The sequence below is a fragment of the Marivita sp. genome, from assembly GCF_017643905.1.
Lineage (GTDB): Bacteria > Pseudomonadota > Alphaproteobacteria > Rhodobacterales > Rhodobacteraceae > Marivita.
Window position 1 is genome coordinate 1 of record NZ_JAEPMO010000010.1, and the last position, 48,262, is coordinate 48,262.

The window sequence follows — 48,262 nt, forward strand, 5'->3', positions numbered from 1 at the left end:
AAGCTGGCGCAAGCTGCGCGGCTTCGTTCATCTCGCCGACGTCATCCAGGGCGTCGATTTCGTCAACGGCATCAAGCCAATAAACCAGCAGCTAACCGCCGCATGATGATCGCTTGGGCACCAGATTTGACAATAACTCAAGGATTTTCTCTTTCGGGGTCTGATAAAGCACCTCGATAGGTCAGGTCTGCAAACTTTCGCTCATTTAAATTTTGTCCATTGACCGTTTATGTTGATCTCTGGTTTCATAATACTACCTAGGGAGGTGTAGCGTACTGAGTTTACGACCAACTGGTGGTCAAAGATCACTGTAAAAAAACACAGGATTACGCTCATGAGCCACACTAAAAAACTACACGTTCTCATCATCGAAGATCGCGCTCTCATCTCGGACCTGCTCTCGTTGAGCCTGGAGGAAACGGGTGACTTTGAAACCACGTCAGTTTCCACTGTCAAACGTGCGTTTGAGGTCAAGGCCGATAAGAAGTTTGACTTGGTTATGTTGGAAACCAGTTTGGCAAATCCCGTTAAAATTCGGGACGTGCAAGACATGGTGCAACAATTTGATCCTGCGAAAGTTGTGCTTTTCGGCAGATCCACAATCCCCATGTTCGCGCAAAACTGCCTGGATATTGGCGTTTCCGGCCTGATTCCCAAGCAGTTTTCTCTCGAAGCGCTTATCCTTACACTGAAGCTGATTCATACCGGGCAAAAATTCATTCCAAGTGAACAGCAAATGGCTACGGTTTCGGATCAGGCTATGGATCGGTGTTCTCTTTCGCGAAAAGAATTCGATGTTCTGAAAAAGCTCACCGAAGGACTTTCGAACAAGGATATAATGGTAATTCTGGGCTTGTCTGAGTCCACGGTGAAAATGCATATCCGGTCGATTTGCAAAAAACTTGGAGCCACAAATCGGACGCAAGCTTTGGTTTTTGCCCAGAGACACGGCTTGATATAGCGTTTCGACGTTTCTGCGCCCATAGTGTATCGGGTGCAAATGTTCAGTGTCGTCAAATTCGGTCAGTGCAAGGTGACAGCGGTGGAGCCGAGACATTTTCTGCTTGCTTGACAGAAAGCGATCTGTTGGGCCGCTCCATCGCGATGTTCTCGTCAAGAGGAACGATGTATCCACGACGCGCGGCGGTGCGCGTTGCATAAGCGTTTTGGCTGCAATGCCGACGGTGAAACTGGACAAGCGAACGCATTTGGCCCATCCCTCGGGTCAGAAAACCTCTGGCAAGGACGGATTCCCGAATGGCTGACGGCACATTTGCAGCACTGGTCTTCATCATTGGCCTGACCGACATGAGCATGAACCATTGCGGGACGCAGGCGGGCTGTCTGGGGAAATCCGACGCCACGCCGCGGGTTTCGATCTCTGGGGGAGAGGTTCTGGAGCGGCGAGCCGATCCTGCGGGAGAGGTGTATCTTCGCTACGATCTTGGCCATAAGCGTGGGCCGTTTGGCAATGCCGCCGGTTTGTCGATCGGAGAAAACGGAGAGACGTGGATCGGATTTGGCTCCACCTACACGATCCCCTTTGGCCGCAGCGGCGCATATGCTGAACTGCATTCCATGCCGGGACTGTATTTCGACAATGGCGGCTTCGACCTTGGCGGACCGATTGCATTCCGGTCTGGCATCGAGTTCGGTTACGAAAACCGGCGCGGCTGGCGGATGGCGCTGATCTATGACCATCGGTCGAATGCCGGGATCTACGAGGACAACCCCGGCATCGAGACAGTTCAGTTCAAGGTTTCTGTGCCATTGAACTGACTTGCACGATCAAAGGCGTCAGGAACCCAGGACTTCCATCACGGCGTTTGTCGCCTCGCGCTCGTACCGGAACACCGGCACGGCCTGAAAATCCGAGGTCTTGCAGGTGAAGCTTGTGCGCAACGTGTCGAACAGCTCGGCATGGTCCTTCTGGAACTTTTTCATGTCATTGGCATCATCAAAGTTCACAGTAATGTAGAGAGAGCCTTCCTTGCAAAGCAGGATATTCAGAGCGGAGATATTGGATTTTGCGATCAGGCCACCGATTTCTTCCGCTGCGTAGGACGCCGCGATTTTGCCTTCGGTCAGGCTTGCCATTTTGATGTGATAAATCTTTGTGTACATGGCTTTCTCACTCCATCATTGCAAAAAGATCTTCGATTTCGATCGCCTTCTTTGGCGCGATTAGGTGACGACGGAATGTCGATGCGTGAAGACCGTGTTGTGACTGGATCTCGCGACCCTTGGCTGTTAGATCCGGCTGTTTTCCGTCCAGGGTCACAATGCCCCATTCGGCCAATCGCTGAAGCTGACCGGTATCCACGGGCTGGCCCGCACAGAGGTCAAGAAAACTAGCCATCTCACCGGGATGCACATCGGGGTGAGCATGGTGGAAATACTTGGCAAGTCTGGACATCCGTTCGGTGATCGCGTCGCGCTCTTCCATCTGTAATGAAATGACAAGCGTCAGGTTATTCGCCAGCGATTGCATGCGTTGAACCTGAGTGGGGGCCATGACACGCGGTTTGTAATCCACAGTACATAAGGTGCCCAGCACAAGCCCGTCATTGCTGACCAGAGGGTAGGCACCCCAGAACACCCAATGTGGTGAGTCCGTTACCAAGGGATTATTCTTGAGCTTGGGGTGCTCACGCAGATCTGGCACGATCAGAGGTTGCGTGGTGCCGAGAGCATATTGGCACAGCGTCAAATGACGCGGCACTTCATCGGCGTCAATCAGACCGCCGAAATCCTTGGCCAGAAAAAACTGGCGGTCTTCGTCCAGAAGGCCGGTATAGGCAACCGGACAGTCGGTGATCAGTTTAGCGAGATCCACATACAGCCCGTAGCGGTCCTCCTGATGGACATCCATCACGCCCGATCGGTGAACCCGAGCAATGCGGGCCTCTTCATTTGCGGGAAGTGGCGCGGCCTCATAGACGGGGAGCGCCGGTTCGCGGTTAGCAGCAGCAGACATTTCAAGTTCTCTCCGTTCTCTTGATATAATAATCGTAAGGCGATGCCACTTTCAGTGAAGGATATCGAAGGGTAAGTCCGATATGTCTTTTGATCGCGCGCGTCGTTATCGACCCGCCGCGGAGCGAGCGAACATGTGGAAAGATCTTGCAGAATATGGGTTTAGTCCGACTACCGCAGCCGCAATTCGGATGTCGCATCGAACAGATACATGTGGTCGGGATCAACCACGAGATCGACCTGATCTCCAATTGCAGACCTGTGATCCCCACGTTCCTCGACGATGATCTTCCCGCCATCCGGTCCGATCAGGTGAACATAGGACACACCGCCAAGGCTTTCCGTCAGGTCGACCCGGTGCGACGATCCTGCTTTCAGCGTCAGATGCTCCGGCCGCAGACCGATCAAGACCTCTTGGCCGTCTTGCGCTGATCCGGTCTTCGGCACCGAATAGGTCAGACCGTTGGACATGACCTCACCGCCCTTGACGGTCCCACGGATGAAATTCATCGACGGAGATCCGATGAACCCTGCAACAAAGCGGTTGTCGGGATCGCGATAGAGGTCCATCGGGGCACCCACCTGTTCGATGCGACCAGCGCGCAGCACGACGATCTTGTCGGCCAGCGTCATCGCTTCAACCTGATCGTGGGTCACGTAGATCATCGTGGCACCAATCTCTTTATGGAGGCGGGCAATCTCCACGCGCATCTCGACGCGCAGCTCGGCGTCGAGGTTCGACAGCGGCTCGTCGAAAAGGAACACCTCCGGCCCGCGCACGATGGCACGACCGATGGCCACGCGCTGGCGCTGGCCGCCGGACAGGGCCTTGGGCTTGCGCTTGAGATAGTCGTCCAGCTTGAGGATGCGGCTTGCCTCGGCGACCTTGGTCTTGATTTCGGACGCGGGATGGCCGGTCATCTTGAGCCCGAACCCCATGTTTTCCTCAACCGTCATATGGGGGTAGAGTGCGTAGGTCTGGAACACCATCGACACGCCCCGATCCGACGGATCAAGCCGCGTCACGTCGCGGTTGCCGATGCGGATCGTGCCTTCGGTGGTTTCCTCAAGCCCGGCCACCATGCGCAACAGCGTGGACTTGCCGCAGCCCGATGGCCCGACAAACACGCAGAACTCCCCATCCTGAATGTCCAGATCTATCCCGTGGATGACCTGCGTGTTGCCATAGCGTTTGATGACAGAGTCAAGCGTCACTCCGGACATGGGACATCTCTCCGTTGTTGTGGGGGGTGGGCAGCGCGGCAGATCGCGGGAAGAGCCAGCTTTCCGCGTCGCGGGCAATCGCGGACGCGGCTTGCTTGAGCCGTGGACCGAGGCTGCGCAGCGTGTCGAGATTAGTGCGCCGGGTGGTGCCTGTGACGGACAAGGCGCCAAGCGGGCGGGACTGCGAATTGAGGATTGGCACAGCAACGCAGACGATGCCGATCTCGTGCTCCTCGCGGTCAAAGCTAATTCCTTCGGCGCGGATCTCTGCCAATTCGCGCTGAAGACTGGCGGCAGAGCCATGCGTGGCAGACGTAAACTGGTGCCAGCTTTGCTGGGCGAGGGCGGTCTGCAATTCCGGCTCTGGCAGGAAGGCCAACATCGCCTTGCCCACCCCCGTGCAATACGCCGGGCCGACTTTGCCGGCCTGACTGAACATCTCGACCGGATCGCGGGCGTTGCGCTTGTCGACATACAGCACTTGTGCGTGATCGAGCTGGGCGAGGTGAATGGTCTCTCCGGTCTCGGCGCTGAGCGCGTCGATATGGGCGCGCGCGACAGGGGCCAATGAGGATTGCGCCCAGGCTGCATGTGCGAGCCGAACAAGCCGCAAGCCCGGCGCATAGGTCTGACGATCGGGATCGTATTGCAGCATGCCCTGATTGGTGAGTGTCTGCACAAACCGGTAGAGCGTGGCTTTCGGCATGTCCGACTCGGCCAGCAATTCGCCAAACCGAACCGGGCGTCCGCAAGACGCGATCTGATCCAGCACGGACAGGGCTTTGCCCACGGTGCCGTCATTGCGTTCGACCGATGCCATGTCGCGAGATCCTCCCTTCACCGCAAGTCGCGCCCTGACGGCTGTTGACAACCATAGGCGAGTCGCTGTTATGATTTCAATATGCAAAACAAGGTTTCAAATAATGGAACCAATCTTGCACCAGAATTGGGAGCATAAGGGAGGACACCATGCGTTCCACATTGAAAGCGTCAGCACTGGCGCTGACGGCTGCACTTGCAGCCTCAACGGCATTTGCAGGAAGCCATTCGCTCAGCGGCGATTTGAAGATTTTCCTCGATACATCGAACCCGGCACCCCGCGCCACCATGGAGGCGATGATCGCGCGTTTCCAGGAACAGCATCCGGGTCTGAACATCGAAACCACGGTGATTGATCGCGAAGCCTACAAGACCCAGATTCGCAACTTCCTGACCGCAGACGCACCGGACGTTGCGACATGGTATGCCGCCAACCGCATGCGCCCCTATGTCGAGGCGGGTCTGTTTGAAGACGTGTCCGACCTCTGGGCGGAACCCGCGATTGCCGAAAACCTCGCCTCCACCAAGGGTGCGATGACCATTGATGGGAAGCAGTGGGGCGTGCCTTATACCTACTACCAGTGGGGCATCTACTACCGCAAAGACCTCTACGACCAGTTCGGTCTGAGCGAGCCTACCAACTGGGAAGAGATGAAGTCCAACTGCCAGACGCTGCTGGACAATGGCGTCAAGTGCTACACCATCGGCACCAAGTTCCTCTGGACTGCTGGCGGCTGGTTCGACTACTTGAACTTGCGTACGCATGGCTATGATTTCCATATGGAAATGGCCGCTGGAGATGTGGCGTGGACCGATGACCGCGTGCGTCAGACCTTCGCCAACTGGCGCGAGCTGATCGACATGGGCGCCTATGTCGACAACCACCAGAACTACTCCTGGCAGGAAGCGCTGCCCTTTATGGTGAACGGCGATGCTGCCGCCTATCTCATGGGCAACTTCGCCGTGGCCCCGCTGCGCGAAGCGGGTCTGACAGATGATCAGCTCGACTTCTACCAGTTCCCGGCGATCACCGAAGGCGTCGCCATGGCAGAAGACGCGCCGACCGACACCTTCCACATCCCGGCCAATGCCAACAACAAGGAAGCGGCACGGGAATTCCTGCGATTCGTGGTCTCGGCGGAAGAACAGACCGTCATCAACAACGGCCAGAACCTTGGTCAGCTGCCGGTGAACGCATCCGCATCCATCGACGACGACAAGTTCCTCGAGCAGGGCTTTGCGATGCTGTCGTCCAACAGCCCAGGCGGCGTGGCGCAGTTCTTTGACCGCGACTTCCCGGCCGAGATGGCGGCCGAAGCGATGCAGGGCTTCCAGGAATTCATGGTGTTCCCGGACAACCTCGACGACATTCTGGCCCGCCTCGAGCAGGTGCGCCAGCGCGTCTACAAGTAAACCAATCGCGTGGGGGCCGGGAACTTCCCGGCCCGTCACGGCTCATCCGCAAGCCGCAGCCGCGGCTTTCGCGTGGCCCGTGTGGAGGAGACCCGACCATGACCACCGCAACCCTGCCGGACACTGACCCGCCCAAGCGCGGTTGGTACAAGCGCAACGAAATCGCGGTTACGCCGTGGCTTTTCCTTGCGCCCGCCATCCTGTTCTTCGCGGTCTATGTCATCATCCCGATCTTCCAGAGCTTTTCGATCTCGCTTTACGATTGGGACGGGTTGGGGCAGGCAGAGTATATCGGCCTTGCCAATTATCAGGAGCTGATGAACGACCGTGCCTTCGAGGTGTCGCTCTGGAACAACCTCAAATGGCTGGTCTGCTACCTGCTGGCAATCCCGGCGGGCCTTTTCATCGCGCTTTTCCTGAACCAGACGGTCACAGGTATCCGCATCTACAAGTCTTTGTTTTTCTTTCCATTTGTCCTCAGCCAGGTTGTTGTCGGCCTCGTCTTCGCGTGGTTCTATCTGCCGAACGAAGGGCTTTTGCCGGCCATCGTCGGATGGTTCGGCTTTGGCCCGGTGAACGTGCTGGGTGACCCGTCTTGGGCGACCTACGGCATCATCCTCGCGGGCCTATGGCCGCAAACGGCCTATTGCATGATCCTCTACCTAACCGGCCTCAACGCCGTGGATCCCGAACAGGTCGAGGCGGCGCGGCTGGACGGCGCCAAGGGCTGGAAGATGCTCTGGTACGTCATCATCCCACAACTCAAGCCCGCCACTTTCATCGCCTTTGTCGTGACAATCATCGGCGCTTTGCGGTCCTTTGACCTTATTTCGATCATGACAAATGGTGGCCCCTTCGGCCAGACCCGCGTTCTGTCCTTCTACATGTTCGAAAAGGCGCTGTCGGAATACGGCTTCCGCATGGGCTATGGCGCGGCAATCGCGGTGGTGCTGTTCCTTATCATGCTGGTCTTCATCGCCTATTTTCTCTGGTCGATGTACCGCGAAGAGAAGGGGCATTGAGCATGTGGGGACTGACAGGAGCCTCCGGCGGGAGTTTATTTGGCAAGATGAAGAGCATGTCGTGGTGCTTTGACGGGGAGGTGGTCTGATGTTCCCGCGTCCCATCCAACAGGCCAGCGCGCCCGCGCAGACCGCCTACAAGACGATGCTGCCTATCGCGCTGATCCTGTGGCTTCTGCCGCTGATCGCGGTGGCGGTGTTTTCGATCAAACCGGCATCCGATTTCACCCAGGGCAATTACTGGGGGGTGCCCGGCTCGTTTGAATTCTTCAACAATTACGGGCAGGTGTTCTTCAACTCCGACATGCCGCGTTACATGCTGAATTCAGTGCTGATCACCGTGCCCACGGTGATTGGGGCTGTGGCCTTGTCGGCGATGGCGGGGTTCGCGCTTGGGGTCTACAAGTTCCGGTCGAACATCTGGGTGTTCTTCATGTTCGTCGCGGGCAACTTCGTGCCGTTCCAGATCCTGATGGTTCCAGTGCGCGACCTGACGCTGGACCTTGGGCTGTATAACACCAAGACGGGCCTCGTGCTCTTTCACATCGCGTTCCAGACCGGGTTCTGTACGCTCTTCATGCGCAACTTCATCCGCGCCCTGCCGTTCCCGCTGATCGAAGCGGCGCGGGTCGAAGGCGTCGCAGAGTGGCGCATCTTCTGGTACGTGGTGCTGCCCCTTATGAAGCCCGCGCTGGCGGCGCTTGCCGTGCTGATCTTCACCTTCATCTGGAACGATTATTTCTGGGCCATCGTTTTGACCCAAGGACCGGATGCACAGCCCGTCACCGCTGGGATCACCAGCTTCAACGCACAATACCGCGCCGCCTATCACCTGATGAGCGCGGGCAGCATCGTCGCGGCCTTGCCGCCGGTGCTGATGTTCTTCCTCATGCAGAAACACTTTATCGCGGGCCTGACATTGGGCGCGGTGAAATAAGGACCAAAGACCATGACACGCATCGCCTTTATCGGCGCAGGCTCGACCATCTTCACGAAGAACATCGTGGGCGACGTTCTTCACTTTCCAGCGCTGGAGGGGGCCACCTTTGCGCTGATGGACATCAACGAGCAGCGGCTGGAGGAATCCGCGCTGGTGGCGCGCAAGCTGATCGCCGCCTCGGGGCGGTCCGCGCAGGTCGAGACAACGACAGATCAACGTCGGGCGCTGGCCGGGGCGGATTTCGTCGTGACCGCGTTTCAGATCGGCGGCTATGAGCCATCGACCGTGATCGATTTCGACATCCCCAAGCAATACGGTCTGCGTCAGACGATCGGCGATACATTGGGTGTCGGCGGCATCATGCGCGGGTTGCGCACCGTGCCGCATCTCTGGGGTGTTGCAGCGGATACGGCAGAGCTGTGCCCGAACGCGACCCTGCTGCAATACGTCAACCCGATGGCGATCAACACATGGGCGCTGGCCGAACGCTATCCTCATGTCAAACAGGTGGGGCTGTGCCATTCCGTGCAGAACACGGTCGAAGAATTGGCGCATGATCTGGACCTGGCGAAAGACGAAATCCGTTATCGCGTGGCCGGCGTGAACCATGTGGCGTTCTTTCTGGACCTGACGCACAAGGGCACATCGCTTTATCCTGCGTTGCGCGACGGTTATTGCAACGGCAGCCTGCCCAAACCGCCGCTGCTGATGTCGCGTTGCGCCAACAAGGTGCGCTACGAGGTGATGGAGCATCTTGGCTATTTCTGTACGGAAAGCTCGGAACATCTGGCCGAATATGTGCCTTGGTTCATAAAGTCGGGCCGGGAAGACCTGATCGACACGTTCAGCGTGCCGCTGGATGAATACCCCAAACGCTGCATCGAACAGATGGCCGATTGGGCGGATCAGGCAAAGGCTTACCGTACGGCGGATCAGATCGACTTCAAGAAGAGCCATGAATTCGCGGCCGAGATCATGAACGCAATGGTCACCAACCAGCCCTACACGATCTACGGCAACCTGCCGAACCGGGGTCAGGCGCCGCAACTGCCCAAGGGCGCGGCGGTCGAAGTGCCCTGCATGGTGGACGCAAACGGCATCCAGCCTTCGGTGGTCGATGATATCCCGCCGCAGCTTGTGGCGCTGATGCGCACGCAGATCAACGTGCAGGAACTTGTGGTCCGCGCGCTGGTGGACGAAGACATCGAACATGTCTACCACGCCGCCATGATGGATCCGCACACCGCCGCCGAATTGGATCTGCGCCAGATCCGCTACCTTGTGACCGATCTCTTGGCTGCACATGGCGACATGCTGCCCGAATTTGCCCGACTGAAGAAAGCCGCCTGAATGACCACCTACGCGACATTCCACGACCTTAAGGACGCTTCGGTCTTCATCACCGGAGGCGGTTCCGGTATCGGCGCGGCGCTGACCGACGGGTTCCTCGGGCAGGGCTCGAATGTGGCCTTTGTCGGGCGTTCAGACGCGTCCGGTTTCGTGTCCGATATGCAGGCGAAGCACGGCACAGCGCCGCTCTTCATCCAGTGCGACATCACCGATACTGCGGCACTTCAGTCCTCGATCGCGCAGGCGGCAGAGGCGCATGGTCCGATCACCGTGCTTGTTAACAACGCCGCAAATGACAAAAGGCATACCGCGCTCGACATAGATCAAGCGTTCTGGGACTGGTCCACTGCCGTCAACCTTGACGCCTATTTCTTCGCCTGTCAGGCGGTGATCCCCGGTATGCAAGAGGCAGGGGGTGGCGCGATCGTGAATTTCAGCTCCATCAGCTACATGATGGGTAACGCAGGTTACGTGGCATATACCACGGCAAACTCAGGCATCACCGGCATGACCCGCAGCCTTGCGCGCGAATTCGGACCGGACAACATCCGCCTTAATGCGCTTGCCCCCGGCTGGGTCCTGACGCCAAAGCAGAAAGAGCTTTGGGCAGATCCGGCGTCGCTCGCCGCCCATCTTGACAGGCAATGCCTTAAGGAGCATCTCGTGGAGCAGGACGTGGTGGATGCCACGCTGTTTCTGGCCTCAAAGACCAGCCGCATGATGACGGGGCAGACGCTGGCCGTGGATGGCGGTGTGGTCACGGTGGCGGCATGACGGACTGGCTTGCCGTTGATTGGGGCACCTCCCACCTGCGGGTCTGGGCGATGACGCAGGGCGGCACGCTGCAGACCCGGCGCAGCAATGATGCCGGCATGGGGACGCTCTCGCGCGATGGGTTTGAGCCTGCGCTGCTCGATCTGGCCGGAGACCTGCTCGGTGCCGGCAAAACGCCTGTGATCGTCTGCGGCATGGCCGGATCGCGCCAAGGCTGGGCCGAGGCGAAATACGTGCCCACGCCCTGCACTCCGCCGGGGATCGACCGGGCGACCTATGTGCCGACCAGCGACCCGCGCCTCTCGGTCCACATCCTGCCCGGAGTCAAACAGACCAACCCGGCGGATGTGATGCGCGGTGAGGAAACGCAGATCGCAGGGTTTCTTGCGCTCAATCCGAAATTTGACGGCGTGATCTGCCTGCCGGGCACCCACACCAAATGGGTGCATATCAGCGCGGGTGAGATCGTCAGCTTCCGCACCTACATGACCGGAGAGATGTTCGCGCTCCTGTCGCAGCAGTCCGTCTTGCGCCACACGGTGACGGGGGACGGCTGGGATGTAAGCACATTTGCTGATGCAGTGTCGAACGGAATGTCCAACCCGGCAGAACTTGCAGCGCGGCTTTTTTCTATACGCGCCGAAGGCTTGCTAAACGATCTTCACGCAGATCAGGCCCGCGCGCGCCTGTCCGGTCTGCTGATCGGTGCCGAACTTGCCGCCGCCAGACCCTATTGGCTGGGCCAGCATGTGGCGCTGATTGGCGATGACAAACTGTGCAAGGCTTATGCCGATGCTCTCGGGGCCCAAGGCCTGCCCGTTGAACGCACAGACGCGGAACGCATGACGCTGGAAGGGTTGAAAGCCGCCTATGCGGCCCTCAAGGAGACCACGCAATGACCCGCAAGATCATCGCCATCCTGCGCGGGATCACCCCAGCTGAGGCCGTGCCGATCACCGAAGCGTTGATCGAGGCAGGGATCACCTCCATCGAAGTGCCGCTCAATTCGCCCGATCCGTTCACGTCGATCAAGCAGATGGTGGACGCCTTCGGGCAAACTGCTCTGATCGGTGCAGGCACGGTGCTGAACCCCGACGACGTGCAGCGTCTGCACCAGATCGGCGCGGGCATGGTCGTGTCGCCCGATTGCAACCCGCGTGTGATCGTCGCGACGAAACAGGCGGGCATGAAAAGCTATCCCGGCGTGATGACGCCGACTGAATGCTTCACCGCACTGCGCAATGGGGCGGATGGGTTGAAGCTCTTTCCCGGTTCCCTGATCGGGCCGCAGGGGTTGAAGGCGATCAAGGCTGTCCTGCCGCCAGGCACCGAAACCTACGCCGTGGGCGGTGCTGGCCCGTCGAACTTTGCCGACTGGCGTGCGGCGGGTGTGGACGGGTTCGGCATCGGCTCGGCACTCTACAAACCCGGCACATCGGTTGCCGAGATTGAAACCCGCGCGGCAGAGATTGTCGCGGCCTATGACGCGGTGATGTCCTGATGGCCTCCATCTTCAGCAACACGGTCTGCACCCTTGGTGAAGGCCCGCTCTGGCATCCGCAGGAACAGGTTCTCTACTGGTTCGACATCATCGGCAAACGGCTCTACCGCAGCGACGGGACCGATGAACAAAGCTGGGATTTCGACGAACATGTCTCTGCCGCCGGTTGGGTCGACACCGGCTTTCTGCTGATCGCCAGTGAAACGTCACTTTCCGTATTCGACACCGAGACCGGCGAAAGCACCTTCCTGCATCCGCTGGAGGCCGACAATCCGATCACCCGGTCCAACGATGGCCGCGCCGACCCGTGGGGCGGGTTCTGGATCGGGACGATGGGCAAGAACGCCGAACCGGGGGCAGGGGCGATCTACCGCTACTATGACGGCACGCTGACCAAGCTGTTCGACAGGATCACCATCTCCAACGCGATCTGTTTCGCACCGGATCGCAGCCATGCCTTTTACACAGACACGCGCAAGCGCAAGATCCTGAAGGTGGCGCTGGACGACGACGGCTACCCGGATGGCAAACCGACGCTGTTCACCGATCTGACCGCGGCCGAGCTGAACCCCGATGGTGCGGTTGTCGATGCCGAGGGCAACCTCTGGGTCGCGCAATGGGGGGCGGCGCGGGTGGCCTGCTACGGACCCGATGGCGCGTTGATCCGTGCCATTGCCGTGCCCGGCGTGCAGGCCAGTTGCCCGGCCTTTGGCGGTCCGGATCTGAGCACGCTCTACGTCACGACCGCCGCAGAAGGGCTTGATCCTGCGGGCGAAAATGATGGCAAAACCTTCGCCATCCCATCAGGCACCAGAGGCCAGAAAGAACACCAAGTCATCCTATGAAACGCACGCTTGGCACCTGCTACTATCCCGAACATTGGCCTCGCGCGATCTGGGAGGAAGACGCCGCCCGCATGGCAGCCCTTGGACTCACCTGGGTGCGCATCGGCGAATTCGCATGGTCCCGGATCGAACCCGCACCGGGCGATTTCCGGTGGGAGTGGCTGGACGAGGCGATCGACGTCTTGGGCGCTGCGGGCCTCAAGGTCGTGCTGGGCACGCCAACGGCTACACCGCCGCGCTGGGTCTGTGACAAACATCCCGACATGTTCGCCGTCGATGCGCAGGGTCGCCCGCGCGGGTTCGGCTCGCGCCGCCATTACTGCTTCAGCCATGAAGGCTACCTTGACGAATGCCGCCGCATCGTCACCGAGGTCGCCAAGCGCTATGGCCGGAACCCGCATGTCGCGGCGTGGCAGACTGACAACGAATACGGCTGTCACGACACGATCCTGTCCTATTCCAACGCCGCGCGTCAGGCGTTCCGGGGCTGGCTGCGCGCACGCTATCCGGGGCAGGGCAATGATGGCGACATTGACGCCCTGAACGCCGCGTGGGGCAATGTGTTCTGGTCGATGGAGTATGACGATTTCGATCAGATCGACCTGCCGAACCTGACCGTGACCGAACCCAACCCGGCCCATGTGCAGGCGTTCCGGCGGTTTTCCTCCGATCAGGTGGTGCGCTTCAATCGCATTCAGGTCGAGATCATCCGCAAATACTCCGAAGCGCCGATTTCGCACAATTACATGGGGCGGATCACCGATTTCGACCATTTCGCGGTGGGCGAGGACCTCGAAATCGCCACATGGGACAGCTATCCGCTGGGCTTCCTTGAAGACCGCGTCGGCGCGTCGCCAGAGAACCAGCGCCATTACGCGCGCCAAGGAGACCCGGACTTTCAGGCGTTTCACCACGATCTCTACCGCGCAGTCGGTAAGGGGCGCTGGTGGGTGATGGAGCAGCAACCCGGCCCGGTGAACTGGGCACCCTACAACCCGGCACCATTGCCCGGCATGGTCTGCCTCTGGACGTGGGAGGCCTTTGCCCACGGGGCCGAGGCGGTCTGCTATTTCCGCTGGCGTCAGGCGCCTTTTGCGCAGGAACAGTTGCACGCGGGCCTCTTGCGCCCCGACAGCGTGATCGCGCCGGGCTATGTCGAGGCCGAGCAGGTGGCGCAGGAACTGGCCGACGCGCCGGATGTGTCGATCACCCAGGCCCCCGTCGCGCTGATCTTAGACTATGACGCAGCCTGGGCGTGGCAGGTGCAGCCGCAGGGGCAGGGCATGGACTATTTCGGTCTGGTCTTTGACCTCTACCGTGCGTTCCGGCGGGCAGGAGTGACCGTCGACATCCTTCCGCCAACCCAGCGCGACTTCACAGGGTATCGCGTGGTCGCAGCGCCCGGAATGATGACCATGCCGGATGACCTGAAGACCGCACTTTCGGAAAGCGATGCCGAGGTATTGATCGGTCCGCGCTCCGCCGCCCGGGATGGTGACTTTACTATCCCCGTACCGCTGCCGCCCGCATGGCCGGGGCTGGACGTGACCGTGACACGGCTTGAGACGATCCGTCCGGACATGCCGATCCCCGTTGATGGCGGAGGACACATCAAGAGCTGGTTTGAACATCTTGAAGGGCAATCAGAAATTGCCTTCACGACCGACAGCGGTATGCCAGTCACCATGCGCTCCGGCACCACCACCTATTGCGGTGGCAGGGGGGATGATGCGTTTTTTGACCGTTTGGTGAAAGACCTCTGCGACCGGGCCAAGGTGGATACCATCGCCCTTCCCATGGGCGTGCGTCTGCGCGATACTGGCGCTGAGCGGTTCTGGTTCAACCACAACCCACACGATGTTGAGATCGCGGGGAAAATCCTTGGTCCGGCCGGTCTGATCCGGGAGCCGGTGGCTTAACCCATCAGCTCCATCAGATGCGCCGCCGATCCGGTCAGGGCCGCGTAATCGTCATCGACCAGATGCACCGGGAACTGTTCCATGAACTCCGAGAACCGTCCCTTGTCGTAGAACGCCTCGCGGAAGCCCAACCGTTCGAGATGCGGAGCAAAATGGCGGGCCACGCCACCGATCAGGTAGATGCCGCCAAAGGGCAGATGCACCAGCGCCAGATTGCCCGCAGCACGTCCCATCATGCGGATGAACATGCGTGCCGCGTCTTCCGCGATCTGGCTGGAGCCATCGTTCACTGCCTGCATGATCCCGCCCGCATCCAGCGGCGCATCCACGCCAGCTTCATCGCAGAGCCATTCGTACACCCGCTCGAACCCGCGCCCCGACAGCACATCCTCGAACCCCGGCGTGCCATGTTTCTTTGCGATCCAGTCGAGCAGCCGCAACTCGTCGCTGTTCTGCGCGGGTAGGGAGACGTGACCGGCCTCCGAAGGCGGCACCAGAGTGCGTTCGTCCAGACGATACACCGCTGCCGCGTTCATCCCCGTTCCGACACCGATCACCAGCCGTGCGGCGTGATCCCCGGCTTTCTGCCCCGGCAGGATGGTCTGCAACACATCGGGCTTCAGATGGTCCAACGCGTGCCCTTGCGCTTGAAGGTCGTTCAGGACCGCGACAGTCTTGGCTCCCGTCGCCTCGGCCACCGACGCACGGTCGACGGTCCAGCTGAGGTTCGTCAACTCGCCCACGCCATCTCGCACCGGACCGGCCATCGCGACGCAAGCCGCATCCGGCACCACCGTCTGATCCGCCATGTAGGCCCGCAGAACCGCAAGCAGATCAGGATGTTCGGCGTTGCGAAAGCGCTTGATGGTCTCGGTCCGCACGATGCCGCCATCCGTCAGCGCGACACGGGTATTCGTGCCGCCCAGATCGGCGACCAATGCGGTCAAGGTCGTGGTCTTGGTCATGTCAGATCCCGGTCAACGCGGATTTGAGCGCGTGATAGGAGGATTTGGGCGTGCGGTCCAGTGTGTCGAAATCCACATGCACCAGACCAAAGCGTTTCTCATAGCCCAGCGACCATTCGTAATTGTCCATCAGCGACCAGATGAAATAGCCCTTTACCGGAGCCCCTTCCGCCATCGCGCGTTGAACGGCGGCGACATGTTGATTGAGATAGTCGATGCGGTGCGGGTCATCGACCACACCGTTTTCGATCACGTCCGGTGCCGCCATGCCGTTTTCCGTCACATAAAGCGGCAAATCCCCGGTGTACTCGCGCGCGGTGCGGGTGAGGAAGTTGTACAGTCCCTCGGGATAAATCTCCCACTCCATGAAGGTCTTGGGCAGCGGGCCTTCGACCTCGTGATGACTGGGCCACGGGCCATCGTTCGGCGCGATGATCTTGCGGGTGTAGTAGTTGATGCCGCACCAGTCGAGCGGGGCTTGGATGATGCCGAAATCATCCTGACAGCCCTTGGGCATATGCGGCTCCAGCCCCTCCATCACGTTCTCAGGATACTGGCCTTTGAACACACCCGACATGAAGAAGTGGTTGTAATAGCCGTCATAGAGCGCTGCTGTTTTCTGCGCAGCTTCGCTGTCATCGACAGGTGTGGCCCATTCCATGTTGAACACTCCGCCAAGGTTGCTGATGCCCAAGCCGCGCATCGCTTGTATCGCGGTGCCATGCGCCTTGAGAACATGGTGCATCGCATGGGCCGTCGCGCGGATGTCGCGCAGGCCGGGGGCGTGATGGCCAAGGAAATGCGAAAGCCAGCCAACGCACCAAGGCTCGTTGATCGGCGCGACCGAGAACATGCGGTCGCCGATCCGGCCCATGATGACCTCGGCGAAATCGCCGAACCACTTGGGCAGGTCCGGGTTGCGCCAGCCGCCCAGATCGGCCAGCGCCACGGGCAGTTCCCAGTGGTAGAGCGTGGCGCAGGGTTTCAGACCGCGTTCGAGCATCGCGTCGGTCAGACGGTCGTAGAAATCCAGACCTTCGGGATTGGGCGCACCGCGCCCGTCCGGCATCACCCGCGCCCAGCTCGTGGAAAAACGGTAGGCATCGAGGCCAGCCGCTTGGACCAGATCGAGATCCGCTTCGTACCGGTGGTAGTGATCGCAGGCCCGATCGCCGTTTTCCGCGCGCACCACGTTGCCGGGGGTGGCCGCGAAGGTGTCCCAATGGGTTTTTCCCGCCCCGCCAAAGGCATGACCTTCGATCTGGTAGCTGGAGGTGGCGGTGCCAAACAGGAAATCGTCAGGGAAATCCTGCCGTGTGAAGTTCAGCATGGGGTGTCCTTCAGGTTGCGGCGGGTCCGGTGGACCGGCCGATGATCAGGTCTGCTTCGAGCAGGCGGGTCTTGGGCCCTTTTTGGGGCAGGGCGATCAACGACAGCAGCATATCGGCCGCCTCTGACCCGGCATAGCGCACCGATGACCGCAACGCGGTGAAAATTGGTACATCATCCCCATTCTCGAGATAGCTCAGCGCGTCGTCATGGGTGATGATGGACACGTCCCGCGCCAGCACAAGCCCCGCCTCGTGAATCGCACGGCGCACGCCAATGGCCGTGATGATCGAAGAACAGACGAACGCAGTCGGTTTTTGTGATCGTGCCAGCATCTCCTTGGCGGCGCGATAGCCATAGATCTCGGTCATTTCCTCGCTGCGCATCAGGCTGGTATCAATGGAAATACCGTGATTGCGCAGGGCCGTTTCGTAGCCCTTGCGCCGCCGAAAGGCGAAATCCATGTGCTCGAGACCATTGAGCAGCGCAATGCGCTTGTGGCCGAGTTCGATCAGAAACTGCGTCCCGCGTTCGAACGCGCCACGGTTGTTCACGTCGATCCACGAATAAGGCAGATTCACATCCGTCGACCGCCCGTGCACCACGAAGGGCAGGCCGATGCGGGACAGAAGCGCGATGCGTTCGTCGTTGATCACAGGGCCATGCACGATGATGCCATCCACCGTGCCGCGCGCCCGGATGTCTTCGTAGGCGCGGGTCTCGTCACGGTCGGGTACCAGCTTGAGCATCATGTCATAGCCTGCCCGCGCGTAGCTTTCTCCAGCCCCCGCGATGAAATCGCCGAACACGGGGTTCACCATCTCATGCTGGTTGGAGACCGGGATCACGTGCCCAATGGCAAGCGCACGGCCTGTCGCAAGCCCCTTGGCGCGGAGGTTGGGGCGATAGTTCAGATCCTGTGCCGCCTTCAAAACGCGGGTGCGGGTGCTTTCGCTGACTTCGGGATATCCGTTCAGCGCGCGACTCACCGTGGTCTGCGACAGGTTGAGGTGTTCCGAAAGTTGCTTGAGATTCACAGGGTTTTCCAAAGCGCTTTTATTTTTGCCACCAAATTAGACACAAAAACCAAGGCGAGGAAAGCCCCTTTACGCGCGCAAAATTTCTGCAAAGCAGCATAATACAATGATAATTCTGGCTCAACTGCGGATTGACAGACGCTAACAAATCGGGGAGTTTTAAGCATCCAAAGCGCTTTGGAGTGATTCCAGCGCGGGGGATGAGTCAGGCGCTAACATGCGCAACTTGGGAGGTACCTCATGAAAAAGACGCTCACATCGAGTGTGGCGGTTGCCGCGCTGTGCTCCAGCGCCGCATTTGCCGAAGATCTCACTGTATTCGGCCCATGGCTTGGCCCGGACCAAGCCAATGTCGAGGCGGTTCTGTCCGATTTCGCCGCGAAGTCCGGTCACAACGTCAGCTATGTCGGCTCCGACAGCTTTGAACAGCAGATCGTCGTTGATGCTGAGGCCGGTTCGGCTCCGAACATCGCCGTTTTCCCGCAGCCGGGTCTGGCGTCCGATATGGCCGCGCGTGGCTTCCTCACGCCGCTCAAGGATGGCACCGCTGACTGGGTGCGCGACAACTACGCCGCCGGTCAGTCCTGGGTCGATCTGGGTACCTATGCTGGTCCGGACGGCGCAGAGGACCTTTACGGCTTCTTCTACAAGGTCGATGTGAAATCGCTGGTCTGGTACTCGCCCGAGAACTTCGAGGATGCGGGCTACGAGATCCCGACCACCATGGAAGAGCTTAAAGCACTGACGGATCAGATCGTCGCCGATGGTGAAACGCCATGGTGCATCGGTCTGGGGTCCGGGGGTGCAACCGGCTGGCCGGCGACCGACTGGGTCGAGGATATGATGCTGCGCACACAGACGCCCGACGTCTACGACCAGTGGGTGTCCAACGAAATCCCGTTCACCGACGAGCGCGTTGTTGCTGCGATCGAAGAATTCGGGGCATTTGCCCGCAATGACGACTATGTGGCCGGTGGGGCCGGGGCCGTGGCCTCAACCGATTTCCGCGACAGCCCGAAGGGTCTCTTTGCAGCACCGCCGCAGTGTTACATGCACCGCCAGGCATCGTTCATCCCGGCGTTCTTCCCGGAAGGCACCGAAGTGGGCGCGGATGCGGATTTCTTCTACTTCCCGGCCTATGCGGGCAAGGATCTCGGCTCTCCGGTTCTGGGTGCAGGCACGCTTTGGGCCATCACCAACGAGAACCAGGCCGCACATGATCTGATCACATATCTCCAGTCGCCCGAAGCGCATGAGATCTGGATGGCGAACGGTGGCTTCCTGACACCGCACAAAGGCGTCGACCTGTCGAAATTCTCGACCGAAGCTGCCGCGAACATGAACCAGATCCTTCTGGACGCCACCACGTTCCGCTTTGACGCCTCCGACCTGATGCCGGGCGGCGTGGGTGCAGGCACGTTCTGGACCGGTATGGTCGATTATGCCGGTGGGAAGGATGCGGCCACGGTTGCCGGCGAAATCCAGTCGAGCTGGGACGCGCTGAAGTAAGCGACTTGCAATGATCCAGGACTGCGCGGGCATTCGCGCAGTCCAAATCTACAAAGCTGCAAAGCCAAAACCCGTTTTAAGGGACCACCAGTGGCACACACTGGATCAGCACACATTTTGGGAGGGACAGATGAATCCCGCAATTCAAGGTCTGTTGACCATTGCCATCGGTGTCGGCGGTTGTCTGAGCTATTTCTACTTTTCCAACCAGATTTTGGACAAGGTGGTGTTTCCCGCCAAAGGCCCGAACGCGGGTAAGAACATCAACCGCGCCAATCTCGTACGCCCGTGGCTGTTCCTGCTGCCGGCTCTTCTGGCGTTGGGGCTGTACCTTGCCTACCCGGTGGTCGAAACCATCCGCCTGTCTCTCACCTCGCGCGAGACATTGCCGGATGGCACAACCGTCTACAATTTCGTGGGTCTTGCCAATTACGTGCAGATGTCGGGCGATCCCAAGTTCTGGGAAGCATTGGTCAACAACATGTTCTGGCTGATCGTCGTTCCCGCCATGTCGACCGCCTTTGGTTTGCTGGCTGCACAGCTGACTGACCGGCTCTCATGGGGCAATATCGCCAAATCGCTGATCTTTATGCCGATGGCGATTTCCTTTGTCGGGGCTGCGGTGATCTGGAAACTGGTCTACGACGCGCGCCCGCCGGGCACCGAACAGATCGGCGTGCTGAATGCCATCTATGTCTGGCTGACGGGCAATGATCCGCAGCAATGGCTGACCACGCCATTCTGGAACAGCTTTCTGCTGATGATCGTTCTGATCTGGATCCAGACCGGCTTTGCCATGGTGATCCTGTCTGCCGCCCTGCGCGGCATCCCGGAGGAAACCATCGAGGCCGCCATCGTGGATGGTGCCAACCCGTTCCAGATCTTCTTCAAGATCAAGATGCCCCAGATCGCCGGCACCATCGTCGTGGTCTGGACCACCATCACGCTCGTCGTGCTCAAGGTGTTCGACATCGTGTTTGCCATGACCAACGGTCAATGGGGCACGCAGGTTCTCGCCAATTACATGTTCAACCAGTTGTTCGTCGCCCGCGATTGGGGCGTCGGGTCGGCCAGTGCCATGATCATCATGCTGCTGGTGACGCCGATCCTTTACTGGAACGTGCGCAACGCGCGCAAAGAAATGCGCTGAGGAGGGACGGAGCATGGACAATATTGCAGGTACCAAATCCTCGCTCACATGGGCGGTCCACATCTCAGTCGCTCTGCTGGTGGCGCTCTGGCTTTTCCCCACGGTCGGCCTCTTCGTGTCGTCCTTCCGCACGGCGGACCAGATTGCGACATCGGGCTGGTGGAAGGCGCTGTTCCCCACGGAACAAAGCCTCACCCTGCGCACTGCTGATCCCGATACGCAGACTCTGGTCGATGGGGTCTACGTGATCGAGGGCAATCTGTTCACAGGCGAAGACCTGTCTGAGGACATCGACATGTCTGCATGGGGCACCTCGTCCCGTGATGTCGGCGCCTATGCACCGGGTGACACGGCCGAGCTGCGCGATGGTGAGCGGATCACTGTGCAGGCCAATGGCGATTACCGGCTGGAAAGCCCGGTTCAGATGGAAGGCAACAGGGGGCAGCGGATCTTCGTGACCGCCGAACTGCCGCCGGATTTCACGCTGGAAAACTACGAGCAGGTTCTCCTGTCCGGAAACGCGACCGACAGCATGGCCAAGGCGTTCTTCAACACTCTGACCGTGACCATTCCGGCGACCATCATTCCGATCGTGGTGGCGGCGTTCGCGGCCTACGCGCTGGCTTGGATGGATTTCCCGGGCCGGGCGCTGCTGATCGCCATCGTGGTCGGCTTGCTGGTCGTGCCGCTGCAACTGGCGCTGATCCCGCTCCTGAAGCTGCATTTGGGGATCGGCATCGGCAAAGGCTACCTCGGCACATGGCTGGCCCATACGGGGTTCGGTCTACCCTTGGCGATCTATCTCTTACGCAACTACATGGTCGGTCTTCCACGGGACATCATCGAAAACGCCCGCGTGGATGGGGCGACCGAGTTCCAGATCTTCACCAAGATCATCCTGCCGCTGTCCTTCCCGGCACTGGCCAGCTTTGCGATCTTCCAGTTCCTGTGGACATGGAATGACCTGCTGGTGGCCAAGGTGTTCCTGATCGACGCGACAGGTCAGACCACGGTGATGACCAACCAGATCGTCGAACTTCTGGGCACACGCGGCGGCAATTGGGAAATCCTTGCCACGGCAGCTTTTGTATCCATCGCGGTGCCGCTTCTGGTGTTCTTCGCGATGCAGAAATACCTCGTGCGCGGCCTGCTGGCCGGATCGGTAAAATAACGCGTCCCGCCCAAGCGGCGGGGCCAATTCTCACAACGCATCTGCGGGTGCGGATGCAAGGAAAACAGGACGATGAACGTGGCAAACACTCTGGCCGCAGAAAACACAGCCGTAGACAATGACTGGTGGCGCGGTGCGGTGATCTACCAGATCTATCCGCGCAGCTTTCAGGACAGCAATGGCGATGGCGTCGGGGATCTTCTGGGGATCGCGCAGCGGCTGCCTTATGTGGCGTCGCTTGGCGTGGATGCGATCTGGATCAGCCCGTTCTTCACCTCGCCGATGAAGGACTTTGGCTACGACGTCAGCGATTATTGCGACGTTGACCCGATGTTCGGATCGCTGGCCGATTTCGACGTGCTCGTGCAAACGGCGCACCGCTTGGGCATCCGGGTGATGATTGACCTCGTGCTGTCGCACACCTCGGACCAGCATCCGTGGTTTCAGCTCAGCCGGTCGAGCCGCGACAATGAAAAAGCGGATTGGTATGTCTGGTCCGACCCAAAGGACGATGGCACGCCGCCCAACAACTGGCTGTCGATCTTCGGCGGGTCGGCCTGGCAATGGGATGCGCGACGCGAGCAGTATTATCTGCACAACTTCCTGACCTCGCAGCCCGACCTGAACTTCCACAACCCGGATGTGCAGCAGGCACTTCTGGATGTGACGCGGTTCTGGCTGGATCGCGGTGTCGATGGCTTCCGCCTCGATACGATCAACTTCTATTTCCACGACAAGGAATTGCGCAGCAATCCGGGACTGCCCAAGGAAAAACGCAACGCCAATATCGCGCCGTCGGTGAACCCGTATAACCATCAGGAACACCTTTATTCCAAGAACCAGCCCGAAAACCTAGCCTTCCTGGAGCGGTTCCGTGCGCTGCTTGATGAATACAACGGCACCACATCCGTGGGCGAAGTGGGTGACGCGCAGCGCGGGCTCGAAATCATGGGTGAATATACCCGTGGCGAAAACCGCGTGCACATGTGCTACGCGTTCGAATTCCTTTCGGGGGTAGAGCCGACCGCCGACCGGTTTGTCGAAGTGTTGGGGCAGGTCGACGAGGTGGCGTCGGACGGCTGGGCCTGCTGGGCGTTTTCGAACCACGACGTGACGCGCCACGCCTCGCGCTGGAACCTGTCACCCGCCGCACAGCGCCTCTTTGCGACGCTGATGATGTGCCTGCGCGGATCGGTCTGCATCTATCAGGGCGAAGAGTTGGGTCTGCCCGAAGCCGAGGTCGGGTTCGAGGATCTGCAGGACCCCTACGGCATCCAGTTCTGGCCGGAATACAAGGGCCGCGATGGCTGCCGCACGCCGATGGTCTGGGAGCCGTCGAACCAGAATGGCGGCTTCACATCCGGCCAGCCTTGGCTTCCGGTCAGCCACGAGCACTTGCACCACACCGTCGCGCATCAAGAAGACGATCCGGCGGCGATCCTGCACCATTACCGCCGCGCCATCGCCTTCCGTCACGCGCAGCCCGCGCTTGCCAAGGGCGAGCATGATGGCGTGAAAAGCACGGGCACCATCGTGCATTTCACCCGCAGCCATGATGGCGCGACGATTTTCTGTGCCTTCAACCTGAGCGACCAGCCCGCCACGATTGCAATGCCGACGGGCAACTGGGCGCAGATCGGTCTGGAACTGGGGAGTGCCGGACCACAGGCGGATGGCAAATTGCATCTTGGCCCGTGGCAACCGTGCCTCGCGCTGAAAATGAATTCCTGAAAGAGACAGGGTTAGGGAGGGACAGTCATGGCCAATTTAAAGCTGACGGATGTCGAAAAGACGTATGCCGGCGCGGTCAACGTGCTCAAGAACATCAACCTCGACATCAAGCAAGGTGAGCTGATTGTCTTTGTCGGCCCATCAGGCTGTGGCAAGTCCACGCTGCTGCGGATGATCGCCGGACTGGAAAAGATCACCGGCGGCACGCTCGAAATCGACGGGCAGGTGGTCAATGACATGCCGCCCGCGATGCGCGGCATTGCCATGGTGTTCCAGTCCTATGCGCTTTATCCACACATGACGGTGCGCGAGAACATGAGCTTTGCTCTCAAGATCGCCAAGAAGCCGCAGTCAGAGATTGATGCCGCGGTGAACCGCGCGGCCAAGATGCTGCAATTGGACCAGTATCTCGACCGACTGCCCAAGGCCCTGTCTGGCGGTCAGCGTCAGCGTGTGGCGATTGGCCGGTCGATCGTCCGCGACCCCAAGGTTTATCTGTTCGATGAACCGCTCTCGAACCTCGATGCGGCGCTGCGCGTCGCCACCCGGATCGAGATTGCGCAACTCAAGGAACAGATGCCCGAAAGCACGATGATCTACGTGACCCATGATCAGGTCGAAGCGATGACACTTGCCTCCCGCATTGTCGTTTTGGCCAACAAGGGGATCGCGCAGGTCGGGGCGCCGCTGGAGCTGTATGAACGACCCAACAGCGAATTTGTGGCGCAGTTCATCGGCTCGCCGTCGATGAACCTGCTTCCGGGCGAAATCGTGGGCACCGGGGCGCAGACCACGATCAAGATGGATGGCGGCGGCACGGCGGTGTCGGATTACCCGACCACCGATGCAGATATGGGCCTCAAGGTCAATGTCGGGGTGCGGCCCGAGGATTTCCTCGAAACGGATGGCGATTACATCTTCGAAGGCAAGGTGAACATCACCGAAGCCTTGGGCGAGGTGACGCTGCTTTATTTCGAAAAGCAGGGCGATGCGGACGCGGTGATCGGCAAACTGCCGGGCATCCACGCCGATCTTCGCGGCAAATCCGTCCGGCTGGGCGCATCACCGGACAAGGTGCATGTGTTCCACAACGGGGTGTCGCTGCTCTACCGCTGAGCCATCTCGCCAAGGACCAAACACAAAAAACCGGGCCCGCGACATGCAGGCCCGGTCCGTTTGTTCCGGAGTGGAATAGGTCAGATCAGATCAGGCTGCCTTGGTCTTCTTTTTCTTGGTCTTGGCGCTTTTGGCTTTGGCATCAGATTTCTTTTTCTTGTCCGCTTTTTTCTTGGTTTTTCCGGGCTTTTCGTCAGCAGACGCCTTTTTCTTTTTGGTTTTCTTCTTGTCGGACGCCTTTGACTTCGAGGCGGTCTTGTCGCTGTCTTTTGCCGCTTTGGTCTTTGACCCGTCCTTCTTCTTTTTCGCCTTGGGCTCGTCTTTCGCCTTGGTCTTCTTGGCTTTCGTCTTTTTCGGTGCGGGCGTGTCTGCGCTCTCCGTCGCTTCGACCTCGGGAAGAGCGGCGGTCGGCAAAGCGACCACGACGGGTGTCTTGGCGTCCCCTTTGGCCATTGGTGTCTCTGACGGGGTCGCCGCCTTGGCCGGGCTGCCTGAGGCGACGTTAGCACCCATCTCGGCAATCGCCTTTTTCCACGTGGCCATACGGGCTTCGGTGACACCCGGAATGGAAGCCAGCGCGACAGGATCCGCTGCTGAAAGCGCATCGCAATCAGCAATACCAGCCGCCTCAAGCCGTTTGGCGAGTGCCGGTCCGATCCCTTTGATCTCGGTGAGTGAAGTCATAATGTTTGGTCCCCTTGGAACTTGATCAGGCCGCTGTCGTGAGCGCCCCTTCCAAACAGGAACGCTACGCCAACGTAATTCTGTTGAATATAGATATCAGCGACTCCGATCCCGCGCGGCGGTGCCATTCTTTCTTTGAGAGCGCAGTATTATTGTGCCGTAGTGATACGAGACGCATGTTCGCATAATGTTCTCACTTTTCGATTGGAGAATTCTTGACGACCCACTATGTGTTAACAATCCGTATCGGGGGACCACATGGCCGAATTGAAGCACATCGAAGTGCGTGGCGCACGCGAGCACAATCTCAAGAACATCGACGTGGACATCCCACGCGATCAGCTTGTGGTGATCACAGGCCTGTCGGGGTCGGGCAAATCGTCTTTGGCGTTCGATACGATCTACGCCGAGGGCCAGCGCCGGTATGTGGAATCGCTCTCTGCCTATGCGCGGCAGTTCCTTGATATGATGGAAAAGCCGGATGTGGATCACATCTCCGGCCTCAGCCCGGCGATCTCCATCGAACAGAAGACCACGTCGAAGAACCCACGCTCGACCGTCGGCACGGTGACCGAGATCTACGACTACATGCGCCTGCTGTTTGCACGGGTCGGTACGCCCTACAGCCCCGCCACCGGCCTGCCCATCGAGGCGCAGCAGGTTCAGGACATGGTGGACCGTGTCATGGCGATGGACGAGGGCACGCGCGCCTATCTTCTGGCACCCATTGTGCGTGACCGCAAAGGCGAGTACCGCAAGGAATTTCTGGAACTGCGCAAGCAGGGCTTCCAGCGCGTGAAGGTGGACGGACAGTTCTACGAATTGGATGAGCCGCCCACGCTCGACAAGAAGTTCCGCCATGACATCGACGTGGTTGTCGACCGTCTGGTGGTAAAAGAAGGGCTGGAAACCCGGCTTGCCGACAGCTTCCGCACCGCGCTGGATCTGGCGGATGGGATTGCGATCCTCGAAACAGCACCCAGCGAAGGTGAACCGGAACGGCACACGTTCTCGGAAAAATTCGCCTGTCCCGTCAGTGGCTTCACCATTTCCGAGATTGAACCGCGCCTGTTCTCGTTCAACGCACCGTTTGGCGCTTGCCCCGACTGTGACGGCCTTGGCGTTGAACTGTTCTTTGATGAACGACTGGTGGTGCCCGATGCCACTCTCAAGATTGCCGATGGTGCGCTGGCCCCGTGGCGCAAGGGGAAGTCGCCGTATTTTCTGCAGACCATTGAATCGCTCGCGAAACACTACGAGTTCAACAAGAACTCCCGCTGGAAAGACCTTGATCCGCATATCCAGCAGGTCTTCCTCTATGGCTCGGGCGAAGAGGAAATCCCGTTCCGCTATGACGAAGGCGGTCGCGTCTACCAGGTGACCCGCACCTTCGAAGGCGTCATCCCGAATATGGAACGCCGCTACCGCGAGACCGATTCGAGCTGGATTCGAGAAGAGTTCGAACGCTACCAGAACAACCGGTCCTGCGGCACCTGCGGCGGCTACCGCCTGCGGGAAGAGGCGCTGGCAGTCAAGATTGCCGGTCTGCACGTGGGGCAGGTGGTTCAGATGTCCATCAAGGACGCGTTTGACTGGTGCAAGACGGTGCCTGATCACCTGACCAACCAGAAGAACGAAATCGCCAAGGCCATCCTGAAGGAAATCCGCGAACGTCTGGGCTTCCTGAACAATGTGGGTCTCGAATACCTGACGCTGTCGCGCAATGCCGGCACTCTGTCGGGCGGCGAAAGCCAGCGCATTCGTCTGGCCAGCCAGATCGGCTCTGGCCTGACTGGGGTGCTCTATGTGCTGGACGAACCCTCCATCGGCCTGCACCAGCGCGACAATGACCGGCTGCTTGGAACGCTGAAATCCCTGCGGGATCAAGGCAATACGGTGATCGTGGTCGAACATGACGAAGAGGCGATCCGCGAGGCGGATTACGTCTTCGACATCGGCCCCGGGGCCGGTGTGCATGGCGGGCGTGTCGTGTCGCATGGCACTCCGAAAGAGGTGGCCGACGATCCAGCGTCCCTGACCGGCCAGTATCTCAGTGGCGCACGCGAAATTGCCGTTCCTGCGGAGCGGCGCACGGGCAAGAAGGGCAAGTCGATCCAGGTGGTCAAGGCGACCGGCAACAATCTCCGCGAGGTTACGGCTGATTTCCCACTGGGCAAGTTCGTTTGTGTCACCGGTGTCTCCGGTGGTGGCAAGTCGACGCTGACCATTGAGACCCTGTTCAAAACCGCCTCCATGCGCCTTAACGGCGCGCGCCAGACACCCGCGCCCTGCGAGACGATCAAGGGACTCGAACATCTGGACAAGGTGATCGACATCGACCAGCGCCCGATTGGCCGCACACCGCGCTCCAACCCCGCGACCTATACCGGCGCGTTCACCCCGATCCGCGACTGGTTCGCCGGTCTGCCCGAAGCCAAGGCGCGCGGCTATAAGCCGGGGCGCTTCAGCTTCAACGTAAAAGGCGGACGTTGCGAGGCGTGTCAGGGCGACGGCGTCATCAAGATCGAGATGCACTTCCTGCCCGATGTCTACGTGACATGCGAAACCTGCAAAGGCGCACGCTACAACCGCGAAACGTTGGAGATCAAGTTCAAGGGCAAGAGCATTGCCGACGTTCTCGACATGACGGTCGAAGACGCGCAGGAGTTCTTCAAGGCGGTGCCAAGCATCCGCGAAAAGATGGACGCACTGGTGCGTGTGGGTCTGGGCTATATCAAGGTGGGCCAACAGGCGACCACGCTCTCGGGTGGTGAGGCACAGCGCGTGAAGCTGTCGAAGGAGCTTGCGAAACGGTCCACCGGACGCACGCTGTATATACTAGACGAGCCAACAACTGGCTTACATTTCGAGGATGTACGCAAGCTTCTTGAAGTTCTGCATGAACTTGTCGACCAAGGCAATTCGGTGATCGTGATCGAACACAACCTGGATGTGATCAAGACCGCCGACTGGTTGATCGACATTGGTCCCGAAGGTGGGGATGGCGGCGGCCAGATCGTTGCGACCGGAACACCCGAGGAAGTGGCCGAGGTCACGGCATCTCATACCGGGCGCTACCTCAAGCCGATGCTCAGCGCGAAAAAGCACCTCGCGGCGGAATAACCGTTTAGGCGGCGCGGGCCCTAAGGGCCTCCGCCTCGTAGGTTTTCAGGATTGGCCGCACCGCTTCCCATCCCGCCGAGTCGATATCGGCCAGTTCGGGGAACAGCGTGATGATCTCGGCGCAGGAATCTTCGGGAAACGTGTGGCGCATCATCGGGCCGGGCAGGTAGCTTTCGGACAACAGCCCATGCGACGTCAGTATGTTGTGCTGATCGAGGAGCAGATGCACGTAGGTGACGCGTTCGCCACTTTCTTCGCGGCGCACGGTCTTGCCGTTTACCAGATCCTTGGCCTTCACCAACACTTCGGATTCACCGAACAACAATTCCGCCCAGACATCACATACCAAGACCCGGTGCTGCGGGGACAAGAGCACATCCGCCTCGGCGCCGTAGCTGCCCGCACAAATGCGGATCGGGGCAAAATTGTCCCTTGCCTCGATCGCGCGGGAACCGGCCCAACGGATAGGCTGTGGGCCGTTGTCTAAAGTCAGCACCAGATCGCCCGGGCGCAGGTCCTCGACAGGGACGGCACCGCTGGGCGTGTCGATAAGCGTGCCTGCAACAAAACACGGCATCTGGTTGACCTGCACGATGCCGATATCGCTTGTACCAAGCCCATCCTCGACCGTGTAGGTGAAATACACAGTTTCCGCATCTGCATCGGACAACACTGTAAATGTGCCGTCCGCGTTCAGGATGACGGTTGCACCAGATGTCAGCGTGATCGAGCTGCCTACGGTCACCGCGATGCCGTTCACATGGGTGATCGTCAACGTCCCGCCGCTCGCCGTGTCGTTGCCCAGAACGTCGAATGTCTTGGAGCTGCTCAACCCAACATTCACTGAGTCGTCGCCGGCGATCAGCGCGGTCTGCGCAGAGCCGCCAGCGATCAGGAGATTGGTGTCATAGTCCGTGTCCGAGACATCGGCCACGCCGATCTTGATGGTGTTCGACACACCGACATTAACCGGGGCCGTAACCTTCAAGGTGATGGTGAACCCGTCCATTTCGGTGTTGAACTGATCTGCTGTGTTGTCCTGATATAGGTTGGGTGTCTGGCTGCCATTGATATTGCCGACAGAAACCTGACCGTCCCCCACGCTGACCGAGGCCTGTGTGCCATTCACCCAGATGCCGACCACGTCAAGAAACGCGGAATTGATAAACTCTGGGTATTCCTCAGAGGCGATGACAAAGCTGAGGGTCAGAGTGTCGCCGGTGGGCGTGAAGTCAACTTCGAGAAATGAGGCATCATAGGTGGGACCGGCCGCAATCGCTTCGAAATCCGGGTCGCCGTTGGCACCCGACGTGTTTGTGCTGCGGTCGGCAACCTCGTTGGTGTTGGTAGTGCCTGAATTGTTGGTGAAATCGCTTGCATTGCCGGTCGACAGGATGACGCCGGTATCGCCGGGTGTGACGCCCGGAGAGACCGTGTCGCCATTGGTGTAGATACCAGAAGAGCGCCACCCGCCAGAGTAAGACGCGCTGTTGACCGTGATGCCAGCGCCAAAAATCGTATTCGCCATCTCAAGCGCTGTCGCGCGGAGATCAATCGGCAATTCCTGAGCAATGGGCATCGAAGCGCCGCCTTCCCGTGGTCCAAGTCTGGGACTTGTTTTGCCAGGGAACGGCGGCGATCTTTTGTAGCGAACTCGTTAACTTTTTGGCAATTCTTTAGCCACAATTAACTATCTTTCGATAATTAAGGCAGCTACCCGCGTCCGCGCTTTTCGAACCGGGGCAGCATCGCAGAGAAGTCTCGGCCTTTGCCGTCCTCCTTTTCGACGAACCGCCGGTAGAGTTCGGTTGCGGCTTGTCCAAGCGGTGTATCCGCGTCGGAGGCATCTGCTGCTTGCTGACTCAAGCGCAGGTCTTTCAGCATCAATTCCGCTGCAAAACCTGGGGTATACCCGTTATCTGCTGGGCTTTTGGGGCCAATGCCGGGGGCCGGGCAATAGGCATTCATCGACCAGCTGTAGCCCGACGAGGTGCTGACCACATCGAACATCGCCTGACGGTCCAGACCCAGTTTGTCAGCCAAGGCAAAGGCCTCACAGGTGGCTATCATGGTCACGCCAAGGATCATGTTGTTGCAGATCTTGGCAGCCTGACCGTTCCCGGAAGGGCCACAATGGACAGATTTCTGCCCCATTGTTTCCAACAGGGGCAGGGCGGTCTGATACGCCTCATCCGATCCGCCCACCATGAAGGTCAAAGTGCCTGCCGCAGCGCCGCCAATGCCGCCCGACACCGGCGCGTCCAGAGGCAGCAATCCAGCGGCTTCCGCGTCGGCGGCAACGGCGCGTGCGCTGTTCACATCGACGGTCGAGCAATCCAGCAGCACGGCACCTTTGCGCATCACCGGGATGACCTGTGCGGCCACCGCGCGCAGGATCTCGCCATTGGGCAACATGGTGATCACCACGTCTGCACCCTTTGCGGCCTCTGCGGCAGTGGCCGCATTTGTGACACCGTCCACCGCAACGGTCGCCATGTCATAGCCGACTACATCATGCGCCGCCTTGGCCAAATTGGCCGCCATCGGCGCACCCATATTGCCCAGTCCGATAAACCCGATCTTCATGCCTCGCTCCTCCGTTCGAATGTCACTTCTGTGCCCTCCACCGGGCGCAACATGGCTGCCACGTCACTGTCCGAAACCCGGTCAAGATCATGGGACCATTTTGGGGATTTGTCTTTGTCGATGATCGCCGCGCGAATGCCTTCGATGAAATCCCCATGTTCCATCGACCGCGAGGTGAAGCGGTACTCCAACTGCAACGCCTGTCTCAAGTCGCCTTGTTCTGCCCGCAGTTGATGCAGGATCGCGACCGTGCAAGCCAGCGACAGAGGTGCGCTGCGGCTCAATCTGGCCAGCGCGTCTTGCGCAAACCTGCTGGTGTCTGCGCGGAGTGTGTCCACAATCTCGCCCAAGGACCCACCGCCAAACAGCGCGTCGATCTGTGCCTGCGCCTCTTTCAGCGGTGCGTCCGGCGCAGGGCGGGCCGCCGTAGCCAGCGCGGCCAGATCGCCGTCAGCACAGAGATGGGCCTTGATGCCCTGCCACTTGTCTTCTGGGACATACAGATCGGCGAACCCGACATGGATCGCGTCGCCCGGTCCCATTCGATCCGTGGTCATGCCAAGGTATTCCCCCAGATGCCCGGGTGCATGGGCCAACAGGTAGGACCCGCCGACATCGGGGATCAGACCGATCCCGCACTCCGGCATGGCAATCTTGGAACTGTCGCCCACCACACGATGCGAACCGTGGCAGCCGACGCCAACGCCACCACCCATGGTGAAGCCCTGAAGAAAGCTCACCACCGGTTTGGGGTATTCGGAAACCAGCGCATTCATCCGGTATTCGTCGCGCCAGAAGCGCTGGCCATAGGCGTAGTCACCAGCGGTCCCCGTCGCATACCTCTCGGCAATGTCGCCGCCAGCGCAAAACGCCTTGTCGCCCACAGCATCAATCAGGGCCAACTTGATCGTCGGATCAGCCCGCCACTCCCAAAGCGCATCCTCGATGGCAAGACACATCTCGTAAGTGAGCGCGTTCAGCGCCTTAGGGCGGTTCAGAGTGATGCGGCCGGCATGGCCGTCTTTGCGAATGTCGATGTCGGTCATATCCGTCTGCTTTCGCGTATCTTGTGAGGGGGTAGGGGGTGCTGCCCCCGTCCGCCACTGGCGGACTCCCCCGAGGTATTTCGAGCCCAAAGAAGCCAGAGGGTCAACGCGCCAACATCTGACGTGCCACGATCAGGCGCATGATTTCATTGGTGCCTTCGAGGATCTGATGGACGCGCAGGTCGCGGACCAGTTTTTCAATCCCGTAATCCGCCAGATAACCATAGCCACCGTGCAATTGCAGACATTGATCCACCACCTTGGACCCCGTCTCGGTGACGAACTTCTTGGCCATCGCGCAGAACTTGGTGGCATCCGGTGAGCCGGTGTCGAGCTTCCACGCCGCCTGACGCAGGAAGGTGCGCGCGGCCTGCAACTCGATCTCCATATCCGCAAGGCGGAACTGCAGCGCCTGGAACTGGTCGATGGATTTCCCGAACGCCTTGCGCTCGGCCATGTAGGCGAGGGTCGAGGTCAGCCCGGTTTGGGCGGCTCCAAGCGAGCAGGCAGCGATGTTCAGCCGCCCGCCATCCAGACCGGCCATCGCGTATTTGAACCCTTGGCCTTCTTCGCCCAGCAGGTTTTCGGCCGGGATCTTGCAATCGTCGAACTGGACCTGCCGTGTGGGTTGCGACCGCCAGCCCATCTTGTCCTCAAGCCCGCCAAAACTCAGCCCCGGTGTCCCATCCTCGATCAGAACCGCCGACACACCCTTGGGCCCATCTTCGCCCGTACGGACCATCGCGACGTAAAGATCGGAATAGCCACCGCCCGAGATAAACGCTTTGGTGCCATTGAGCGTATAGCCCTCGTTGGTGCGCTCGGCGCGTGTTTTCAGCGCCGCTGCGTCCGAACCGCTGCCCGGCTCGGTGAGGCAGTAACTCAGCACGGTTTCCATCGTCATCGCCTTGGGCAGCACGCGCGCCTTCATCTCGTCGCTGGAAAAGGCGTCGATCATCTTGGCGCACATATTGTGAATCGACAAAAACGCCGCGACAGACGGGCAGGCCATCGACAGCGCCTCGAAGACCAGCGTTGCATCCAACCGGCTGAGGCCAGAACCGCCGCTCTCCTCTGACACGTAGAGCCCCGCAAAGCCCAATTCCCCAAGCTGAGGCCACAGGTCTTTCGGGATCGTGCCCTGTGCTTCCCAGTCGCGGGCATGGGGCGCGATATGGTCCTGACCAAAGGCGTAAGCCATGTCGAAAATGGCGGATTGTTCTTCTGTGAGGGCAAAATCCATCGCGCCGCTCCTCCCGTTGGATTCGTGAATTGAACGAGTGTTTAATTGCTAACTGTTTCAGGACTTTTGCAAAAGGTCAAAGCCCCTCGTGGAAGGCTTCGACCAGATGGCTGACAACGGCTTGCATCTGGCCATCCGCGTCTTTGCCTGCCGCCTTCGCCTCGGCCACCACAGCACGTTGCCGGGTTGTGGCATTGCCGTGGGCGACAATCTCGCGGCTGTGCTCCAACTCGCGGTGACACCGAAGAATGCCTGCGTCCTCCTCAACGAGCGAGATCAGCTCTTCCGTCAACTCCGCCATCGGCACGATCTCACCGCGGCCAAAGTCGATCAGTCCATCGCTCACCCCATAGCGTTGCGCGCGCCAGCGGTTTTCACTGATCAGGAACGGATCATAGCGACGCCAGCGCTGGTTGCGCACCCGCAGCCGCCACAACATCCGCATCAGGCACTGGTTGATCGCCGCCAGCGTCAGCGTGTCCTCCAGCCGGGGCTGCACATCCATGATGCGGGTCTCAAGCGTGGGAAATGAATGCGACGGGCGCAGGTCCCACCAGATCTTGGAGCTGTCCTCGATCACGCCCAGATCGACCAATACCTGAACCGAGCGTTCATATTCCGACCAATTGTCAAAGGTGGGCGGCAAGCCGGTGCGGGGCAGGTTGTCGAAAACCGAAATCCGGTACGACGCGAGCCCGGTATCTTCACCCTGCCAGAACGGCGAGGAGGTGGACATCGCCAGCAGATGCGGCAGGAAATACGCCATCTGCCCCATCAGATCAGCCCGCAGGGCATCGTCGTCCAGCCCCACATGCACATGCATGCCGCAGATCAGCATCCGGCGGACCACGCCACCCAATGCATCCTGAAGCGCATTGTAGCGGTCCTTGTTGGTGTGGTGCTGGTTCTTCCAATCCCCAAACGGATGGCAGGAGGCCGCGATCGGCGCAAGGTTATACGCCTTGGCGCAGCGCGCCACGGTGCTGCGCAACCGCTTGAGGTCTTCACGCGCGTCGTTGATATCGGCGCAGACCTTGGTGCCGATCTCGATCTGACATTGCAGGAATTCTGGGCTGACCTGCTTTTCAAGCTCGGCCGCGCAGGCCTCCATCAACCCATCCGGGGCCTGAGCCAGCGCCATGCTGTCGAGATCCACCAGCAGGTATTCCTCTTCGATCCCAATGCTGAATGCCGGTTCCCGCATGACGCACCTCCCTGTCTTTGATCCTGCCAAGATGACGGCAAGATCGGCAAAAGGCAAAACCTGTTGCTGCGCCCTTTATGTCGGCAGACAGACAGTCTGTTTGAAAAAAGACTCATGCTTTCCTGAAAACAGAGTAAGTTCGTTCGCATTATTGCAGACGAGGATTTTCAGATGCCGACAATTATTGACTATGCCCGGATGTCGAGCGGGGCTTATGACACCAATCCAACCGTCCCGCGTTGGACTGCAGCCGATCCCATGTATGAACCGAATTCCGGTCTGCGCACCGTCATCTATACGGATGGCAGCGTGTTCGTGGTGGCGTTTCGTGGGACCGACAATGCCTCGGATCTGGTGGAGGATGCGCAGCTGACACTGGGCATGAATACTGCCATGTACCCCATTGGCGAAGCCATTGCATCTGGGGTCAGCGCACATGGCCCGGTCTACGTGACGGGGCATTCGCTGGGCGGCGCTGTCGCGCAGGTGGTGGGGTCGCGGATGGGTCTGCCGTTTGTCACCTTCAATGCTCCGGGTGTCGCGATCATCGCATCGCGCAACATGTGGCAGGCCAATTATCTTGCCGTTCAGACCCGCGCTGCCGGTGCCGTGGCCAGCGCCATCTTTAACCCGCGCCAAGCAATACGGGACGTCCAATCCGCGTTCAGCGTTGCCAATGGCAAGAATTATCGCCTTAGTACGGATGTCGTCAGCAACACCGGCATTCACTATGGCGATGTCATCACCTTGCCCGCCGGGACAGCCAATCCGCTGGACGCACACCGCATCACAACCATGATTTCAGTGCTTGGTACGGTGTCTTCAGGGAACCTGACCTTTCCGCGTTAGCGGGTCTGGCGCAGGACCGGGCTCAAGATGGCCTCGATCGAAGTCGCCGCGAGGCCAAGTGCCGACAGCGCGGCCTCTTCGGTTTCCTGGACAATCGCGATCACGCCCTGGCTGGCGGACCAGCCGTTCTTGGCCAACGCCGCCGCCTTGAGCGAAACGGGCGTGTTGGCGAAATAGACCATAAGTGTCTCGGTCTCGCGCATCGCGAGATCCGCGCCTTTGGTCGCCTGCAACTGCATCACCCGCGCAAAATCCCGCTCCATGTCGGTGATCCGGCTCAGGTCGATCAGATGGCGTTGGCCGGGCCGGGCGTCAGGATGTCTGGCATAGGCACCAAACGCTTTCAGACTGTCCTCAACCAGCATGAGACCGCTGTACTGCACGTAAACCAGATTATGCTCGGGTAGGATGTGAAACTCGGCTGGCATAGGCTCCCAATGATCAAAGGAACAAGGAAGCCCCTACTGTCAGGGAAATTGTGTTCAAATCAACGAGATTGATATCAGGCCGTCACACGCTCTGCGCATCACATCTCTCGAGCATCTGCGAGATGCTGTCGAAAGGCAAACCCAAGGCGACAAGCGCGTGATCTTCGTTCTCGACGACGATAGCGACAACGCCGCTTTCCGGCGTCCACCCGTTCTTGCCCATATTCGCGGCGTGTAACCCGATTGGAGTATTTGCCAGGTACACCATGAAGGTTTCGACACCATGACCCGCCATGGTCTCGACCTTCTTGGCCTGAATCTCCATGAACTTTGCGTAGTCACGGTCGATGTCGGTCAACCGGGTCAGATCCACCAGATGCCGCAGCCCCGGACCCGCCAAGGGGTGCTTTGCGAACTCGCCCAAAGCGGCTGCTGTCTCGTCAACCAGCATCGCGCCGGTATATCTCACGTAAACCAGATTTTGGTCGGCGATGATCTGAACGGTTATGGACACATGGCCTCAAACGAAAAAAAGGGCGGATTAGCCCGCCCTTTATGCTGTTAATCTTTATGCCAATCAATCCATGGCTTTGAAGTTGAATTCGCCACCTTCCTTGATGCCTGACGGCCAGCGCGAGGTCACTGTCTTGGTCCGTGTGTAGAACTTGAACGCATCCGGGCCATGCTGGTTGAGATCGCCGAAGACGGATTTCTTCCATCCGCCGAAGGTGTGATAGGCCAGCGGCACCGGGATCGGAACGTTGATGCCCACCATGCCGATGTTGATCCGGTTGGCGAAATCACGCGCCGCGTCACCGTCGCGGGTGAAGATCGCGGTGCCGTTGCCATATTCATGGTCCATCGCCAGCTTGATGGCTTCTTCATACGAGCCTGCGCGTACAGTCGACAGAACCGGGCCGAAGATCTCTTTCTTGTAGATGTCCATGTCCGGGGTCACGTGGTCGAACAGATGCGGTCCGACGAAGAACCCGTTTTCATAGCCCTGAAGGCTGAAATCGCGGCCATCAACGACCAGCTTTGCGCCCTGATCGACGCCCGACTGGATCAGGCCAAGGATGTTTTGCTTGGCTGCGGCTGTCACGACGGGGCCGTAATCCACATCATTGCCTGCCGTGTAGGGCCCAACCTTGAGCTTCTCGATGCGCGGCACCAGCTTTTCGATCAGCCGATCTGCGGTTTCATGGCCGACAGGAACAGCAACCGAGATCGCCATGCAGCGTTCGCCCGCAGCACCGTAGCCTGCACCGATCAGCGCGTCAGCGGCCTGATCCATATCGGCATCCGGCATGATGATCATGTGGTTCTTGGCACCACCGAAACACTGCACGCGCTTGCCGTTGGCGCAGCCGGTTCCATAAATGTATTCCGCGATCGGGGTCGAGCCGACAAAGCCGATGCTCTGCACAACGGGGTGATGGAGCAGCGCATCCACCGCTTCCTTGTCACCGTTCACCACCTGCAACACGCCTTTCGGCAGACCGGCTTCTTCCATCAGTTCCGCCAGCATCAGCGGCACCGACGGGTCCCGCTCGGACGGCTTGAGGATAAACGCGTTGCCGCAGGCCAGCGCCGGGGCAAACATCCACATCGGGATCATCGCCGGGAAGTTGAACGGGGTGATGCCCGCCGTCACGCCCAGCGGTTGCTTCATGGAATACATGTCGATGCCGGGACCCGCGCTGTCGGTGTATTCACCTTTGAGCAGTTCCGGCGCGCCGATGCAGTATTCCACCACTTCCAGACCACGCTGCACGTCGCCTTTGGCGTCGGGGATGGTTTTACCGTGCTCACGGCTCAGGGCTTCGGCCAGTTTGTCCATGTCGCGGTTCAGCAGACCCACGAAGGCCATCATCACGCGCGCACGGCGCTGCGGGTTGGTTGCGGCCCATGCAGGCTGGGCCTTCGCGGCAATCTCGATGGCCTTGGCGATTTCGTCCGTGGACGCCAGCGGCACCTTGGCCTGAACTTCGCCCGTTGCGGGGTTGTAGACATCGGCAAAACGGCCCGAAGTGCCTTTGACGTGTTCGCCGCCAATGTAATGGGTCAACTCTTGCATGGAATCCTCCTCGTCTAGTTGGCGGCATCTTAGTCTTGCAAAAATGCGGATCAAAGGGGCAATATCCCAAATACGTTTTGCAAAAATGCAAAGGATAGGGTGTGCAGAGTTGGGATGACCTGCGAATTTTCCTCTCCGTCGCGCGCCATGATACCTTGTCCGGGGCGGGCAGGGCGCTGCGCATGGATCCCGCCACCGTTGGCCGCCGGGTGGCCCGGCTGGAAGAGGCCATAGGACAGGCGCTTTTCATTAAGAGCCCGCAAGGCTACACCCTGACCGAGGCGGGGACCCGGCTGATCGACCACGCCGAACGCGCGGAACAAGCGATGCAGGGCGCAAGCTCTGTCCTGACGGGTGAGGCGGGCACTCTGACCGGGCAGATCCGCATCGGAGCACCGGATGGCTGTGCAAATTTCGTGCTGCCGCGGGTTTTCGCCGATCTATCCAAGGCGAACCCCGACCTTGACCTGCAGATCGTCGCGTTGCCACGCGTGGTGAACCTGTCTCGCCGTGAAGCGGATATGGCGATCACCGTCAGTCCGCCCACCGCATCGCGGCTGTCCTACCAGCGCATCACCGACTACAAGCTGCATCTTGCGGCAAGCGATACATATCTTTCTGCACATCCACCCCTCAGTTCCGTAGCGGACCTGAAGGATCACAGGATCGTTGGCTACATCCCCGACATGATCTTCGACAAGGAACTGGATTACCTCAGTGATTTGGCCCTTGAACGGGTGGCACTGGCGTCGAATTCGGCCTCGGTTCAATTGCAACTCTTGCGCCAGCACGGCGGCATCGGCATCGCCCATGATTTTGCGCTTCCCTTTGCTCCTGGTGTGCGGCGGGTGCTGACGGACGCACTGTCGTTCACCCGCAGCTTCTATCTCGTGCGCCATGCCGAAGACCGCCGGCTTGACCGGATCACCCGGTTCGCCACTGCATTGGCCCAAGGCGTGCGCGCCGAGGTCGCGCGATTGGAGGCGTTACTTTCAGGCACTTGACAGAACACGGGTCTGTGAGGACGCTGAAGGGGCACAGGGACCGGAGGAGAGACCATGCAAGTTCATCACATTCTCAAAAGCAAGGCGACAGATGCGGTTGTGACCGTAAAGACCGGGACCAGTATCGCAGACGTGGCCAAGATATTGACCGAGAAACGCATCGGTACTGTGGTTGTGTCTGACGATGCCGAGACCGCCCTTGGCATTCTGTCGGAACGCGACATCGTGCGGGAACTGGCCACGCGGGGCGCGTCCTGCCTTTCAGACAGTGTCGACAGTTACATGACCCAGAAGCTCGTGACCTGCAGCCGCAATGACGATGCCGACCACATCCTTAGCCAGATGACCGAAGGTCGATTCCGCCACATGCCCGTGGTCGAGGATGGCAAACTGGTTGGCCTCATCACCATCGGTGACGTGGTGAAAGCCCGCCTGACGGAACTGGCGATGGAGCGGAACGCGCTGGAAGGTATGATCATGGGTCACTGACCCGAGACAGTCATCTGCTTGAACTCCCTGCGCTTTTGATGCGAGACAGGGGGAAACGTGACGACTTGCCGGAGACTGCCCATGCGCATCGGTCTTTACCCCGGGACATTCGACCCGATCACAATGGGCCATATCGACATCATCCGACGGGCTTCGGCCTTTCTGGATCGGTTGGTGATTGGCGTTGCCATCAATCGCGACAAGGGACCGTTGTTCGACCTTAAAGAACGCGTTGCCATGATCGAGGCCGAATGTGTGTCTCTGTCCGAACAGACGGGAATCGAGATCGTTGTGCACCCGTTCGAAAACCTGCTGATCGACTGCGCCCGCGATGTGGAAGCCACGATCATCGTACGTGGACTGCGCGCGGTTGCGGATTTTGAGTATGAATTCCAGATGGTCGGGATGAACCGCGCGCTGGATGACAGCGTCGAAACTGTCTTTCTCATGGCCGAGGCCAGACATCAGGCGATTGCCTCCAAACTGGTCAAGGAAATCGCCCGGTTGGGGGGGGACGTATCAAAGTTCGTCACGGCGCCGGTGCGTCAGGCCCTGATCGAAAAATTCGGCCCCGAAACATGACAAAAGCCGCGCAAGGATGCGCGGCTGTGTCCTGTGTCAACGAAGATGTCGTTGGTCAGCGGCCGTAAATGGCCTTGACTGCGATCTTTTCCGCATCGCCGGGATAGATGTTCAAATCCAGCGCCACATCAAGCGGCATCGACCGGATTTCCCGAACTGTGCGATTGTAAGCGGCCCGCTTTTGAAGACGGTCCCACAGGGAAGACATAAGATGGGCCATGGTCAGTCCTTTCCTTGCTTATGGTCCTGAGCCAGCAGACTGTTTGCGCTACCAGCTACAGTTCTGAAGATAAGGATGCTGCGCTGCAGAACAACTGACAGGTCTGAAAGGCCGCCCTGCGTCTCGTGCAAGGGTCGGGCAGGGTCGCCGGCCCCATAGTTCCCGTTGATCAATCAAGATACGCTGTACGGTCCAAGAGGTCTTCAAGCTCGGCCCGCATTGCGATCAATTGTGCCTCATGAGGAGCGGCACAATTGGCCTCGGCCTCACGGAACGCGTCGAGAACCCATTTCTCTCCGTTGCGCACCTGATCCATGATGTCTTCATCTATTTCATCAAACAGGGCACGGATCGACACAACGGCCCGGTTAACCGCGCCCATGAGAGAACCATCTTTGTCGACATGTCCATGCAGCAATTCGGCAATCTTGGACGCATGACGTTCATGCATGTCACGAAACGATGTTGCCACATCACGAAATTCGGGCTCGGCCTTTTCAACCATCACGTCGAAGCCGGCCTTTGCGTCCACAATACGTGTGTAGAGATCACGCAGATGGTCGTTAGGGGTGCTGGCCCCCGGTTCAGTTGCTGAATCAAGATGCGGTTGTGCGGGATTGAGAGCGGTGTCAGTCATGGTGTCTCCTGTTCCGATCCGGGCTTTTCCAGATCATGAACAGGGAATTCCCAAGGGCGGTATTAAGTTCCGCAGGCACCAAACGCGGTGCGTTTCGTCGGCATCAATTTGCCAAACGTAGGCTGGGCGCACCGATCATCGGCGCGCCCAGTTCCAATTAAATAAGCTTGCCCATCGCAACAGCCGTATCGGCCATGCGGTTCGAGAAGCCCCATTCGTTGTCGTACCAGCTCAGGATACGGACCATGTGTCCGTCCATGACCTTGGTCTGATCCATATGGAAGATCGACGAATGTGGATCGTGGTTGAAGTCCGACGACACCAGCGGCTTGTCCGTATACCCGAGGATGCCCTTGAGCGGGCCATCAGCAGCGGCGCGGATCGCGTCGTTGATTTCTTCAACCGTCGTGTTGCGCGAAGCGGTGAAGGTCAGATCGACCACCGACACGTTGGGCGTGGGCACCCGGATCGCCACGCCATCCAGCTTGCCGTTCAGTTCCGGCAACACCAGACCGACGGCCTTGGCGGCCCCGGTGGAGGTCGGGATCATGCTTAGTGCCGCGGCGCGGGCGCGGTAGAGGTCTTTGTGCATCGTGTCCAGCGTCGGCTGATCACCAGTGTAGGAATGGATCGTGGTCATGAACCCACGCTCGATCCCGATGGCGTTGTTCAGCACATATGCGACCGGGGACAGGCAGTTGGTGGTGCAGGACGCGTTTGACACGATCAGGTCATCGGCGGTCAGGCTGTCATGGTTCACACCGTAAACGATGGTTTTGTCCGCATCCTTACCGGGAGCGGAAATCAGCACGCGGCTTGCACCGTTTTCAAGATGCGCCTGGCACGCCTCTTTGCTGGTGAAGATGCCGGTACATTCAAGAACAACATCCACATCCGACCACGGCAGGTCAGCCGGGTTGCGGATCGCTGTCACCTTGATCGGCCCACGACCCACGTCGATTGTGTCTCCCGAGGTTTTCACCTCGACCGGGAAGCGGCCATGTACACTGTCATATTGCAGCAGGTGGGCGTTGGTCTCGACCGGACCCAGATCGTTGATCGCGATGACTTCGATATCGGTGCGACCGGATTCGATGATCGCACGCAGGATGTTGCGGCCAATGCGTCCAAATCCGTTGATTGCGACTTTGGTGCTCATATGAGTGTCCTCACTGGTGCTGACAGCACATGCTGTCTGATGCTGTTAACGCTAACAAACAGAACGGAGCAAAGCTGTCAAGCGATGCGCCGGTCCAAGCGCGGCACAATCCCTCAATCGGCCGGGTCAAAAGGGTGCCGGATATCGGGTTTCTCTTTTTGACAGATGCGCTGCTCTGCGCGTAGCATTCGATTATTTATTAACAGACGTTCTTGCGGCGGTTCGGTTCCCCGTTTTTGATGTTCAGGCAGCCAGCCTTTGCCGCACGATTATTTAATGGATCGGCTATGGCTCAGAGTTTCGATATTCTCGGCGGTCAATACCTCGACATGATCGAGACGTTGCGCAAAACCTTTACAAAACGCGCTCCGGCGCTACTTGAGGTGATACTGATCGGAACACTGAATGGGAAGTCCAGATCGGTCACGATCGGGATCGAGACATCCTCACCCTATTACGTGAAGGTCATCAACGGACATAAGCTTTCCGCGACCGAGGAAAGCTATGCCAACAAACCGATGCCGCATCCGTTCAACCTGACCCATATCCATGCTGCCTTGGGAGTGGCAGGGCCACAGCGCAGCGAGGCTGACAAGAAAGCGTTTGTATCCCTGATCTTCATCACGTCCGAAGCCGCCCGGTTCGAGCCGTTCGCCCGCCATATCAACACCCTGATCAAGGCTGGTGATGGGGCAAGCGTGCTCGATTACGAACGCGCGCGATACTACATGAATAACTGGAAAAGCCTGTACGACCTGACCTACGGCGAAGGCACATTGTATTTCAAACCGCTGACCGAAGCGAACATGCACAACTGGAATTACTACCATCAGATCGTGGTGCGAAAGGGGGACGGCAACATGAAGCTGCCCTTCTCAGCAACTCAGAACAGCCTGAGTCCGAAGGCCATGCGCGATCTCGTTTAGGCCGCAAGGGGCGGATCACCGCCAGAACGCGATCCAGTCCAGAAAGTCGATCATTTTGGACGCAAGGAACATGAAACCGTCGCCTCCGGTCAGAAAGGCATCCACCGCCAATCCGCCAAGGATCATCAGCCCCAACCCGATGGCGAGTGTATTGGTCATCGTCGTCGCGCCCCTCTGCTCTTGGGCGCGAGAATGCCAGAGCGGGTCATGCCTGTCACGCCGTGACGTCGTTGGGCGCGTGGGGAATAGACATCAGGTCTTCGATAAAGAGCCCTACAAAAGCACCGCGCCCAGTGACGCCCGCCTTGCGGTAGATGCCGTTGAGATGCGCCTTCACCGTGCCTTCAGCCGAGCCACGCAGTTCGGCGATCTCGGCGATGCCGAAGCCCTTGAGAGCGAAAAGAGCGACATCCCGTTCTGACGGGGTGAGCGACCACGTGTCGAACCGGGCCTCGACGATGTCGTGGAAGGCACCAGCCGCGAGACCAAGCTGCTCTTCCAGATGCGCCTTGCGCCGCAACAAGGCGAACAGATAGCGGGTCTCGAAAATCACTCCGGCGATCAGTGCCAGAACCGCCAGAAACTCGATAACGAAATGGCTCGACACAAACGCGGGGATCCCCATGTCGAACCCATCAACAACAACGTCCCAGAGGAAGAACGCCGCGCAAAGGGATTGCGCGACGATCAGGACCAGCAACGACACCGGTTTCGTGGAATTCTGGAAGGTCACGGCTCTGCCCTGGCTCCGTCCGGCACGGTCTTGACACCTGTGATCATGGCGCGCGGCAGGTTGACCCCGGTCCGGCGGCTTTCCCAGATCACCGCAAGCACATGCAGCACGATGGAAATCTCGGCCCAAGTTACCAAGGCCTCGTGGGTTTCTTCAACCCAGTCCACGCCCCAATATGCGTTTGTGGTCATCATGTAGCCGGTCAAACCGATCAGCAGGACCGATCCAAGCAGGTTGAAGATCATCAATGCACCCAACGGGGTGTGGCCCAGATGCACCCGTTTGCGGCCTGTGGCCATGTCGGACACCTGCGCCGTGACTTTGGACAGGGTTGGCCAGAACGATCCGAACCGCGCATAGCGGGACCCAACGAGGCCCCACAGCAACCGCGCGGCAATGAGCGCTACAAGGGCGTAGCCCAGCCATTCATGCAGCTTGCTTTCATCATCGGTAAAAAGCGCGTTGGCGGCAAAGCCTGCCACAAGCGCCCAGTGGAAGACCCGGACGAACGGGTCCCAGATTTTATAGGATGTCATGTTACGCTCCGGGATTGGCGGTCCGCGCACGAGGCGCGGACCAGGATGGATCAATCGTCGATCTTGGTGCTGACGACATTCAGAGCCGCATCGAGATAGAGCTCGTAGCGTTGACCGTTCTTAAGAACGTAGGCTTCGATCATGCCGTCTTCCATGTCGATCTTGCGGACTTCGTAACCTTCGGCGGTCAGCTTGTTGGTGATCTCGGTCACGCGTTCCGTGGTGAGGGCTGCGTCGCTGGACGCGAAAGCCGATACCGGCAGAGCGAGGGCAAGAGCGAGGGCGAGAATACGTGTCATGGGATGTCTCCTTCGAGGGTCATGCGGGCTGCGACATGCAGCGCCGATGACCGTCACATGGCATTCCCGACTGCCTCCGAATATTGGTCTGGGGTCTGGATCAGCGCATCTCCAACAAAAGTTTAGAGCTGTTTTCCGCTGAATTGACCGATCAGGCACCAGCTCCGCGCTCGATCTCGCCTTGCTCCACAGCCCAGGCTCCCGCCGCTTCGACCGCCACGGGCGACGCGGTCGGAAGCACGCCAAGGTAGCTGTCCGTTTCGCTCACGGGGGATGCCGGGCGCTGGGTCATGCGGTATGCCGAATAGGCCGCAATCGCGACAAAAGTCACGCCAAGCACCATCCAGAACGCTTGCGGCCCCAATGCCTCCATCGCGGCGCCAGCGGCCAATGGACCGAGAATGGCGCCAATGCCAAAGGTAAGCACCAGCCCACCCGATGCCGCGGGCATATCCTCGGCATCCAATGTGTCGTTGGTGTAAGCGAGGATCAGGGCATAAAGCGGTGTGGTGACACCGCCGGTCAGAAAGGCCGCCCCCATCAGCAGCACAATGCTGGGGCCATTGATCCAACCCAAAATACAGAAAGTCGCGCCGAGGGCCGAACAGCCGAGAATGAGCTTTCTTCGGTCCATTCTGTCCGACAGCCACCCGATTGGAAACTGGAGCAGCAGGGCACCGCCAAAGAGCATCGCAATGAACAGCGATATCTCATTGGCGCTCATCCCCACTTGTGCCCCATAGACAGCCCCCATGCCCGATTGCGTGGCGTAAATCGTGCCCAGCAAGAAGATTCCCACCGTCCCCAAGGGCGATCCCCGAAACAAGTCGCGCAGCGGCATGGGCCGGGTGACCTCGGCCGCAGGGGTGGGTGTGACGGACAAAAGGATCGGCCCGAACGAGATCGACACAAGGATCGACGCGGCGATGAACAGGCTTGTGGTGGCCGCGTCTCCAAGGGTTAAAAGGCCTTGCGCCCCGATGATGCCAACCGTCTGGGCGATCATGTAGGCCGAAAGCACCTTGCCGCGGGTTTCGTTGGTGGCCGATGCATTGAGCCAGCTTTCCGCTGTCACATAGACCCCGGACATGCAGAACCCGACCAATATGCGCAACACCGTCCACAGAATCGGGTCCGTGAGCAGGGGAAACGCGATCAGCGCCGCGGACATGAAGCTGCCAAGCGCCGCAAAGACGCGCACATGTCCGACCCGTTTTATCATTCCCGGCGTCAGCCTTGCCCCTGACAGAAATCCAAGGAAATATCCGGACGCGACAATCGCCAGTTCGGAGGCCGAGAATCCTTCGATGTCACCGCGCAGACCGATCAGCGTAAAATGCATGCCGTTGCCCAGCATGATGAACACAATGCCGATCAACAGCGCCCAGATGCCTGAAAAGATTTGCGTCATGGGGCGGCCTCCAGTCGAAACGAGCGTTCGGGTTCCGCGGACCCTATCAGGCCAAGGCAAGAGTGGAAAATGCAGCCCCGCGATTTGGAGCGGTGGTACGGGCGTCAGCGCCCAGAAAACAACAAACCGCCCCTGTCGTGGCACAGACGACAGGGGCGGATGAAAAATTGATCGGTTTTCGTCTATCGTGTGTCGGATCGCGCATGCAGATCCGCTGAAGGGTCAGTGAAGCAGACGGCCCATCGCACCGGCCACATCCGCCATACGCGCCGAGAAGCCCCATTCGTTGTCGTACCACGCCAGAACGCGCACCATACGATTGCCCACGACCTTGGTCTGGTCCGGCGCAAAGATCGACGATTGCGTGGTGTGGTTGAAGTCGATGGAGACCTTGGGTTCGGGATCGTAGGCCAGAACCGTACCCATATGGGTGGCGGCGGCTTCGCGCACCACTTCGTTCACATCGGCAACGGTGACGTCCTTGCTGGCGTAGAAGGTCAGGTCCACAGCCGACACGTTCGGGGTCGGCACACGGACGGCAGAGCCATCAAGCTTGCCCTTGAGGTTCGGCAGCACTTCCCCCAGCGCCTTTGCGGCCCCGGTGGAGGTCGGGATCATCGCCATTGCGGCAGCGCGGGCGCGGTAGAGGTCGGCATGACGGCGGTCCAGCGTCGGCTGGTCACCCGTATAGGAATGGATCGTGGTCATGATCCCGCTTTCGATGCCGATCGCCTCGTCCAGAACCTTGGCCAACGGCGCGAGACAGTTTGTGGTGCAGGAGCCGTTCGAGATCATCGTGTCACCGGCCACAAGCGAGCGGTGGTTCACGCCATAGACGATGGTTTTCTGCACGTTCTTCGCAGGGGCCGAGATCAGAACCGACTTCGCGCCGCGCTCCATGTGGATGCCCGCCTTTGCGCCATCGTTGAAGTTGCCGGTGCATTCCAGAACCACGTCACAGCCCGACCAGTCGAGCTCTTCGGGATTGTAGGTCGAAAAGACCTCCATCGGGCCACGGCCCAGATCCATCGTGTTGCCCTTGACCTTGACCTCGCCCCCGAAGCGACCGTGCACGCTGTCATAGCGCAGCAGATGCGCGTTGGTCTCGATCGGGCCGGTGGCGTTGATCTTGACCACCTGCACATCGTTGCGCGAGCTTTCGGCGATATGCGCGAGAGTGCAGCGGCCGATCCGACCGAAACCGTTGATTCCAAGAGTGACGGTCATGGGCATGTCTCCTGCGCTGTGCGTTAGGGATCGTATACGCAGGTATGCTGCAGTCGCAAAGTAAAAAAGGCATTATTTGACAGCATGTTAGCGCAAAAGGTGGAGCTTGCGCACATGATGGCGCTAACGCTTTGGGACGGTTTGCGGTAACACCGAACCTATGTTGCGGAATCGGAAATAATGATGGCGCTGGCAGATCTCGCGGTTTTGATCGGACGTATCCTGATTGCGGCGCTTTTCGTCGGGGGCGCGATCCAAAAGGCTGTGGACCCCGAACCGGCGATGCAGTTGTTGTCCGGTTTCAATCTGCCCAAGGCCTTGGTGTGGGTGGCACTTGCGTTCAACGCAATTGCAGGAGGGATGGTGGCGGTCGGGTGGGCGGTGCGCCCCATGGCTGTGCTACTTGCAGCCTATTGCGCGGTAACAAGCGTCTTCCACCTGATCCCCGAAGATCCGTGGCAAATGAGCATCTTCGTCAAGAACTGGGCCATTGCCGGAGGGTGCCTTGTGCTGGCAGCCCATGGACCGGGGCGCTATGTCTTGAGTAAATCAGGCTAGGAGTACAGGTATGAGTGGATTGTTGGCCCTACTCGACGACGTGGCAGGGATCGCCAAGGCGGCGGCGGCTTCGGTCGACGATATCGGTGCGGCGGCGGCCAAAGCCGGGTCGAAAACCGCAGGCGTCCTGATCGATGACGCTGCGGTCACTCCGAAATACCTGCATGGGTTCGAACCCGCCCGCGAATTGCCGATCATCTGGCGCATCGCGCGGGGATCACTGATCAACAAGCTGGTGTTCCTTCTGCCCGCAGCATTGCTGCTGTCGACCTTCGCACCGTGGATGATCCCGCCCTTGCTGATCCTGGGCGGAAGTTACCTCTGTTTCGAAGGGGCGGAAAAGATCGTGCATGTGCTGCGCCCCCATGACGATCATTCCGGTGGACCGGATGGCAGCCACGACATTCAGGACCCGCTGCATCTTGAAGAGGAAAAGGTCAAAGGCGCGAT

The 48,262-nt window shown here is 59.4% G+C and carries 49 protein-coding genes; 24 read left to right on the forward strand and 25 right to left on the reverse strand.

Annotated elements, in window-relative coordinates:
• Positions 1-334: 334 nt before the first annotated feature.
• Entirely contained in the window at positions 335-961 is a 627-nt protein-coding gene (locus tag JJ869_RS02630; protein ID WP_292264423.1) for a response regulator transcription factor, read from the forward strand.
• A gap of 296 nt (positions 962-1,257) precedes the next feature.
• Positions 1,258-1,779: an acyloxyacyl hydrolase gene (locus JJ869_RS02635; protein ID WP_292264424.1), complete on the forward strand. Its 522-nt coding sequence runs from the start codon at positions 1,258-1,260 to the stop codon at positions 1,777-1,779.
• Positions 1,780-1,797: 18 nt separating this feature from the next.
• Here JJ869_RS02635 and JJ869_RS02640 read toward each other — a convergent pair whose 3' ends face one another.
• From JJ869_RS02640 to JJ869_RS02655, 4 genes are all read right to left on the reverse strand, one after another.
• Positions 1,798-2,124 carry a hypothetical protein gene (locus tag JJ869_RS02640; protein WP_292264425.1) on the reverse strand — a complete coding sequence of 109 codons (327 nt, stop codon included), beginning with the start codon at positions 2,122-2,124 and terminating at the stop codon, positions 1,798-1,800.
• Positions 2,125-2,131: 7 nt separating this feature from the next.
• Positions 2,132-2,872 carry a GAF domain-containing protein gene (locus JJ869_RS02645; RefSeq protein WP_292264471.1) on the reverse strand — a complete coding sequence of 247 codons (741 nt, stop codon included), beginning with the start codon at positions 2,870-2,872 and terminating at the stop codon, positions 2,132-2,134.
• Positions 2,873-3,147: 275 nt separating this feature from the next.
• Complete coding sequence (ugpC, locus tag JJ869_RS02650) at positions 3,148-4,200, reverse strand: sn-glycerol-3-phosphate ABC transporter ATP-binding protein UgpC (protein ID WP_292264426.1); 1,053 nt, start codon at positions 4,198-4,200, stop codon at positions 3,148-3,150.
• Positions 4,181-5,020, reverse strand: a complete 840-nt coding sequence (locus JJ869_RS02655; protein ID WP_292264427.1) for an IclR family transcriptional regulator — start codon at positions 5,018-5,020, stop codon at positions 4,181-4,183. Before JJ869_RS02655 ends, ugpC (JJ869_RS02650) begins: the two co-directional genes overlap by 20 nt.
• Before the next feature lie 149 nt (positions 5,021-5,169).
• On the opposite strand from JJ869_RS02655, the gene JJ869_RS02660 reads away from it, so the two are divergent.
• The 9 genes from JJ869_RS02660 (at position 5,170) to JJ869_RS02700 (ending at position 14,783) form a co-directional block, all read left to right on the forward strand.
• Positions 5,170-6,432 carry an ABC transporter substrate-binding protein gene (locus JJ869_RS02660; RefSeq protein WP_292264428.1) on the forward strand — a complete coding sequence of 421 codons (1,263 nt, stop codon included), beginning with the start codon at positions 5,170-5,172 and terminating at the stop codon, positions 6,430-6,432.
• Between the two features lie 98 nt (positions 6,433-6,530).
• Positions 6,531-7,454 (forward strand): sugar ABC transporter permease, encoded by a 924-nt coding sequence (locus JJ869_RS02665; protein WP_292264429.1) that lies wholly within the window; start codon positions 6,531-6,533, stop codon positions 7,452-7,454.
• Between the two features lie 88 nt (positions 7,455-7,542).
• Positions 7,543-8,391 (forward strand): carbohydrate ABC transporter permease, encoded by an 849-nt coding sequence (locus tag JJ869_RS02670; RefSeq protein ID WP_292264430.1) that lies wholly within the window; start codon positions 7,543-7,545, stop codon positions 8,389-8,391.
• A gap of 12 nt (positions 8,392-8,403) precedes the next feature.
• Positions 8,404-9,744 carry an alpha-glucosidase/alpha-galactosidase gene (locus JJ869_RS02675; protein ID WP_292264431.1) on the forward strand — a complete coding sequence of 447 codons (1,341 nt, stop codon included), beginning with the start codon at positions 8,404-8,406 and terminating at the stop codon, positions 9,742-9,744.
• Positions 9,745-10,518: an SDR family oxidoreductase gene (locus JJ869_RS02680; protein ID WP_292264432.1), complete on the forward strand. Its 774-nt coding sequence runs from the start codon at positions 9,745-9,747 to the stop codon at positions 10,516-10,518.
• Positions 10,515-11,417 carry a 2-dehydro-3-deoxygalactonokinase gene (locus JJ869_RS02685; RefSeq protein ID WP_292264433.1) on the forward strand — a complete coding sequence of 301 codons (903 nt, stop codon included), beginning with the start codon at positions 10,515-10,517 and terminating at the stop codon, positions 11,415-11,417. Before JJ869_RS02680 ends, JJ869_RS02685 begins: the two co-directional genes overlap by 4 nt.
• Positions 11,414-12,019, forward strand: coding sequence for a 2-dehydro-3-deoxy-6-phosphogalactonate aldolase (locus JJ869_RS02690; RefSeq protein WP_292264434.1), 606 nt, complete (start codon positions 11,414-11,416; stop codon positions 12,017-12,019). Before JJ869_RS02685 ends, JJ869_RS02690 begins: the two co-directional genes overlap by 4 nt.
• Positions 12,019-12,864: an SMP-30/gluconolactonase/LRE family protein gene (locus JJ869_RS02695; protein WP_292264435.1), complete on the forward strand. Its 846-nt coding sequence runs from the start codon at positions 12,019-12,021 to the stop codon at positions 12,862-12,864. Before JJ869_RS02690 ends, JJ869_RS02695 begins: the two co-directional genes overlap by 1 nt.
• On the forward strand, positions 12,861-14,783 hold the full coding sequence (locus tag JJ869_RS02700; protein ID WP_292264436.1) for a beta-galactosidase: 1,923 nt from the start codon (positions 12,861-12,863) through the stop codon (positions 14,781-14,783). Before JJ869_RS02695 ends, JJ869_RS02700 begins: the two co-directional genes overlap by 4 nt.
• On the opposite strand, the gene JJ869_RS02705 is transcribed toward JJ869_RS02700, so the two are convergent.
• The 3 genes from JJ869_RS02705 to JJ869_RS02715 are packed head-to-tail and all read right to left on the reverse strand — an operon-like array spanning position 14,780 to position 18,114.
• Positions 14,780-15,748 carry a glucokinase gene (locus JJ869_RS02705; protein WP_292264437.1) on the reverse strand — a complete coding sequence of 323 codons (969 nt, stop codon included), beginning with the start codon at positions 15,746-15,748 and terminating at the stop codon, positions 14,780-14,782. The two genes, JJ869_RS02700 and JJ869_RS02705, sit on opposite strands and share 4 nt — an antisense overlap.
• A gap of 1 nt (position 15,749) precedes the next feature.
• Positions 15,750-17,078 (reverse strand): GH1 family beta-glucosidase, encoded by a 1,329-nt coding sequence (locus tag JJ869_RS02710; protein WP_292264438.1) that lies wholly within the window; start codon positions 17,076-17,078, stop codon positions 15,750-15,752.
• A gap of 10 nt (positions 17,079-17,088) precedes the next feature.
• On the reverse strand, positions 17,089-18,114 hold the full coding sequence (locus JJ869_RS02715) for a substrate-binding domain-containing protein (RefSeq protein WP_292264439.1): 1,026 nt from the start codon (positions 18,112-18,114) through the stop codon (positions 17,089-17,091).
• Positions 18,115-18,354: 240 nt separating this feature from the next.
• Here JJ869_RS02715 and JJ869_RS02720 point away from each other — a divergent pair, with 240 nt between their 5' ends.
• The 5 genes from JJ869_RS02720 (at position 18,355) to ugpC (JJ869_RS02740) (ending at position 24,791) form a co-directional block, all read left to right on the forward strand.
• Positions 18,355-19,623, forward strand: a complete 1,269-nt coding sequence (locus JJ869_RS02720) for an ABC transporter substrate-binding protein (protein ID WP_292264440.1) — start codon at positions 18,355-18,357, stop codon at positions 19,621-19,623.
• A gap of 130 nt (positions 19,624-19,753) precedes the next feature.
• Positions 19,754-20,773: a sugar ABC transporter permease gene (locus JJ869_RS02725; RefSeq protein ID WP_292264441.1), complete on the forward strand. Its 1,020-nt coding sequence runs from the start codon at positions 19,754-19,756 to the stop codon at positions 20,771-20,773.
• A gap of 13 nt (positions 20,774-20,786) precedes the next feature.
• A complete protein-coding gene (locus JJ869_RS02730; protein WP_292264442.1) occupies positions 20,787-21,944 on the forward strand; it encodes a carbohydrate ABC transporter permease in 1,158 nt (385 codons plus the stop codon).
• 78 nt (positions 21,945-22,022) lie between these two features.
• Positions 22,023-23,675, forward strand: a complete 1,653-nt coding sequence (locus JJ869_RS02735) for an alpha-amylase family glycosyl hydrolase (RefSeq protein WP_292264443.1) — start codon at positions 22,023-22,025, stop codon at positions 23,673-23,675.
• Positions 23,676-23,702: 27 nt separating this feature from the next.
• Positions 23,703-24,791: a sn-glycerol-3-phosphate ABC transporter ATP-binding protein UgpC gene (gene ugpC / locus JJ869_RS02740; protein ID WP_292264444.1), complete on the forward strand. Its 1,089-nt coding sequence runs from the start codon at positions 23,703-23,705 to the stop codon at positions 24,789-24,791.
• A gap of 90 nt (positions 24,792-24,881) precedes the next feature.
• Here the strand turns inward: ugpC (JJ869_RS02740) and JJ869_RS02745 are convergent, their stop codons facing one another.
• On the reverse strand, positions 24,882-25,475 hold the full coding sequence (locus JJ869_RS02745) for a helix-hairpin-helix domain-containing protein (RefSeq protein WP_292264445.1): 594 nt from the start codon (positions 25,473-25,475) through the stop codon (positions 24,882-24,884).
• Positions 25,476-25,733: 258 nt separating this feature from the next.
• Here JJ869_RS02745 and uvrA point away from each other — a divergent pair, with 258 nt between their 5' ends.
• Entirely contained in the window at positions 25,734-28,598 is a 2,865-nt protein-coding gene (gene uvrA / locus JJ869_RS02750; protein WP_292264446.1) for an excinuclease ABC subunit UvrA, read from the forward strand.
• A 4-nt stretch (positions 28,599-28,602) separates the two neighbouring features.
• On the opposite strand, the gene JJ869_RS02755 is transcribed toward uvrA, so the two are convergent.
• The 5 genes from JJ869_RS02755 to JJ869_RS02775 form a co-directional block, all read right to left on the reverse strand.
• Positions 28,603-30,177, reverse strand: a complete 1,575-nt coding sequence (locus JJ869_RS02755; protein WP_292264447.1) for a Hint domain-containing protein — start codon at positions 30,175-30,177, stop codon at positions 28,603-28,605.
• Between the two features lie 134 nt (positions 30,178-30,311).
• Entirely contained in the window at positions 30,312-31,184 is an 873-nt protein-coding gene (mmsB, locus tag JJ869_RS02760) for a 3-hydroxyisobutyrate dehydrogenase (RefSeq protein WP_292264448.1), read from the reverse strand.
• Complete coding sequence (locus tag JJ869_RS02765) at positions 31,181-32,230, reverse strand: enoyl-CoA hydratase/isomerase family protein (RefSeq protein ID WP_292264449.1); 1,050 nt, start codon at positions 32,228-32,230, stop codon at positions 31,181-31,183. The genes mmsB and JJ869_RS02765 overlap by 4 nt, the downstream gene beginning before the upstream one ends.
• 103 nt (positions 32,231-32,333) lie before the next feature.
• Entirely contained in the window at positions 32,334-33,473 is a 1,140-nt protein-coding gene (locus JJ869_RS02770; RefSeq protein WP_292264450.1) for an acyl-CoA dehydrogenase family protein, read from the reverse strand.
• Positions 33,474-33,549: 76 nt separating this feature from the next.
• Positions 33,550-34,677 carry a carboxylate-amine ligase gene (locus JJ869_RS02775; RefSeq protein WP_292264451.1) on the reverse strand — a complete coding sequence of 376 codons (1,128 nt, stop codon included), beginning with the start codon at positions 34,675-34,677 and terminating at the stop codon, positions 33,550-33,552.
• A 171-nt stretch (positions 34,678-34,848) separates the two neighbouring features.
• Here JJ869_RS02775 and JJ869_RS02780 point away from each other — a divergent pair, with 171 nt between their 5' ends.
• Positions 34,849-35,526 carry a hypothetical protein gene (locus tag JJ869_RS02780; RefSeq protein ID WP_292264452.1) on the forward strand — a complete coding sequence of 226 codons (678 nt, stop codon included), beginning with the start codon at positions 34,849-34,851 and terminating at the stop codon, positions 35,524-35,526.
• Here JJ869_RS02780 and JJ869_RS02785 read toward each other — a convergent pair.
• The 3 genes from JJ869_RS02785 to JJ869_RS02795 form a co-directional block, all read right to left on the reverse strand.
• Positions 35,523-35,954 carry a hypothetical protein gene (locus JJ869_RS02785; RefSeq protein ID WP_292264453.1) on the reverse strand — a complete coding sequence of 144 codons (432 nt, stop codon included), beginning with the start codon at positions 35,952-35,954 and terminating at the stop codon, positions 35,523-35,525. The genes JJ869_RS02780 and JJ869_RS02785 overlap by 4 nt on opposite strands.
• A gap of 82 nt (positions 35,955-36,036) precedes the next feature.
• Positions 36,037-36,468 carry a hypothetical protein gene (locus JJ869_RS02790; protein WP_292264454.1) on the reverse strand — a complete coding sequence of 144 codons (432 nt, stop codon included), beginning with the start codon at positions 36,466-36,468 and terminating at the stop codon, positions 36,037-36,039.
• Positions 36,469-36,531: 63 nt separating this feature from the next.
• Positions 36,532-38,031, reverse strand: a complete 1,500-nt coding sequence (locus JJ869_RS02795) for a CoA-acylating methylmalonate-semialdehyde dehydrogenase (protein ID WP_292264455.1) — start codon at positions 38,029-38,031, stop codon at positions 36,532-36,534.
• A 101-nt stretch (positions 38,032-38,132) separates the two neighbouring features.
• Here JJ869_RS02795 and JJ869_RS02800 point away from each other — a divergent pair, with 101 nt between their 5' ends.
• The 3 genes from JJ869_RS02800 to coaD all read left to right on the forward strand — a co-directional run bounded on the left by JJ869_RS02800 (position 38,133) and on the right by coaD (position 40,106).
• Positions 38,133-39,035 (forward strand): LysR family transcriptional regulator, encoded by a 903-nt coding sequence (locus JJ869_RS02800; RefSeq protein WP_292264456.1) that lies wholly within the window; start codon positions 38,133-38,135, stop codon positions 39,033-39,035.
• Between the two features lie 54 nt (positions 39,036-39,089).
• Complete coding sequence (locus tag JJ869_RS02805; protein WP_292264457.1) at positions 39,090-39,524, forward strand: CBS domain-containing protein; 435 nt, start codon at positions 39,090-39,092, stop codon at positions 39,522-39,524.
• Between the two features lie 81 nt (positions 39,525-39,605).
• Entirely contained in the window at positions 39,606-40,106 is a 501-nt protein-coding gene (gene coaD, locus JJ869_RS02810; RefSeq protein ID WP_292264458.1) for a pantetheine-phosphate adenylyltransferase, read from the forward strand.
• A gap of 55 nt (positions 40,107-40,161) precedes the next feature.
• Here coaD and JJ869_RS02815 read toward each other — a convergent pair whose 3' ends face one another.
• The 3 genes from JJ869_RS02815 to gap (JJ869_RS02825) form a co-directional block, all read right to left on the reverse strand.
• Positions 40,162-40,326, reverse strand: a complete 165-nt coding sequence (locus JJ869_RS02815; RefSeq protein WP_292264459.1) for a hypothetical protein — start codon at positions 40,324-40,326, stop codon at positions 40,162-40,164.
• A 169-nt stretch (positions 40,327-40,495) separates the two neighbouring features.
• Positions 40,496-40,963 carry a DUF2383 domain-containing protein gene (locus tag JJ869_RS02820; protein ID WP_292264460.1) on the reverse strand — a complete coding sequence of 156 codons (468 nt, stop codon included), beginning with the start codon at positions 40,961-40,963 and terminating at the stop codon, positions 40,496-40,498.
• A gap of 157 nt (positions 40,964-41,120) precedes the next feature.
• A complete protein-coding gene (gene gap / locus JJ869_RS02825; protein WP_292264461.1) occupies positions 41,121-42,122 on the reverse strand; it encodes a type I glyceraldehyde-3-phosphate dehydrogenase in 1,002 nt (333 codons plus the stop codon).
• Between the two features lie 287 nt (positions 42,123-42,409).
• Between gap (JJ869_RS02825) and JJ869_RS02830 the strand changes: the two genes are divergently transcribed.
• Positions 42,410-43,048 (forward strand): ribosome-inactivating family protein, encoded by a 639-nt coding sequence (locus tag JJ869_RS02830; protein ID WP_292264462.1) that lies wholly within the window; start codon positions 42,410-42,412, stop codon positions 43,046-43,048.
• 15 nt (positions 43,049-43,063) lie between these two features.
• Here the strand turns inward: JJ869_RS02830 and JJ869_RS02835 are convergent, their stop codons facing one another.
• The 6 genes from JJ869_RS02835 to gap (JJ869_RS02860) all read right to left on the reverse strand — a co-directional run bounded on the left by JJ869_RS02835 (position 43,064) and on the right by gap (JJ869_RS02860) (position 47,254).
• Complete coding sequence (locus tag JJ869_RS02835; protein WP_292264463.1) at positions 43,064-43,207, reverse strand: glyceraldehyde-3-phosphate dehydrogenase; 144 nt, start codon at positions 43,205-43,207, stop codon at positions 43,064-43,066.
• Between the two features lie 55 nt (positions 43,208-43,262).
• Positions 43,263-43,781: a LuxR C-terminal-related transcriptional regulator gene (locus JJ869_RS02840; RefSeq protein WP_292264464.1), complete on the reverse strand. Its 519-nt coding sequence runs from the start codon at positions 43,779-43,781 to the stop codon at positions 43,263-43,265.
• Positions 43,778-44,317, reverse strand: a complete 540-nt coding sequence (locus JJ869_RS02845; protein ID WP_292264465.1) for a cytochrome b/b6 domain-containing protein — start codon at positions 44,315-44,317, stop codon at positions 43,778-43,780. Before JJ869_RS02845 ends, JJ869_RS02840 begins: the two co-directional genes overlap by 4 nt.
• A gap of 50 nt (positions 44,318-44,367) precedes the next feature.
• Positions 44,368-44,616, reverse strand: coding sequence for a PepSY domain-containing protein (locus JJ869_RS02850; RefSeq protein ID WP_292264466.1), 249 nt, complete (start codon positions 44,614-44,616; stop codon positions 44,368-44,370).
• A gap of 151 nt (positions 44,617-44,767) precedes the next feature.
• A complete protein-coding gene (locus tag JJ869_RS02855; protein ID WP_292264467.1) occupies positions 44,768-46,027 on the reverse strand; it encodes an MFS transporter in 1,260 nt (419 codons plus the stop codon).
• A gap of 222 nt (positions 46,028-46,249) precedes the next feature.
• Positions 46,250-47,254 carry a type I glyceraldehyde-3-phosphate dehydrogenase gene (gap, locus tag JJ869_RS02860; protein WP_292264468.1) on the reverse strand — a complete coding sequence of 335 codons (1,005 nt, stop codon included), beginning with the start codon at positions 47,252-47,254 and terminating at the stop codon, positions 46,250-46,252.
• Between the two features lie 183 nt (positions 47,255-47,437).
• On the opposite strand from gap (JJ869_RS02860), the gene JJ869_RS02865 reads away from it, so the two are divergent.
• Both JJ869_RS02865 and JJ869_RS02870 read left to right on the forward strand, forming a co-directional pair.
• Positions 47,438-47,812, forward strand: a complete 375-nt coding sequence (locus JJ869_RS02865; RefSeq protein ID WP_366510396.1) for a DoxX family protein — start codon at positions 47,438-47,440, stop codon at positions 47,810-47,812.
• A gap of 10 nt (positions 47,813-47,822) precedes the next feature.
• Positions 47,823-48,262: DUF808 family protein (locus JJ869_RS02870; RefSeq protein WP_292264470.1), on the forward strand; the 440-nt coding region annotated here is incomplete at its 3' end.

Bases quoted from the DNA above. Each gene is read 5' to 3' on its own strand.
- JJ869_RS02630 (WP_292264423.1), top strand. From the start codon at position 335: ATGAGCCACACTAAAAAACTACACGTTCTCATCATCGAAGATCGCGCT.
- JJ869_RS02635 (WP_292264424.1), top strand. From the start codon at position 1,258: ATGGCTGACGGCACATTTGCAGCACTGGTCTTCATCATTGGCCTGACC.
- JJ869_RS02640 (WP_292264425.1), bottom strand. From the start codon at position 2,124: ATGTACACAAAGATTTATCACATCAAAATGGCAAGCCTGACCGAAGGC.
- JJ869_RS02645 (WP_292264471.1), bottom strand. From the start codon at position 2,872: ATGGATGTCCATCAGGAGGACCGCTACGGGCTGTATGTGGATCTCGCT.
- ugpC (WP_292264426.1), bottom strand. From the start codon at position 4,200: ATGTCCGGAGTGACGCTTGACTCTGTCATCAAACGCTATGGCAACACG.
- JJ869_RS02655 (WP_292264427.1), bottom strand. From the start codon at position 5,020: ATGGCATCGGTCGAACGCAATGACGGCACCGTGGGCAAAGCCCTGTCC.
- JJ869_RS02660 (WP_292264428.1), top strand. From the start codon at position 5,170: ATGCGTTCCACATTGAAAGCGTCAGCACTGGCGCTGACGGCTGCACTT.
- JJ869_RS02665 (WP_292264429.1), top strand. From the start codon at position 6,531: ATGACCACCGCAACCCTGCCGGACACTGACCCGCCCAAGCGCGGTTGG.
- JJ869_RS02670 (WP_292264430.1), top strand. From the start codon at position 7,543: ATGTTCCCGCGTCCCATCCAACAGGCCAGCGCGCCCGCGCAGACCGCC.
- JJ869_RS02675 (WP_292264431.1), top strand. From the start codon at position 8,404: ATGACACGCATCGCCTTTATCGGCGCAGGCTCGACCATCTTCACGAAG.
- JJ869_RS02680 (WP_292264432.1), top strand. From the start codon at position 9,745: ATGACCACCTACGCGACATTCCACGACCTTAAGGACGCTTCGGTCTTC.
- JJ869_RS02685 (WP_292264433.1), top strand. From the start codon at position 10,515: ATGACGGACTGGCTTGCCGTTGATTGGGGCACCTCCCACCTGCGGGTC.
- JJ869_RS02690 (WP_292264434.1), top strand. From the start codon at position 11,414: ATGACCCGCAAGATCATCGCCATCCTGCGCGGGATCACCCCAGCTGAG.
- JJ869_RS02695 (WP_292264435.1), top strand. From the start codon at position 12,019: ATGGCCTCCATCTTCAGCAACACGGTCTGCACCCTTGGTGAAGGCCCG.
- JJ869_RS02700 (WP_292264436.1), top strand. From the start codon at position 12,861: ATGAAACGCACGCTTGGCACCTGCTACTATCCCGAACATTGGCCTCGC.
- JJ869_RS02705 (WP_292264437.1), bottom strand. From the start codon at position 15,748: ATGACCAAGACCACGACCTTGACCGCATTGGTCGCCGATCTGGGCGGC.
- JJ869_RS02710 (WP_292264438.1), bottom strand. From the start codon at position 17,078: ATGCTGAACTTCACACGGCAGGATTTCCCTGACGATTTCCTGTTTGGC.
- JJ869_RS02720 (WP_292264440.1), top strand. From the start codon at position 18,355: ATGAAAAAGACGCTCACATCGAGTGTGGCGGTTGCCGCGCTGTGCTCC.
- JJ869_RS02725 (WP_292264441.1), top strand. From the start codon at position 19,754: ATGAATCCCGCAATTCAAGGTCTGTTGACCATTGCCATCGGTGTCGGC.
- JJ869_RS02730 (WP_292264442.1), top strand. From the start codon at position 20,787: ATGGACAATATTGCAGGTACCAAATCCTCGCTCACATGGGCGGTCCAC.
- ugpC (WP_292264444.1), top strand. From the start codon at position 23,703: ATGGCCAATTTAAAGCTGACGGATGTCGAAAAGACGTATGCCGGCGCG.
- JJ869_RS02745 (WP_292264445.1), bottom strand. From the start codon at position 25,475: ATGACTTCACTCACCGAGATCAAAGGGATCGGACCGGCACTCGCCAAA.
- uvrA (WP_292264446.1), top strand. From the start codon at position 25,734: ATGGCCGAATTGAAGCACATCGAAGTGCGTGGCGCACGCGAGCACAAT.
- JJ869_RS02755 (WP_292264447.1), bottom strand. From the start codon at position 30,177: ATGCCCATTGCTCAGGAATTGCCGATTGATCTCCGCGCGACAGCGCTT.
- mmsB (WP_292264448.1), bottom strand. From the start codon at position 31,184: ATGAAGATCGGGTTTATCGGACTGGGCAATATGGGTGCGCCGATGGCG.
- JJ869_RS02765 (WP_292264449.1), bottom strand. From the start codon at position 32,230: ATGACCGACATCGACATTCGCAAAGACGGCCATGCCGGCCGCATCACT.
- JJ869_RS02770 (WP_292264450.1), bottom strand. From the start codon at position 33,473: ATGGATTTTGCCCTCACAGAAGAACAATCCGCCATTTTCGACATGGCT.
- JJ869_RS02775 (WP_292264451.1), bottom strand. From the start codon at position 34,677: ATGCGGGAACCGGCATTCAGCATTGGGATCGAAGAGGAATACCTGCTG.
- JJ869_RS02780 (WP_292264452.1), top strand. From the start codon at position 34,849: ATGCCGACAATTATTGACTATGCCCGGATGTCGAGCGGGGCTTATGAC.
- JJ869_RS02785 (WP_292264453.1), bottom strand. From the start codon at position 35,954: ATGCCAGCCGAGTTTCACATCCTACCCGAGCATAATCTGGTTTACGTG.
- JJ869_RS02795 (WP_292264455.1), bottom strand. From the start codon at position 38,031: ATGCAAGAGTTGACCCATTACATTGGCGGCGAACACGTCAAAGGCACT.
- JJ869_RS02805 (WP_292264457.1), top strand. From the start codon at position 39,090: ATGCAAGTTCATCACATTCTCAAAAGCAAGGCGACAGATGCGGTTGTG.
- coaD (WP_292264458.1), top strand. From the start codon at position 39,606: ATGCGCATCGGTCTTTACCCCGGGACATTCGACCCGATCACAATGGGC.
- JJ869_RS02815 (WP_292264459.1), bottom strand. From the start codon at position 40,326: ATGGCCCATCTTATGTCTTCCCTGTGGGACCGTCTTCAAAAGCGGGCC.
- JJ869_RS02820 (WP_292264460.1), bottom strand. From the start codon at position 40,963: ATGACTGACACCGCTCTCAATCCCGCACAACCGCATCTTGATTCAGCA.
- gap (WP_292264461.1), bottom strand. From the start codon at position 42,122: ATGAGCACCAAAGTCGCAATCAACGGATTTGGACGCATTGGCCGCAAC.
- JJ869_RS02830 (WP_292264462.1), top strand. From the start codon at position 42,410: ATGGCTCAGAGTTTCGATATTCTCGGCGGTCAATACCTCGACATGATC.
- JJ869_RS02835 (WP_292264463.1), bottom strand. From the start codon at position 43,207: ATGACCAATACACTCGCCATCGGGTTGGGGCTGATGATCCTTGGCGGA.
- JJ869_RS02845 (WP_292264465.1), bottom strand. From the start codon at position 44,317: ATGACATCCTATAAAATCTGGGACCCGTTCGTCCGGGTCTTCCACTGG.
- JJ869_RS02850 (WP_292264466.1), bottom strand. From the start codon at position 44,616: ATGACACGTATTCTCGCCCTCGCTCTTGCCCTCGCTCTGCCGGTATCG.
- JJ869_RS02855 (WP_292264467.1), bottom strand. From the start codon at position 46,027: ATGACGCAAATCTTTTCAGGCATCTGGGCGCTGTTGATCGGCATTGTG.
- gap (WP_292264468.1), bottom strand. From the start codon at position 47,254: ATGACCGTCACTCTTGGAATCAACGGTTTCGGTCGGATCGGCCGCTGC.
- JJ869_RS02865 (WP_366510396.1), top strand. From the start codon at position 47,438: ATGGCGCTGGCAGATCTCGCGGTTTTGATCGGACGTATCCTGATTGCG.